Annotated in this window: 44 protein-coding genes and 2 pseudogenes (2 of these 46 cut by a window edge); 20 read left to right on the top strand and 26 right to left on the bottom strand. The window is 66.3% G+C overall.

Going from position 1 to position 57,671, the window contains the following annotated elements; all coding sequences use genetic code 11:
* From BOX37_RS35105 to BOX37_RS35095, 3 genes are all read left to right on the top strand, one after another.
* Positions 1–334: the 3' end of a DDE-type integrase/transposase/recombinase gene (locus BOX37_RS35105; protein WP_240505226.1), read on the top strand. The gene continues 485 nt to the left of window position 1, outside the view; the window shows 334 of its 819 coding nt (coding positions 486–819); the start codon falls outside the window, past its left edge; the stop codon is at positions 332–334.
* A complete protein-coding gene (locus BOX37_RS35100; RefSeq protein ID WP_240505225.1) occupies positions 267–857 on the top strand; it encodes a hypothetical protein in 591 nt (196 codons plus the stop codon). The genes BOX37_RS35105 and BOX37_RS35100 overlap by 68 nt, the downstream gene beginning before the upstream one ends.
* A 61-nt stretch (positions 858–918) precedes the next feature.
* On the top strand, positions 919–1,203 hold the full coding sequence (locus BOX37_RS35095; protein ID WP_240505224.1) for a hypothetical protein: 285 nt from the start codon (positions 919–921) through the stop codon (positions 1,201–1,203).
* A gap of 519 nt (positions 1,204–1,722) precedes the next feature.
* Here the strand turns inward: BOX37_RS35095 and BOX37_RS06005 are convergent.
* Positions 1,723–2,334 carry a TetR/AcrR family transcriptional regulator gene (locus BOX37_RS06005; RefSeq protein ID WP_167659901.1) on the bottom strand — a complete coding sequence of 204 codons (612 nt, stop codon included), beginning with the start codon at positions 2,332–2,334 and terminating at the stop codon, positions 1,723–1,725.
* Between the two features lie 60 nt (positions 2,335–2,394).
* Here BOX37_RS06005 and BOX37_RS06000 point away from each other — a divergent pair, with 60 nt between their 5' ends.
* Together BOX37_RS06000 and BOX37_RS05995 are read left to right on the top strand one after the other, a co-directional pair.
* Positions 2,395–2,916, top strand: coding sequence for a hypothetical protein (locus BOX37_RS06000; RefSeq protein ID WP_071926768.1), 522 nt, complete (start codon positions 2,395–2,397; stop codon positions 2,914–2,916).
* Complete coding sequence (locus BOX37_RS05995) at positions 2,913–3,914, top strand: saccharopine dehydrogenase family protein (RefSeq protein ID WP_071926767.1); 1,002 nt, start codon at positions 2,913–2,915, stop codon at positions 3,912–3,914. Before BOX37_RS06000 ends, BOX37_RS05995 begins: the two co-directional genes overlap by 4 nt.
* Before the next feature lies 1 nt (position 3,915).
* Here the strand turns inward: BOX37_RS05995 and BOX37_RS33705 are convergent, their stop codons facing one another.
* The 6 genes from BOX37_RS33705 to BOX37_RS05970 all read right to left on the bottom strand — a co-directional run bounded on the left by BOX37_RS33705 (position 3,916) and on the right by BOX37_RS05970 (position 9,938).
* The gene (locus BOX37_RS33705; protein WP_156910278.1) at positions 3,916–4,056 is read right to left on the bottom strand and encodes a hypothetical protein; all 141 of its coding nucleotides are present in this window, start codon (positions 4,054–4,056) and stop codon (positions 3,916–3,918) included.
* 78 nt (positions 4,057–4,134) lie between these two features.
* Complete coding sequence (locus tag BOX37_RS05990) at positions 4,135–5,061, bottom strand: SMP-30/gluconolactonase/LRE family protein (RefSeq protein WP_071926766.1); 927 nt, start codon at positions 5,059–5,061, stop codon at positions 4,135–4,137.
* A 302-nt stretch (positions 5,062–5,363) separates the two neighbouring features.
* Positions 5,364–6,278, bottom strand: a complete 915-nt coding sequence (locus tag BOX37_RS05985; protein WP_084759444.1) for an oxygenase MpaB family protein — start codon at positions 6,276–6,278, stop codon at positions 5,364–5,366.
* Entirely contained in the window at positions 6,275–7,273 is a 999-nt protein-coding gene (locus tag BOX37_RS05980) for an alpha/beta fold hydrolase (protein ID WP_240505223.1), read from the bottom strand. Before BOX37_RS05980 ends, BOX37_RS05985 begins: the two co-directional genes overlap by 4 nt.
* Positions 7,274–7,790: 517 nt before the next feature.
* Positions 7,791–9,374 carry a GMC oxidoreductase gene (locus BOX37_RS05975; protein WP_338039846.1) on the bottom strand — a complete coding sequence of 528 codons (1,584 nt, stop codon included), beginning with the start codon at positions 9,372–9,374 and terminating at the stop codon, positions 7,791–7,793.
* Positions 9,375–9,476: 102 nt separating this feature from the next.
* Positions 9,477–9,938, bottom strand: a complete 462-nt coding sequence (locus tag BOX37_RS05970) for an SRPBCC family protein (RefSeq protein ID WP_084759442.1) — start codon at positions 9,936–9,938, stop codon at positions 9,477–9,479.
* 510 nt (positions 9,939–10,448) lie between these two features.
* On the opposite strand from BOX37_RS05970, the gene BOX37_RS05965 reads away from it, so the two are divergent.
* Genes BOX37_RS05965 through BOX37_RS05950 form a run of 4 tightly spaced genes read left to right on the top strand, consistent with a single transcriptional unit; the run spans position 10,449 to position 27,240 of the window.
* Entirely contained in the window at positions 10,449–18,884 is an 8,436-nt protein-coding gene (locus BOX37_RS05965) for a type I polyketide synthase (protein ID WP_071926763.1), read from the top strand.
* Entirely contained in the window at positions 18,881–24,103 is a 5,223-nt protein-coding gene (locus BOX37_RS05960) for a non-ribosomal peptide synthetase (RefSeq protein WP_071926762.1), read from the top strand. Before BOX37_RS05965 ends, BOX37_RS05960 begins: the two co-directional genes overlap by 4 nt.
* Before the next feature lie 16 nt (positions 24,104–24,119).
* The gene (locus tag BOX37_RS05955) at positions 24,120–26,210 is read left to right on the top strand and encodes an MMPL family transporter (protein ID WP_071926761.1); all 2,091 of its coding nucleotides are present in this window, start codon (positions 24,120–24,122) and stop codon (positions 26,208–26,210) included.
* A 52-nt stretch (positions 26,211–26,262) separates the two neighbouring features.
* Positions 26,263–27,240 (top strand): alpha/beta fold hydrolase, encoded by a 978-nt coding sequence (locus BOX37_RS05950; protein ID WP_071926760.1) that lies wholly within the window; start codon positions 26,263–26,265, stop codon positions 27,238–27,240.
* Positions 27,241–27,248: 8 nt separating this feature from the next.
* Here the strand turns inward: BOX37_RS05950 and BOX37_RS05945 are convergent, their stop codons facing one another.
* Both BOX37_RS05945 and BOX37_RS05940 read right to left on the bottom strand, forming a co-directional pair.
* On the bottom strand, positions 27,249–28,631 hold the full coding sequence (locus BOX37_RS05945; protein ID WP_071926759.1) for an amidase: 1,383 nt from the start codon (positions 28,629–28,631) through the stop codon (positions 27,249–27,251).
* Positions 28,628–29,197 (bottom strand): universal stress protein, encoded by a 570-nt coding sequence (locus BOX37_RS05940; protein ID WP_071926758.1) that lies wholly within the window; start codon positions 29,195–29,197, stop codon positions 28,628–28,630. The genes BOX37_RS05945 and BOX37_RS05940 overlap by 4 nt, the downstream gene beginning before the upstream one ends.
* 112 nt (positions 29,198–29,309) lie before the next feature.
* Between BOX37_RS05940 and BOX37_RS05935 the strand changes: the two genes are divergently transcribed.
* Entirely contained in the window at positions 29,310–29,909 is a 600-nt protein-coding gene (locus BOX37_RS05935) for a TetR/AcrR family transcriptional regulator (protein WP_240505222.1), read from the top strand.
* Positions 29,910–30,025: 116 nt separating this feature from the next.
* Here the strand turns inward: BOX37_RS05935 and BOX37_RS05930 are convergent, their stop codons facing one another.
* From BOX37_RS05930 to BOX37_RS05920, 3 genes and pseudogenes are all read right to left on the bottom strand, one after another.
* Entirely contained in the window at positions 30,026–30,355 is a 330-nt protein-coding gene (locus tag BOX37_RS05930; protein ID WP_084759441.1) for a helix-turn-helix domain-containing protein, read from the bottom strand.
* A gap of 16 nt (positions 30,356–30,371) precedes the next feature.
* Positions 30,372–30,832, bottom strand: a pseudogene (locus BOX37_RS35090) (IS3 family transposase); the annotation flags it as partial.
* 190 nt (positions 30,833–31,022) lie between these two features.
* The gene (locus tag BOX37_RS05920; protein ID WP_071926756.1) at positions 31,023–31,916 is read right to left on the bottom strand and encodes an SDR family NAD(P)-dependent oxidoreductase; all 894 of its coding nucleotides are present in this window, start codon (positions 31,914–31,916) and stop codon (positions 31,023–31,025) included.
* 96 nt (positions 31,917–32,012) lie between these two features.
* Here BOX37_RS05920 and BOX37_RS05915 point away from each other — a divergent pair, with 96 nt between their 5' ends.
* On the top strand, positions 32,013–32,411 hold the full coding sequence (locus BOX37_RS05915; protein ID WP_276207236.1) for a winged helix-turn-helix transcriptional regulator: 399 nt from the start codon (positions 32,013–32,015) through the stop codon (positions 32,409–32,411).
* A gap of 585 nt (positions 32,412–32,996) precedes the next feature.
* Positions 32,997–33,494, top strand: a complete 498-nt coding sequence (locus tag BOX37_RS05910) for a site-specific integrase (protein WP_206045771.1) — start codon at positions 32,997–32,999, stop codon at positions 33,492–33,494.
* Between the two features lie 316 nt (positions 33,495–33,810).
* On the opposite strand, the gene BOX37_RS05905 is transcribed toward BOX37_RS05910, so the two are convergent.
* Positions 33,811–35,031, bottom strand: a complete 1,221-nt coding sequence (locus BOX37_RS05905) for a PucR family transcriptional regulator (RefSeq protein WP_071926754.1) — start codon at positions 35,029–35,031, stop codon at positions 33,811–33,813.
* Positions 35,032–35,072: 41 nt separating this feature from the next.
* A complete protein-coding gene (locus BOX37_RS05900; RefSeq protein WP_071926753.1) occupies positions 35,073–36,407 on the bottom strand; it encodes a lipase family protein in 1,335 nt (444 codons plus the stop codon).
* Between the two features lie 604 nt (positions 36,408–37,011).
* Between BOX37_RS05900 and BOX37_RS36045 the strand changes: the two are divergent.
* From BOX37_RS36045 to BOX37_RS05870, 6 genes and pseudogenes are all read left to right on the top strand, one after another.
* A pseudogene (locus BOX37_RS36045) lies at positions 37,012–37,437 on the top strand (tyrosine-type recombinase/integrase); the annotation flags it as partial.
* Positions 37,438–37,805: 368 nt separating this feature from the next.
* On the top strand, positions 37,806–38,702 hold the full coding sequence (locus BOX37_RS05890) for a phosphate/phosphite/phosphonate ABC transporter substrate-binding protein (RefSeq protein ID WP_071926751.1): 897 nt from the start codon (positions 37,806–37,808) through the stop codon (positions 38,700–38,702).
* A 3-nt stretch (positions 38,703–38,705) separates the two neighbouring features.
* Entirely contained in the window at positions 38,706–39,506 is an 801-nt protein-coding gene (locus tag BOX37_RS05885) for a phosphonate ABC transporter ATP-binding protein (protein ID WP_071926750.1), read from the top strand.
* Complete coding sequence (gene phnE / locus BOX37_RS05880; RefSeq protein ID WP_071926749.1) at positions 39,506–40,312, top strand: phosphonate ABC transporter, permease protein PhnE; 807 nt, start codon at positions 39,506–39,508, stop codon at positions 40,310–40,312. Before BOX37_RS05885 ends, phnE (BOX37_RS05880) begins: the two co-directional genes overlap by 1 nt.
* Positions 40,305–41,003 carry a GntR family transcriptional regulator gene (locus BOX37_RS05875; protein ID WP_071926748.1) on the top strand — a complete coding sequence of 233 codons (699 nt, stop codon included), beginning with the start codon at positions 40,305–40,307 and terminating at the stop codon, positions 41,001–41,003. Before phnE (BOX37_RS05880) ends, BOX37_RS05875 begins: the two co-directional genes overlap by 8 nt.
* A 31-nt stretch (positions 41,004–41,034) precedes the next feature.
* Entirely contained in the window at positions 41,035–42,198 is a 1,164-nt protein-coding gene (locus BOX37_RS05870) for an alpha-D-ribose 1-methylphosphonate 5-triphosphate diphosphatase (protein WP_071926747.1), read from the top strand.
* An 81-nt stretch (positions 42,199–42,279) separates the two neighbouring features.
* Here BOX37_RS05870 and BOX37_RS35085 read toward each other — a convergent pair whose 3' ends face one another.
* From BOX37_RS35085 to BOX37_RS05815, 11 genes are all read right to left on the bottom strand, one after another.
* The gene (locus tag BOX37_RS35085; RefSeq protein WP_240505221.1) at positions 42,280–43,698 is read right to left on the bottom strand and encodes an inositol monophosphatase family protein; all 1,419 of its coding nucleotides are present in this window, start codon (positions 43,696–43,698) and stop codon (positions 42,280–42,282) included.
* Positions 43,698–44,912, bottom strand: coding sequence for an alpha-D-ribose 1-methylphosphonate 5-triphosphate diphosphatase (locus BOX37_RS05860; RefSeq protein WP_206045770.1), 1,215 nt, complete (start codon positions 44,910–44,912; stop codon positions 43,698–43,700). The genes BOX37_RS35085 and BOX37_RS05860 overlap by 1 nt, the downstream gene beginning before the upstream one ends.
* Complete coding sequence (locus BOX37_RS05855) at positions 44,909–45,643, bottom strand: phosphonate C-P lyase system protein PhnL (protein WP_240505220.1); 735 nt, start codon at positions 45,641–45,643, stop codon at positions 44,909–44,911. The genes BOX37_RS05860 and BOX37_RS05855 overlap by 4 nt, the downstream gene beginning before the upstream one ends.
* A 4-nt stretch (positions 45,644–45,647) precedes the next feature.
* Complete coding sequence (locus BOX37_RS05850) at positions 45,648–47,453, bottom strand: alpha-D-ribose 1-methylphosphonate 5-phosphate C-P-lyase PhnJ (RefSeq protein WP_071931218.1); 1,806 nt, start codon at positions 47,451–47,453, stop codon at positions 45,648–45,650.
* Positions 47,450–48,556 carry a carbon-phosphorus lyase complex subunit PhnI gene (locus BOX37_RS05845; protein WP_071926745.1) on the bottom strand — a complete coding sequence of 369 codons (1,107 nt, stop codon included), beginning with the start codon at positions 48,554–48,556 and terminating at the stop codon, positions 47,450–47,452. Before BOX37_RS05845 ends, BOX37_RS05850 begins: the two co-directional genes overlap by 4 nt.
* The gene (phnH, locus tag BOX37_RS05840) at positions 48,556–49,179 is read right to left on the bottom strand and encodes a phosphonate C-P lyase system protein PhnH (protein ID WP_071926744.1); all 624 of its coding nucleotides are present in this window, start codon (positions 49,177–49,179) and stop codon (positions 48,556–48,558) included. The genes BOX37_RS05845 and phnH overlap by 1 nt, the downstream gene beginning before the upstream one ends.
* On the bottom strand, positions 49,176–49,601 hold the full coding sequence (locus BOX37_RS05835) for a phosphonate C-P lyase system protein PhnG (protein ID WP_071926743.1): 426 nt from the start codon (positions 49,599–49,601) through the stop codon (positions 49,176–49,178). The genes phnH and BOX37_RS05835 overlap by 4 nt, the downstream gene beginning before the upstream one ends.
* Positions 49,588–50,355, bottom strand: coding sequence for a GntR family transcriptional regulator (locus tag BOX37_RS05830; protein ID WP_071926742.1), 768 nt, complete (start codon positions 50,353–50,355; stop codon positions 49,588–49,590). Before BOX37_RS05830 ends, BOX37_RS05835 begins: the two co-directional genes overlap by 14 nt.
* 96 nt (positions 50,356–50,451) lie before the next feature.
* Positions 50,452–52,041 (bottom strand): phosphonate ABC transporter, permease protein PhnE, encoded by a 1,590-nt coding sequence (phnE, locus tag BOX37_RS05825; protein WP_240505219.1) that lies wholly within the window; start codon positions 52,039–52,041, stop codon positions 50,452–50,454.
* A gap of 44 nt (positions 52,042–52,085) precedes the next feature.
* A complete protein-coding gene (gene phnC, locus BOX37_RS05820) occupies positions 52,086–52,880 on the bottom strand; it encodes a phosphonate ABC transporter ATP-binding protein (protein WP_084759436.1) in 795 nt (264 codons plus the stop codon).
* Between the two features lie 4 nt (positions 52,881–52,884).
* Positions 52,885–53,808 carry a phosphate/phosphite/phosphonate ABC transporter substrate-binding protein gene (locus BOX37_RS05815; RefSeq protein ID WP_071926739.1) on the bottom strand — a complete coding sequence of 308 codons (924 nt, stop codon included), beginning with the start codon at positions 53,806–53,808 and terminating at the stop codon, positions 52,885–52,887.
* A gap of 455 nt (positions 53,809–54,263) precedes the next feature.
* Here BOX37_RS05815 and BOX37_RS05810 point away from each other — a divergent pair, with 455 nt between their 5' ends.
* Positions 54,264–55,481, top strand: a complete 1,218-nt coding sequence (locus BOX37_RS05810; RefSeq protein WP_084759435.1) for a lipase family protein — start codon at positions 54,264–54,266, stop codon at positions 55,479–55,481.
* Between the two features lie 112 nt (positions 55,482–55,593).
* On the opposite strand, the gene BOX37_RS05805 is transcribed toward BOX37_RS05810, so the two are convergent.
* Entirely contained in the window at positions 55,594–56,796 is a 1,203-nt protein-coding gene (locus BOX37_RS05805) for an esterase/lipase family protein (protein WP_071926738.1), read from the bottom strand.
* A 457-nt stretch (positions 56,797–57,253) separates the two neighbouring features.
* On the opposite strand from BOX37_RS05805, the gene BOX37_RS05800 reads away from it, so the two are divergent.
* Positions 57,254–57,671, top strand: partial view of a hypothetical protein gene (locus tag BOX37_RS05800; protein WP_071926737.1) — the 5' portion only. Its footprint extends 59 nt past the window's final position; the window shows 418 of its 477 coding nt (coding positions 1–418); it begins with the start codon at positions 57,254–57,256; the stop codon falls past the right edge of the window.

Raw genomic sequence — 57,671 nt, 5'->3', positions numbered from 1 at the left:
CGGCGGCCAGTTCACCGGCCGATACCTCAAACCTCAACCGGTCGAGGTCTTGTTCGAGCGAATCTGCCGGGAAAACGGGTTCAAGCAGCGGTTGACGAAACCGCGGTCACCGACCACGACAGGCAAGATTGAGCGCTTCCATAAGACGCTGCGCAGCGAATTCCTCGATGACTCAGCACCTTTCGAATCGATCGACGCGGCTCAACACGCGATCAACGGGCGGGGTCGAGGGATACAACCATCGCCGCCCGCACCAAGGCATCGGCATGGCCACACCATCGCAGTTGTTCCGCCCGAACGGCCCGACTCGCCTCGACACCCTCGTGTCGACTGAGCCGGTCGACATAGCCGCCAAATCGTTGATCGTCGGGGTGATCGAGCCGCCGCGGCCCACTGGCACTGAAACGGCGATGGAGTTCGAAGCACGTGTCCCGGCAAGTGGCAGCATCCAGATTCGTTCTGGCCGACAGACCGTTGCGTTGCATCGCAGCATGGCCGGACGAACGGTCACGGTGTGGGTCGACCTACGCAGCATCCACATCAGCGTCGACGGCGAAGTCATCCGGACCCTCGGATCACGGCTGCTGGCACAGGATTTGCAACATCTCGCGATGCGAGGAGCGCGACCTGCCGGCCCCGAACCTGGCCATCCCGCCCAGCGGCGAACCACAGGTAAGGGCGTCGCCTCGATCCGGGCCGGGGAGACCATCGAGATCGATCGCACCGTCGACCGCGACGGACTCGTATCCATCTCTAACACAAAGCATCTCGTCGGTGCTGCCCATTCCGGGCAGCGGATCACGTTGAGGCTTGACGGTCACCTGATGCATGGCATGCCATCGCTGACAACGTCCTGATCGGGACATGGCCCTCTGCCCTATCGCCGCAGACCAACTCGGGAGGCTGCCTGGATCGCGCATGCCGGCCAACCCGTTGCCGCTACCTCCAATAGCGCCGGGCGGCTTACGCGCGATCCGGAAAGTCCATGCCAGCGGCAACATCATGGTCGCCAAACAGAACATCAAGCTCGGGGTGCGCTACCGGGGCCAGACCGTCACCGTCGTCATCGAAGACACCCACTTTCGCATCCTGCTCGGCGAGGAGGAGATCGCCGTCCGACCGAGGCGAAACCTCAAACCCATCACTCGCTTCTACGTCACCGGCGCAGGCGTCAAACCACCAGACACGTCAAGCATCACTTGATAACAGGTGGTCAAGGATGTCCTGATTCCTCACATCGACACTCGGGTCCAATCCGAGTCGGCACCATCGAGTGTGTCCGTGCAGAAGTCCTCCGAGGCGGTGGGGGTGGACCCTAGACCACCGGTTCTTCAGTGTCGAGCCGCTCGCGTTCCAGGGCTCCGTCGTCGATGGGTTCATCAGCCGAGTTGGCATCCATGGATCCACTCTCCTCTACGCCGGGAAGACGGCGCAGGTCCGTTCCAGAACTGCAACGTGATCACCAGGTGGCCCACCGCGCGCTTTACCTCACCTCTCATAACGACGTCATCTTGTAGATGGCCGCAGGGCTCGGTCTACATGGTCGCCGCTTGGGCGTCTTGCCATCGGATGCAAGGCGGGGACAAAGAGGCCCGATGCTCGACTGCGATAAGACCCTCCGGAGGTTCGGCAACCCTGACTTCTGGGCCCAAGCCGCCGTGCCGGATCGCTGACCGCGGTCGCGGAAGCCACTGAAAACAGCTGCCGTAGGAGTACCCACAGCTACTGAGGCCAGCGGAAGAACCCGGATCGGAACATCTCTGTCGATGCCCGATTCCAGCGTTCCAGCTGCTTCGCGTCGCGCAAAGGCGCTTCGAGGTAGCGGTTGATCGCGGGTTCGAGCATGGCGGTGGCGAGGTTCATGATGATCACATGAAGGACTGCCCATCGCCTGTCGAGATTCTCCCGGAGTAGCCCCTCATCGGCTAGGCGGCCGAGTTGGGAGTCCCCCATCTCGACGAAGGTATCGAAGATTTGCAGGGCGGAATCGTCGCCTTCGGCTGCCGCGCGGATCACATAGAGCAGCGACAGTCTGTGCTCCTGCAGCCATGCCGTCAAGCGATTGCCGATGTCCTGGGCAGGCTCTGCCTCGGTAGCGGTGCCGCTCTCACGCCCTCCGATTGCCTCTGCGCCCACGCGGGTCACATAGTCGTTAACCGCCTTTCTGAGATTGTCCTTGTTCTGGAAATGATGCTGGACCAGCCCCGGGGAGACACCAGCCCTCGTCGCAACGTCCCGAATGGAAGTCGCGGCCACTCCATTGAGCGCGAAACCCTCGAGAGCCGCGTTGCGGATCCGCGCTGCCGCGGTCAGGTCTTCTTCGTCGGTGAGCACAACCGTATTGTATTCCATATTCACCGATGTGTTTACGATACAATCGTATAGCCTGGGGGGATGGAACCGATACATGTCCCGTGGACCGACGTTGGCAATGCTCCTCGGCTGCTGCTCCGAAGCTGGCAGCAGCACCGCACCTCACGCGCGCCGCTGGCAAGCCTCGTGCTCCAAACGGTGTGGAAGCCCGGGCCGGCCGCGCAGGACGGTGGCCCCTTCCTGATCAGCTTGACCCAATTCACGCCCAGGTGGATTACCGACATGTTGACCATCTGGCGCACGGCGGACGAGCTCGGTGATCAGTTGAGGCAGATCGGTGGTGCCGTTGGGGTGATGACCTACGTGCAGCCGGGTCGGCGACGTCTGGGGTCGATGTCGGTGTGGGCCGACGAGGAGGGTTTGGCACAGTTCATGGCCTTGCCCGACCACGTCGAAACCATGCACCGTTATCGATCGCGGGGACTGCCGCTGCGCTCGGCCAAGTGGTGGTCCGAGGACTTTCAGATCGGCTCGGCATTGACCGAAGGTCTTCGACTACTCGAGCGGCATCAGGAACGTCGCGTGATCGTGGCAACGTCATGAGCACGGCGGTGATCATCGGCGCCCAGGGTGCGTTGGGGGCGGTGGCCGTGCGCACGTTCAGAGACGCCGGTTGGCAGGTCTACCCGGGCGGGCGGCGCCCCGATGTCCAGGCCGACTTTCGTCATGTCGATCTCGACGAGCCTGCGACAATCGGATCGGCGTTCGTCGGCTGTGATGTCGCGATCTCGACCGTGCCGCATGCCGCACGGTCGGCAGAGCGGCTGGTGCTCGAACGTGGGGGCATCCTGATCAACCCGACCGACATGAATGTGGCGACTGCCGCGGACCTACTCCGGGTTGCCGAGCCGAAGGGAACGGTTCTCGTCAACGCGGGGCTGGTTCCCGGGCTCACCAACCTTGTCGCCGCGGAATTGGTCCGTTTGTACCCGGAGGCCGACGAGATCGAGATCGCATTCACGACGGCGGCGGCGGCGACCAGCGGTCGGGCCGGCGGGGAGTTCGCCCATCGGGTCCTCACCGGAAGGGGCAGACATGTGAGCCGGGTGGTTTCGTTCCCGATGCCGCTCGGCAACCGTCCGGCAATGGAATTCGGCGAGAGTGACCGGGGGTATCTCGGGCCCGTGGCGGGAGGACGGGCGGTGCGGACCTTCATCTCCTTCGACGGCCAGGTCGGCGGATTGTTGCGCACTATCAACCGGCTCGGGTTGTTTTCGATCTTGCCCCGTGTTGCTTTCACCATCGGCCGCGGCAAAGCTGTGGAGCAGGCCAGCGACGAACCTGTCGGAGTTCGGGTCGAGGTAAGCGCAGGCGGGAAGCAGTTGGGTGCAGGCACGATCTTCTGCCGCGGAGACTATCGAGCCACGGCGGCCACGCTGCTGACCTTCGCCGAGACACTCCTGTTCCGGCCCGAAATCCCGCGCGGCATGTTTTACCCCGAGCAATTGCTGAGCCTTCGCGATGTCTTGCCGTTGCTGAGCAACCGCGGAGTGCACATAGGTATGGCCGCGGCACATCCCGATTGGCTGCACCTCAGTTAGGTCATGTCTCCCAATCGGATTTTCTGTTCACGGCCGGTAGCCCGTCAGGTCGGGCATCGTGTTCGCCGTGGTGGAGACTGTCGGTGATCGGCATCAGGTTCTGACGGACAACCAGCATGAACTCATCGCCGTACTCCGCCACCGTGCTTCGGTACATGTGCGGTCTTTCCTCCGAGTTCGATCTGTGTGGTGAAGTGATGTGACATCACGGCGGCCTCGGTCAGGGCGGTGTGAGCTTGGTGACCGTGCCGAGGAAACTGGTGACGTACAACGCGTTCGGGTCCCATCCGGGTCCTGATCCGAACCGTGCCGACGAGGACAAGGGCAGGCCGTCCGCGATCGCGCAGGTCTGGCCGGTGTCCACATCGACCTGCTGAATACTGCCCGCCACGTTCAGTGCCACGTAGACCTTGCCGTCCGGGCCGACGGTCAGATCATCCGCCGCGTTCAGCGGTCCGGCGCCCGGAATCACCGCCTGTCGCGGTGGGCTGTCGGGATCGGCGTAGTCGACGGCGGCGATCACCGTGGTGGGGTCGAACGTCGTCGAGACGATGAGCCGGTGGCGTTGTCGGTCGAACGCGAGACCGTTGGTGGAGCTCAGCGACGGCGCATACGGTGACGCGACGTTGTCTGCGGTGACGCGGGTCAGCGTGCCCGCGCCGATATCCCTGCTGACGACGAAGTCACCGTTGGGCAACTGCGCCAACCCGTTCGGCATCGTCAGGCCGGTGGCCACCGTCGTCACGGTGCCGCTGTCGAGGCGCAGCGCGCCGATCGTGCCGTCGGTGCGGCCGGTGAGAGCGGCGGTGGCGGTGTTGCCCGTCGTGAAATAGGCGGTGTCACCGACGGTCAGGATGGCACCGGGGCCGTCGATACCGTCGACAGCGACAGATCTCGCGCCGTCAGCGCCGAGGCGTTGCAGGGAACCGGCTGAACCGGTGGCCGATTGCTCGGCCAGCAGCAGGTTGCCGCGACCGTCGAACCCGAGATTCTCGAGAATCCCGTAGCCCGCCGCGACGGTGTGCCGAGTCCATTGCGGGCACGAAACCGGTTCGGCGGAAGCCGTACTCGCGGTGGGAAGGACGGCGGCTGTCGCGGTGACCGCCATCGCGGTGATCACACGAGACGCGGTGCGGGAGAAAGTCATCGGTTCCTCGGGTTCGAGCCGGTGGCCCGGGTAGCTCTGCCACCGTCGAAGGCGGGGTTGTCGACGGGATCGGCCCAAGCTTATGGGGTTGGCGCAGAACTTGTACAGAACATGGACCGCCCCTGCTCAGCCACCTCCGTGACGACCCGGCCTGCCGCCCCCGAGTCGAGAAGGCAGCGACTGTTCGCCAGCTCGTTCTTCAGACCTCAGCCCCGTCGTCGCTGGCGAAGTTTGATTCGATCTCGCAGTTCGCGCTGGCTGTCGAGCACTACCGCGAGACTCTCGTCCTGGAGGTCGTGCATTCATCCGCGGGCAGTGGTAGGGCCGGAGATATCTTCGGTGCGGCTGCCGCCGAACACTGTGGACAGGTCGAGCAGTTCCCGCCGGTCCGGGAGCAGCCGACGGTTGAGCGTTAGTCCTGCGCGCACCAGATACCGCACCGTCCAGGTGATCGGCCGGGACGGCCGTTTCAGGTCGAGCGCGGACAGCGTGAGATCGCTATGCAAGGCGAGCAGCACAGGACGAGCCGTCCAGCCCAGGCCGGTCGGTAGCCATCGATTCTCGAATTGCTCGATCAAGGCGTTAACGCATCGGGTGCCCTCTGGTGTTGGACCGAACCACTCCGGGGACGATTCGTAATGCGCGAGGGATCGCTCCATTTCTTCCCAGCTTTCGGGCAAATCCCGAACCCCGAGCCCCTCACCGACAGCACGCCAATGGCTGACCTGAGCTGCCTTCTCCATTGGCGTGAACCCAGGGGCGCCGACCAGGGTGAACAGCTGCTCGAACTGAAGGGTGAACCACGCGATCGTGTGGATGAACGTCTCGTTGGACATCGAGTATTCGCTGCTGTATCGGTCGTGGATTCGTTTGATCTGCGCTATCGAGGCGTTCCCGTGCGTGCTCAGGGCTCCGTGTTGGAACCAACTCAGGAAGAAGCGCAGTGTGTCGTCGGCTCGCCGGTCGCCGTCTCGGTGGATCTTGCCGGTGCCGTGTCGATCCACTGCACGCGCGCCCTCGCGCTGGCCGGCGACATGCATGAATCCCACTGTGTAGAAGAGGTTGAGGAAAAGGGCGCCACCCACCCGGGGAAGCAGCCTGTTGATGATCAGCCCCATCATCTGGGTGCTGTCGGTGCGAGGATCCAGCCGCGCGATCTCCGCTGTGATCCACTTTCGGCCGCGCAAGTCCCGCGGTGGACCACCACTGGCTGTCATGTCGTGACCGTGAGAGTCTGCTGTAGCCACTGCACCACACGGGCTGGACGTTCATCGACGATGAAGTGGCTGCATTCGGGCACATCGGTGATGACAAGATCGTCGGCATGCCGGGCGAAGTCGTCGAGCATCGCCCGCACGATGGCGGGGTCGTCGAGGCCGAAGAGCACCCGGGTCGGGACCGTGAGGCGCTGGCCTTCATAACGACCGCGGAGAATCGCGGGCACCTCGCGGGAGACAAAAGTTCGGTAGACCTTCGAGCCCGCCACTGCCCGCCCCCTCTCTCGAAACCCCTGACGGAACTCGGCGACCGCGACCGGCGGCATCCCCATGCGCCCCACGGCCCACCACAACACCGAACTGCGGTGCAGCATCGGGCCGAGAACCGGCGCCCCGACCATCGGCTGGTAGGCCAACCGATGCAGGTGGCGCAGCGCTCCACCTGCCGTCTGCCACACGGGCGCGATGTTCAACAGTGCGAGGTGCCGCACGCGCTGAGGTGAGCGCAGCGCGACCAACTGCGCGATCCACCCACCCCAATCGTGCCCGACCAGGTCGAAGCTCTCGATACCCATCGCATCCATGAGCGCCAAGACGTCGCTCGCCAACTGCTCCTTGTCGTAGCCACCCCGTGTCGCCTCACTCCACCCGAAGCCGCGCAGATCCGGGGCCAGCACCCGCATTCCGTGGTGTGCCAGTGCCGGTATCACCTCACGCCACAACCACCAATGCTCGGGCCAGCCATGCAACAGCACTATCACCGGCCCGTCGGCAGGGCCGGCGCACGCGACATGGAGCTGGACCCCTCCCGCGTCGACGAAAAGGTGCTCGACGCCGTCGCTGGGAGGGAATGCGCGCGCGACGTGCAGACCAGCGCGCCTGCGCTGCAGACGTTGTGCGAGGTCGGTGACGAATTGCATTCGGCAATCTCCTTCGGCAGGCCCCGGGGCGAGCGGCGATACAAATGTATCGTATACCAGCGCGAAGTATAGCAAATCATGCAATATGTATCTTTCTCAGGCGACGCCCCAATCACGCACCCAAACCCCACGCCGACATGATCATCCACGCGGCGATGCAATGATCCCTTGAGCCCACGACCGCGAACTCGACACCCTGATCCTGCGACTCCACATCGAAACCGCATACCGCCGCGAAGGCACCCTCCGGTTACACCCCGACGACCTCGACAACGAACTCTGCCTCGTCCTGCTCCGAGAGAAGGGCGGCCGCGATCGATGGCAACCGATCTCACCCACCCTGATGTGGCACCTCACCGACCACGCCGAACACCGCAACCGCCCACCCGGGGGGTCAGCTGCTGCGGTATCGGCGCGGCACCGATCACCACCCGCCGATACGACCACCTCTGGACACGCCTGGGCACCTGAGTCATCGCCGGGGCTGTGCGCTCTCCCACCGGTTGGCGACGAGGTGTTTTCGGGCTGTGAAGCTGGGGCAGCGCGGGTTGTGCGACCTGGAATCGGGAGGTGCGCCAGCTGGACGTGTCGCTCATCGCCCGTCTCGAATGATCTGTTCGATGTTGCGCTCGGCGAGCGCAGTAATCGTCAGGGACGGGTTGGCGGCACCCGCGTTGCCGGGTATTGCGGCACCGTCGACGACGTAGAGACCGGGGTGGCCGTGCACACGGCCGTAGTGATCGGTCGCACGACCTATAACCGCTCCACCGAGCGGATGCGAAGATGCGGCGGCGTAGCCGGCAGTGGCGGGCAGGAGGGAGACTCCCGCTGCGGCGACCCTGCTACTGACGGCTCCGGCTGCCGCGATCGAAGCAGCGCCGCCCTGGTCGGGCCAGTCGAGTATCGCGCGGTCTGTCGAAGGGTCGTAGCGGATCGTCCCGCGGGTGTCGTCGAGTACGAGGCCGATGACGACCAGCAGGCCTACATCGACCGGAACGCCGGGGACGGAGAAGTTCTCGAGTACGGTCGGGGTGCCGGATTCGTCGAGGAGCCGACTAGCGACGGCAGCTCCTTGGGTGCCCAGCATTGGGGTGTCGAGGGTCCACGGTGCCATGACGACGTTTCCGTTCGGGCCCCAGCCTGCACCGATGTGTTCGTTCAAGTTCGAAAGCGTGCCCGTCGCCCTGGCGCGGACGAGCAGCTCTGTGGTTCCGATGGACCCGGCGGCGAGGAAAAGCCGGTCGCAAGTGAGAGTACGAGTACGCAGGACCTGCCCGGTCGGTGCGAGCTTGGTGGTATGGACGCTGAATCGTCGGTCGCGTTCTTGGACGATCGAGTTCACCGTATGGCCTGGGTAGATCCGGACGCGGCCGGTGTTCTCGGCGTGGCGCAGATACGTCTGGTTCAGGTCGATCTTCGCGGCGTTCGAGTTGCCCATCGTGCTGCGGCCGATCGTTGCCGACGGCCGGGAGCGGCCTGCCAGTTCATCGCGCAGGACATTCCAGTTCCAGGTGGATTCCGACGGCAACGGAAGGTAGCCCGCGCGCCGCGCCGCTGCGTCCCAGGCGCGACTATGCGCAAACGCGGGCGAGTGGTAGATGTCGTCGGGCATCGCACTGACCCGCAGCGTTCGCCGTGCCAGCGGGTAGTAGACGTCATTCATCTCCCCGTAGTCGACGACACCAGCGAAGACCGCGTCGAAGAACCGCCGTTCGGGTTGAACGGACACCCCCGTGTAGACGATCGAACCACCACCAACCGCCGCGCCGCGCAGCACGCGCATGTTCGGATAGTTGTCGATACACAGGACGCCACCGAAGTCGTCGACACCCAGCGGCACGGGAACGCCGGTGATGCTGCCGAGGACATCGGAGAACGAGTCCCGGTGCCAGATCCCCCGGCCGTCCGGCAGAGTCTCGGAGCTGAACACATCGCGCCACGGATCATTCGGCCACCGCGAACCTCGCTCCAGCACAGCGACTTCCGCATCGGCCTCGGCGAGCCGCAGGGCGGATACAGCGCCACCGAAACCCGACCCGATCACGATCGTGGGGCAGTGTTGGGGCGGGTCAGGCAGCGGCGCGAAGATCTCCGGTACCACCGTGCGGTAAAACGCTGCGAGTGTGTCGTCGTCAGCGACCGTCGGAGACGGCGCTGCGGTCAAGACACTTGCCACGCCGAGGGTAGCGCCGAGTGCGCTACTTCGAATGAATGCGCGCCTGTCCATGGTCCTCCTTCAAGGATTGTGCTTCGGTGTGTCGCGGTGCGGGTCTCTGAATCACTGGCCGCGAAGGGCATACGCGGCCAGTACTTCGCGCCGCAGGCTCGTCTCGACGTGGCGTATCGCCGTGTTCGCGATCGCGTCGCTGACTCGCTTTAGTAGTCGGCCCGCCACTCCGCCGGTCACGGGGTAGGTGATCGTGACGTGGAGGCGCGTGGCGTCCGGGTCATGCGCGGCGAAGGCGAAGGCGGCTCGCACGTATGGCCCGCTCACGGACTCCAAGACGATGAGTTCATCGGCCCGCCACTCGGCAGCGGTGAGCTGGAACTGTGCTGACGCCACTCCGCTGGAAAACGAAGTGTCGAAAGTTGCGCCCGGTCCGGCGTCCTGTTCGCCGCATGGATGGAATGCTGTGATGCCGAACATCCAGTTAGGTACGTTGGTGTAGTCGGCCACAAACCTGAACGTAAACTCGATCGGCGCTTCGATTGTGCTGTGACGCTCGATTGTTGCGGACACCGCACTCCTGCTCTCTCAAGTATCTGATAGTTCGCATTACACATAACTGGGTGACTCCGTGTCCACCGGTGAACAATTGATGAATTGTGCGCTTTTCGGTTGCGCGACAACCGTCATGGTGAATTTCGGGCCGCGCCTGTCTATTTGACCAAGGGGTCGATTCGAAGCGCTCTCGGCGTGATTCTCCGGGGAGTCTAGCGGCACAGAATCCTGCCGTCGAGGGTCAGAATCATGTTCTTGCAACAGGTTTCGGCCGTGGAGAAAGTTGAAGGTGTGTGTACCCCTCGTTGGCGTTACGAACATCTTGTAATGGTTGCATGGAGTAGGTGACGCTGCTAGGCTCGGGCTCGATCGGGGTTGCAGGACCGGGGGATTCGATGGGGAATCAGCAACCTCCTTGGGCTATTCATGCCCGAGATCCTTGGAAACAGGTCGCGCAGCTCCTGCAATCTCGCTACGTAACCGGGTGAATCATTCTTTTCAGTTTGAATTTATGGGGGCCTGTCTTTTATGAACGGTGAATCTGCCGCGCCTACACTCGCGCATCTACTGGTAAGTCGTGCTGATTCGTATCGAGACCGAATGGCATTCGCTTACCTGCCTGACGGTGAGTCGATCTCAGAGCAGTGGACCTATGGTGAGCTGCGCGAACGGTCCGAGGCGGTCGCCGACTGGCTCCGTGGTGAGGGTGCCCGTGGCGAACGTGTGCTGCTGCTGCACGAGAACCACCTGCACTTCATCGCGGGGCTGTTCGGCTGTGCCCTCGCCGGTGCCGTCGCGGTGCCGGCGTATTCTCCGGTCGGTAAGAAGCAGGTCGCCCGGATCGGCAAGATCGTCGACGACTCTGGTGCCCACTTCGCGCTGACGTCGTCGAGCGCGCTGGACGAGACTCGCGAGGCCATCGAATCCTTCGAGAAGGCGCTGGATTTGCGTTGGTGCGCTTCGGATGCCCTGTCGATCGTCCCGTCAGACGGGCAGGTCGAACCGTTGAACGACCCGCCCACACCGGATGATATCGCGCTTCTGCAGTACACCTCCGGATCGACGAGCGATCCCAAAGGCGTGATGATCACGCACCGGAACTTTCTCGATAACGTCGAGAGTATCCGGGGGGCCCTCGGCTCGCCTGGTATCGGCGATGACATGGTCGGTGTGTTCTGGTTGCCGCTGCACCATGACATGGGTTTGGTCGGCGCTGTGTTGTCCTCGGTCTATCTGGGGGTTGGCTCGGAGCTGATGTCTCCTGCTTCGTTCGTATTACGACCGATTCGCTGGCTCAAGCGAATCTCCTTGCACCGCAATGTCATCACTGCTGCGCCGAACTTCGCCCATGAGCTGTGTGTCAGTACCACAACGCCACAGGAGCGGTCTCAGCTGGACCTGCGCGGCTGGCGTACGGCCTTGTGCGGTGCAGAGTTCGTGCGTGCGGAAACCATGCAGCGATTCGCCGAGGCCTTCGCGCCGGTGGGGTTCGACACTGCTGCCGCGCAGCCGGTCTACGGTATGGCCGAGGCAACACTGCTGATCTCCGGGTCGCGCAGGGCGGACGGAGCGCTGGTACGGACGCTGTCTCGTTCGGCTCTGCATGAGCGCCGGATCGTCGAGGTTGTTCCGGGAGCGGATGGTTCGACGGTGATGGTCGGCTGTGGGCGGGTGCAGAACGGACTGCGGGTCGTCGTTGTCGATCCGGATACCCGTGTTCCGTGTGCCGATGATCAGGTCGGCGAGGTGTGGATTTCGAGCCTCTCTGTTGCCCAGGGATATTGGCGAAACCCCGCAGCTACGGCGGCGGCGTTCGGCGCTGAGCTCGTCGACGCGGGCGAGCACCATACAGGCCCGTATCTGCGCACCGGCGACTTGGGATTTCTCCAGGAAGACGAGATCTTCGTCGCAGGGCGCTTGAAGGATTTGATCATCCTGCGTGGCCGCAACCTCTACCCGGACGATCTGGAGGGCACGGTCGCAGACATCGATCCCGTGCTGTTGCGTGGGCGCGGCGCGGCGTTTGCGGTGCAAACAGATACGGGTGAACAGCTGGTCGTAGTGCAGGAAATCGACCGCGACATTGCGCCGGATACCGACTTCGACGGTGTGTGCGGGAGGATCGCCGCAGCACTCACCTCCGAGTACGAGGTAGCTGTCTCAGCGGTGGTGCTCGTGCGTAGCTATAGCCTGCCGAGCACCTCCAGCGGCAAGGTCCAGAGGTTCGCCTGCCGAGAGAAGTTCGAAACCGGCAAGCTGAAGACGGTGACGCAGTGGACGCCGGCAACGCCGAGTGCGTTCGCGCCTCCCGGGCCTGTCGCGTCGCCTCGTCTCGAGCACAACGCGGCTGACGTCGCGCAGTGGCTGGTCGAGCACCTGGCACGCGGGCTCGGTGTCGCCACGACCGAGATCGACCCACGTCAGCCATTCGCGTACTACGGCTTGGATTCGGTGCGCGCAGTCCAACTCGCCGGCGCGGTCTCGATGCGGTTCGGCGTCGAGTTGCGCCCGACTGTTGCCTACGAGTACCCGACCATCACCGAACTGTCCGAGCATCTGTGCGCCACAAGCACGGTCGGTGCCACCGCCGTCTCGCCGGTGGAGCATGGGTTGGAGCACAGCGAAGACCTGACGGAGGAGCCGCTTGCGATCGTTGGGATCGGATGCCGGTTTCCTGGTGCAGACGGACCTGATGCCTATTGGGAACTCCTGCGTGACGGTGTCGACACGATCGGGCCCGTTCCGTCGGACCGGTGGTCGCACAAGGATGTCCGGTGGGGTGGATTCCTCGACGATGTGCGGTCGTTCGACGCCGAGTTCTTCGGCATTTCCCCTCGCGAAGCTGACCACATCGACCCCCAGCAACGGTTGCTGCTCGAATTGGCCTGGGAGGCATTCGAAGATGCAGGTGTGGTCACCACCGAACTTGTGGGGCAACCGGTCGGTGTATTTCTCGGCATCTCGACCAATGACTACGGCAGGCTCTACTACTCCACCGAGGACCGGATCGACGCCTACACCGGTACCGGCAACGCGTTGAGTGTGGCCGCCAACCGGATCTCCTATCACTTCGACTTCCGGGGACCCAGCGTCGCGATCGACACAGCATGCTCGTCCTCTCTGGTGGCGCTGGACGCCGCATGCGCCGCGCTGCGCGCGGGAGAGGTGTCGAAGGCCGTGGTCGGCGGGGCAAACCTGCTGCTCTCACCCGCATTGTCGATCAATATGGGCAAGGCGGGCGTGATGGCCGCCGACGGCCGGTGCAAGACCTTCGATGCCGCAGCGGACGGCTACGTGCGCAGCGAGGGCGCGGGCGTGATCGTCGTCGAACCGCTTTCTCGTGCCGTGGCCGAGGGCAGGTCGGTGTACGCGGTGATCCGCGCCAGCGCTACCAATCACGACGGCCGCACGAACGGCATCATGGCGCCCAGCCGCAGCGCCCAGGCCGAGCTGCTCCGCAGCGCCTACCGCCGGGCAGGTGTGCGACCCGGCGATGTCGCCTACGTGGAGGCGCACGGTACCGGCACGCTACTGGGCGACGCCATCGAAGCGACAGCGCTCGCTGAGGTACTCGCTGACGGGCGGGCGCCGGGCGGGGCGTGCGCGATCGGCTCGGTAAAATCCAATATCGGCCACCTCGAAGCCGCGGCGGGGATCGCGGGCGTGATCAAGGTGGCGTTGGCGCTGAGGCACGGTGCGATCCCGCCGAGCCTGCACTACCGCGAACCCAACCCCGGCACCGGCCTTCCGTGCGACACGCTGCGGGTGGTGACGAACGTCGAGTCGTGGCCGGACGGGGTGCCGGTCGCGGGGGTGAGTTCCTTCGGGTTCGGCGGTACCAACGCGCACGTCGTATTGGCCGCCGCACCCGCGGATCGCGCGCCGGAGCCGACCGGTCCGACTGCTCAGCGTCCCGTCCTCCTGCCGATCAGCGCGAATGGCGCGGCCGCGCTGGAGGCGCTGGCCGAGCGATACCGGGACCTCCTCGCCACCGATGGTGCCGACCTCGCCGACATCGCGTACTCGGCGGTGGCCCATCGGGTGCACCACGACGACCGGCTCGCACTGGTCGCCACCACTGCGACCGAAGCCGCCGACCAGGTGGCCGCGTTCCTGCGCGGTGAGGGCCGTTCCGGCATGTCGACGGGACGGGTGCGGGCTGGGCGCGCGCCGCGGCTCGCCTTCGTCTTCTCGGGGCAGGGTTCGCAATGGCTCGGCATGGGCAGGCCGCTGTTCGCCGACGAGCCTGCGTTCCGCGACGCGCTGATCGCATGTGACCGGGAGCTCCGGCGCACGACGGGATGGTCGGCGATCGACGAGTTGCACGCCAACGAGGAACGGTCGCGGCTGGCGGATGTCGACGTCGTGCAGCCGATGATCTTCGCGGTGCAAGTGGCACTGGCTGCCCTGTGGCGTTCCTGGGGTGTGGTGCCTGATGCCGTTGTCGGCCACAGCATGGGCGAGGTGGCGGCCGCACACGTCGCAGGGGTACTCGATCTCGCCGACGCGGCACTGGTGATCGCGCACCGCTCCCGACTGTTGCGCACCGTGGCGGGCGAAGGCGCGATGGCGGTGGTCGAACTGACGCCGGAGCAGGCCGAGGCCAGAATCGGTGACCTGCCGGTGGCGGTCGCCGCGGTCAACGGCCCGCGGTCGACGGTGCTTTCGGGCGACCCAGCCGCTCTCGACCAAGTGCTCGCCGAACTCCGGCGCGATGACATCTTCTGCCGGACAGTCGCTGTCGATATCGCCTCGCACGGCCCGCAGATGGATCCACTCCGTCCCGCCCTGGTCGCGGCCACGGCGGAGGTCCGCCCGCGGCAGGGCAAGGTGTCGATGTATTCGTCCGTCACCGGTGCCGTCGGGCCGATCGTCGGGTTCGGCGCAGAATACTGGGGCGACAACCTCAGGCAACCAGTACTTTTCGGGCCCACGATCGATCGGATGGTCGCCGACGGATTCGACACATTCGTCGAGATATCGCCGCACCCGGTGCTCACCCCGGCCATCACCGGCGCGCACGACGGCGCGCCGATCGCCGCGCTGCCGTCCGGCGTCCGCGACGATGAGGACAGCGCGACGCTGCTCGCCACGCTGGGGGCCCTCTACTGCCGCGGTGGCAATATCGCGGGATTCCCCGGCGATGGCGGCGTTTTCGTTCCGCTGCCGCCCTATCCGTGGCAGCGCGCTGTGCACTGGATCGCGGGGACTGGGCCTACCTCGCCCGCCGAGTCCGGCCGCGAGTCCACCTCCGAGCGGTTGACATCCTCGATCCACTCGGGGACCGAGTTCTGGCAGTGGGACATCGATCTCGATCACGCCCCATTCCTGCGCGACCACTGTGTGCAGGCCACGCCGACCGCACCGGCCGCGCTCCACGCTGCGTTGCTCGGCGTGAGCGGCGGCGACCGCTTCAGCGACGGGCACGAACTGCTCGACATGCAGTTCGACAGCCCACTGCTGTTCGCTGACGGTGTTACGCGCCGGTGGCAGTTGTCGCTGGTCGGTGACGCGCGCGGCGGAATGTCATTTCGGATGATGGGCACCTCGGCCGAGGGTGTCGATGCCGCGTGGGAAGCGCTGTCCGACGGCGTGATTCGGCCCCTGCCGGCCGGTGCGGCGCCGGCCGGCAAGCGGGCCGTGGGAGCACCGCACGGCTGGGAAGCGATGCCGGGAGCGGACTTCTACCGGGAACTCGATGCCGCGGGCTTCAACTATGGCCCCGCATTCCGCCGCATCGAGACGGTCTGGCGGCACGACCGCGAGGCCGTGGCGCGCTTGTCCGGCGCGACGGTGCCTACCGGCGAACTGCTGGCACCGTCGGTGTCCGCGGCGACCGTACAGCTCGACGCGGCGTTCCAGGTGCTCGCCGCCACCGTGCTGGGTGACGACTTCGCCGACGACAGCGTGTTCTTGCCGGTGGGCCTGCGAAGTCTGCGCGTCTTCGGCGATATCGGCACCGCACGGTGGTGCCATCTAGTGCGCTCGGCGGACCCGGCGGCGGATGCGGACACCCTGTTCGGCAGCTTTGAGTTGACGTCGCAGGATGGACGTGTGGTGGCCGAGGGCACCGGTCTGCAAGTGCGGCGCCTGTCCGGCGACAGCATCGGCGCGGCGGCTATCGATCGCTGGTTCCACCGGCTGAGCTGGCAGGAAACACGGCCACTGCCCGCACCCGTCGCGGCTACGGGGCACTGGATCATCGTCGGGGAGTCATCGCCCAGCGAGGCGATCCGCGAGCGCATCGCCGCCGAGGGACAATCGGTAGTGGTGCTGCGGCCGGGCACCGAGTACCTCATCGACGCTGCCCCCACCGGAGTCGTGTATCTCGGTGCGGCGGACGATCCCGCAGACGGACCCGCCGGCGCCGCGCACGACAACGCGCTCCACCTACTGCACCTCGCACAAGCGCTGAGCAGGCGGGAATGGCCGACGCGAACACCGCGGCTGTTCGTCGTGACCTGCGCGACCCAGGTGGTCGATGAGGGCGACGAGCTCCCGACCGCCGCACTCGCCGCAGGGCCACTGTGGGGCATCGCGCGGACGGTGGAACACGAAATCCCCGAATTACGCTGTACCAGAATCGATCTCGGTGACAACCCGGGCTCATCCGAGATCGGGGCACTGTGGCGGGAGCTGAGCTCTGGTGACGCCGAAACCGAAGTGGCGCTGCGGGCGGAGCTTCGTTACGTCGCTCGGCTGCGCCGGATCGTGGCGCCCGGCCCAGTCCGCAGGTCCGCGCGGCAGGGCGAGGGTTTTGCCGTCGCTCAGGACAAACCCGGACTGCTGGACGATCTGGAATTGCGTGGGCTCGAGCGTCGAAAGCCGCGCCCGGGTGAGGTGGAGATCGAGGTCTTGGCCGCCGGTCTCAACTTCCATGACGTCGCGGTGGCGGTGGGCGTCATTCCGCCCGAGGGTGATACGCGCATCCAGCTCGGCGGCGAATGCGTCGGCACCGTGAGCGCGGTTGGGCAGGGGGTGACCGGTGTGTCACCGGGTGATGTTGTCGCGGCACTCGCATCGCCCGCCTTCGGCGCCTTCGTGACCACCTCGGCCGAACTCGTCACTCCCGTGCCCGAGTCGCTGGATCCGGTCGCGGCGGCCAGCGTCCCGATCGCCTACGTGACCGCCTATCACGCGTTGTGCGAGCTGGCCCGGCTGCGCAAGGGGGAGCGGGTACTCATCCACGCGGCGACCGGTGGTGTTGGGCTGGCCGCCGTCGCGCTCGCCCAGAGGGTCGGTGCCGAGATCCACGCCACGGCGGGAAGTCCGGCCAAGCGCGACTATCTGCGCTCGCTCGGTATCGAGCACGTGATGGACTCGCGGTCGCTGGACTTCGCCGAACAGATTCGCGTGAGCACCGGCGGGGCCGGGGTCGATGTGGTCCTGAACTCACTGTCGGGAGCTGCGATCCGCAGCAGTCTCGCCGTGCTTGCCCCGTACGGCAGGTTCATCGAGATCGGCAAACGCGATGTCGTGGAGAAGCGCTCGATCGACCTGTGGCAGCTGCGACGCAATATCGCGCACTTCACCGTCGACATCGCAGCCATGGCCGTCGAGCGGCCTGCCGCCGTTGGCGCGATGTTGCGGGAAGTCCTCCGGCTCGCCGGTACGGGTGAGCTGACACCTCTGCCGGTGACGACATTCCGGATATCGCAGGCCGAGGACGCGTTCCGCTTCATGGCGAAGGCCGGGCAGATCGGCAAGGTGGTCATCACCGCCGAATCCGCGCCCGACATCTTGGCGGACCGGCTGCACTTGTCTGGTGACGCAAAGTATCTAGTGACCGGCGGACTCGGCGGACTCGGCCTCGCGGTCGCGGAACTGTTGATCCGGCGTGGTGCCAGGCATCTTGTGCTGGCGGGCCGGAGTGCGCCCAGCACACATGCCGAGGCTGCGATCGCGGGATTCCGCGCGAGCGGCGTGCGGGTGACGACGAGCACGACCGATGTCGGCCGTCGTGACGACGTGACCGCCCTGGTGGCGCGGATCGATGCCGACGGGCCGCCGCTGCGCGGAATCGTGCACGCGGCAGGCACTCTGGCCGACGCGATCATCGATCGGCAGGACGCGGATTCGCTGGCCGCGGTGCTGAGGCCGAAGGTCAACGGAGCCTGGCACCTACATACCGCGACCCATCACCACACCCTGGACTTCATGGTCTACTTCTCCTCGGCGGCCGGTGTGCTCGGTTCCCCGGGCCAGAGCAACTACGCCGCGGCGAATGCCTTTCTCGACGAACTGGCCGCCTACCGCCGCGGGCGCGGATTACCCGGCACGAGCATCGCGTGGGGTCCGTGGCGCGAGGTGGGATTGGCCGCCACCGGGCAGCGCGCCGCCCATGTCGGTGGCCTCGGCCTCGGCACCATTGCCCCCGTTGATGGTCTGGCGGCCCTCGATCGGATCATGGTGGCCGACCCGGTGCACGCCCTGGTCCTGCCCATCGACGGAGCATTGCCGTCTGGTCTCGCCGCACTGCCCCGATTCACGGACCTTCTTGTGGCCGAAGTAGATTCAGGCTCATCGAGCGATGTGCTCGACCGACTGCGGGCCGTGGCGCCGGCAGATCGTGGCGCGGTCCTCTCGGGCTACGTCACCGAGGTGATCGCCCGCAGGTTGGGCGCCGACGTCGAGAGCTTCGATCGCGATCGGCCGCTGCGATATCTGGGGTTGGACTCGATTGGCGCGATGGAACTGCGTACCCGTATCGAACGCGATCTGCCGGTCACCGTGCCTGTGGTCAAGCTGCTGGCAGGACCGAGCGTCACCGAGTTCGCCGACTGGCTGCTGACTGTTCTCGATCGCGAACCGGCGGTGGGCGCCGCGCCTGCCGCCAGAACACCGCAAGGCGGCATCGACGATCAGCGTGCCGTCGAACTGCTGGCCGACTTGGACGAACTCTCCGACCATGCGGTCGAGGAGCTGCTGGCCCAGATGCTCACCAGCGAGGGAGAAAGCTCGTGATCGACGACAAGCGTCAGTTGCTCCAACAGTTGCTCCGGGCCAGGGCCGAGCGCGAGCTCTCCCATGGTGAGCGCGGCCTGTGGTTCCATTCCGTCCTCGCCCCCGACAGCTCATCGTACAACTTGCTCTACCAAGGCCGTTCGGGGACGCCGATTGATATCGCACGACTCGAGTCGGCGCTCGCGATCCTGGTACGCCGCCATGAACTCCTCGGGTCGATCTTCCGGCTGTCTGCGGGAGAGCCGGTGGCGGTGCCGAACCCGGACACGAAGATTCCGGTGCGCGCGCTCGATGCGACGAGCTGGTCGGCCCAACGCCTCGACGACTGGCTCGACGCGGCGCTCGACGCGCCGATCGACCTGGTTGATGGGCCGGTGGTTCAGGTCACCGTGCTGCGGCGGGCACCCGATGAACACCTCATGGTGCTCACGGTGCCGCACCTCGTCGTAGATTTCTGGTCGCTGGACATCGTGCTCACAGAACTGTCGGAGCTCTACCGTGATCCGGCAGCCGCTCTGCCCGAGATCGAGGGCAGATACGCCGACTATGTGCAGTGGCAGACCAGCCTGCTCGACAGCGACCGCGGCGAGGAACTATGGGACCACTGGCGGGAGCAGCTCGCCGGCGAGCTGCTCCCGCTCGAACTGCCCGGCCTGCGGCCGCGACCCGCGACCCAGACCTTCGCCGGAGCTAGCAGGTCCTTCGACATCGATGCGAGCCTGACCACGGCGTTGCGCGAGCTTGCACAGGCCAACGGAGTCACCCTCCAGGTTGTACTGCTGTCGGCGTATATTGCTGTCCTGCACCGGTATTCCGGCCTGGACGACATCATCGTCGGCTCGCCGGTCGCCGGGCGCAACATGCCGGGATCGGAACGCATCGTCGGCTACTTCGTGAACTCGGTGGCCTTGCGCACCGATCTCGGTGACAATCCGTCCTTCACGACGCTACTGGACCGGACGCGCAGGACGGTGCTCGATGCCGTGGCGCATCAGGACCTTCCGTTCGCGCTGCTCGCGCAACGACTGGTCCCCGGCCGTGATCCCGCGTTCGCCCCGGTGTTCCAGGTGTTCTTCGCCTGGGAGACCTCACGTTTGTCGGTGGCGTCCACGTCGGCGAGCGGGGCCGCCGAAGCGCCCGCTTTCGAACCGCTGTCGTTGCGCCAGGGCGGGGCTCCGGTCGATCTGATGCTGATGGTCGTCGAACGCGACCAGACGTTGTCGGCCGTGCTGCAGTACAACCGCGACCTGTTCGACACCGCCATGATCGACCGCTTCGCCAAGCACCTGCGCCGTTTCCTGGGTGCGGCGGTGGCGAATCCGGCCGAATCGGTCGGCCTGGTGCCGTTGCTGACCGACGACGAAGAACGGCAACGGGTGCGCTGGAACGACACCGCGGTTCCCGAATTCCGTGACCGCAGGCTCCTCGACCTGTTCACCGACCAGATCGCGCGCACCCCGACCGCGATCGCGGTCAGCTTCGGCGACCTCGACCTCACCTATCAGCAACTGTGGGACCGTGCCAGGAGTCTGGCGGAGCGGGTGCACGCCGCCGGGGCCAGGCCCGGCGATGTGGTCGGCATCGCGATCGAACGATCGGAGCTGTCGGTGATCGCGGTACTGGCAGTCCTGACGGCGGGCTGTGCGTTCCTGCCGGTGGACCCCCGGCACCCAGCACAGCGATTGAGGGTGATCAGCAAGGAGGCCGACAGCACCGTCTGGATCACCGATTCCCGCGTGCAGCACCGGCTTCCCGCACAAGCGGTCGCAGTGCTGGTGGACGAGGTGGTCCCCGGCGACAGCACGTTCGTTCCCCGCGTCGAGTCGGTGACGCCGGATTCCGCCGCGTACGTCATGTTCACCTCGGGCACCACCGGTCAGCCCAAGGGCGCGGTGAACACCCAGCGCGGCATCGCCAATCGGCTGCTCTGGATGCAGCGCGCCTATCCACTGGGCGAGCGAGATGTGGTGTTGCACAAGACGCCCGCCAACTTCGATGTCTCGGTATGGGAGCTGTTATGGCCGTTGCTGGCCGGCGCGCGGGTCGTGGTCGCCGAGCCCGACCGGCATCGCGACAGCGGCTATCTCGTCGACGCAATCACCCGCTACGGGGTGACGGTCAGCCATTTCGTGCCGTCGATGCTGCGCGTCTTTCTCGACGACCCCGGCGCCGGGCGGTGCACGAGCCTGCGCCGGGTGATCACCAGCGGTGAGGCACTGACCGCGGACCTGCGCGACGCACTCTTCGCGACGCTGCCCGCCCAGCTGCACAACCTGTACGGGCCGACCGAGGCCGCGATCGACGTGACCTATTTCGACTGCGCCCGTGACGATATCGATCCGGTCATTCCGATCGGCAGGCCGATCGCCAACACCCAGATCCATGTTGTGGACGCGCAACTGAATCCGGTGCCTGTCGGTGTTGCCGGCGAGTTGTACATCGGTGGCATCGGTGTCGCCCAGGGCTATCTGCACCGACCCGAGCTGACTGCGCAACGATTCGTCGACGCGGGACCGCGCGGTGTGCTGTACCGCACCGGCGATCAGGCGCGCTATCGGCCCGACGGCGCAATCGAGTACCTCGGGCGCGCGGACGACCAGGTCAAGATTCGCGGCGTGCGGATCGAACTGGGTGAGGTCGAAGGGGCATTGGCGGCGAGTCCGCAGGTGCGTGCAGCCGCCGTCGTCGTTCGCGGTGACGCCCAGCCGCGACTGATCGCCTACGTTGTGGCGAGCGAGCTCGACGCGCGGCCGAGCATCGCTGACCTGCGCGCCTGGCTGCGCGGCAGCTTGCCCGACGCGATGATCCCGGCGCAATTCGTCTTCCTGGACCACATCCCAACCACGCCGACGGGTAAGCGGGATAACCGGGCCTTACCCGAGCCCGACACCGCCCGTCCCGATATCTCGTCGGTGTACCAGGCCCCGCGCACGGAACTCGAGGCGACGCTGGCCGGGCTGTGGCAGCAGACTCTCGGGCTGGACACCGTCGGCGTATTCGACGACTTCTTCGAGTTGGGCGGCGCATCCACGCAGACCATGCAGATATGCGCCGCCGCACGGGATGTGGGAATAGCCGTGACACCGGAGCTGGTGTTCCGCCACCGGTCGGTGGCCGCGCTCGCCGATGCGGTCGATCATGGAGCAGTACCCGAACTCGCGGTGTCGGAGGTTGCCGCGCAACCCAACCCGCAGCCGATGATCGCGCCGGTCCAGCCGGCGGCGGTGGGCAACACGGTGATCGAGAGTCTGGGCGTCTATCTGCCGGACACGGTGCTGCCGACCTCGGCGGTGCTCGCCGGATGTGATCGACCGGTGCAGATTCCACTGGAACAGCTGACCGGCATCGTGACCCGCCGGGTCGTTGGGCCGGGCGAGTTCACCATTGATCTCGCCGAGCGGGCGGCCGCTCGATGCCTGGCCGGCTCCGCGTACTCCGCCACCGAGATCGACTTGCTGATCTGCACCAACATCTCCAACAACGAGGGCCCGGACGGTCGGTTGATCTCTGAGCCGAGCACCTCGATGCGGCTGCGGGGACTACTGGGACTGTCCTCGGCGGTGAGCTTCGATGTCTCGAACGCCTGCGCAGGCATGTTCACCGGCATCGCGATCGCCGATGCGTTCCTGGCAACCGGCCGCGCCCGCACGGCGATGGTGGTCAGCGGCGAGTACGTCTCGCACATCATCTCGACGGCTCAGCGCGAGATCACCGACTTCCTCGACGATCGGCTGGCCTGTCTCACTGTCGGTGACGCCGGCGCGGCTGTGATCCTCGAGCGCGGAATCTCGCCTGGCGTCGGCTTCCACGATCTGCGCCTGCGCACGCTGAGTCGCTACAGCGAATTGTGCATCGGCAAACGGACCGATCAGCCGCATGGGGGCGCGATCATGCGGACCAAGGCGGTCGAGCAGACCGCTGTCGCGGTCCGCAAGTCGGTCCCGTTCGCGATGCGGATGCTCGAACGCCATGGCTGGCAACCGGAAGCTGTGGACCGCATCATCGTGCACCAAACCTCGCAGGCTTCGATCAACGATGCGATGGCGACGATCAACCGGGCAATCGGGCGCTCCGCCGTTCATCAGGGCAACATCGTGTCGAATCTCGAGCATCGCGGAAATACTGCGTCGACGACGCATTTCGTTGCCCTCGGTGATCTGATCGCCAGCGGTGATCTGCAATCGGGTGACCGAATCCTTTTCGGCATCACCGGTTCCGGGCAAACCGTCGGTGCGGCCCTGTACACCGTCGATGACCTGCCCGACCGGGTGCGAGACGGTCGTCGTGGCGAGCGCAGGCCAGTGCCCGAGGATCGCAGGCCGCCCGCGGCTACCGGCCCGAGGGTGCGGTTCGAGGCCGTCGCGCTCGCCACACCGACCGGCGAGGAAAGAGCCGTCGACCTCGCAACCATGGCAGGTAGGCAGTGCCTCGATGAATCCTTCTGCGCCGCTGAAGAAGTCGGACTGGTCGTCTACGCAGGTGTGTTCCGCGACGAGTACCTCGTCGAACCGGCCACGGCGACCTTCGTCGCCGACCGACTGGCGATCAATCCGGACCCCGACGATCCGTTCGAGCAGGCGACACTGGCACTGGACCTGTTCGACGGCGGCACCGGATTCCTCAAGGCCTGCTATGCGGCGGCGGCCGCCATCGCAGCGGGTCAGACCCGCGCCGCGCTCGTGGTCGCCGCCGAAGCCGATCCCGAGGTGCCGAGCGAGTCAGCGGCGCGCCGGGGTATCCGCCATATCGGCTCCGCCGCTGTCCTGACCGTGGCTGGTGCCGAAGAAGGCGGATTCGGCGCCTTCCACTTCGCCGCCCATCCCGAATACCTCGACGCTATCTCGAGTTTCACGCGGGTGCACAGCACCTCGGGACTCGAATTCGTACAGGACCCGGGAATCGAGGACATCTACCTGAAGATCATCGAGGAGGCGCTGGACGAGCTGCTGCGCACCGCGTCGGTCTCGCCGGCCGACATCGGTGTCGTCCTGGCGCCGCAGATCTCATCGAACTTCCTGTCCGTACTGGCCGGCAAGATCGGGGTGCCGCACGCTCGGGTAGTCGACGTCGTCGACGGCGGACCCGATCTCTTCACCTCGTCGATCCCGGCCACCCTGCGGCACTGCCGCGGCGCCAACCTCGCCGGGCCGGGTGACCTCGGTCTGATCATCACGGTCGGCGCAGGCGTCCAGGTCGGCTGCGCACTCTATTACTTCTGACGGAATCGGTGGCGAAATGACTGTATGGGCCCGATGGACGATCAACCGGGCGAGACTAGTTCTCGTCCTCGCACTTTCGGTCTTCCTGCTCAGCGGGATCTGGGGACTGGGGGTAGTGCAGAACCTGAACCTGGCCGGGTATGACGACCCGGCCAGCGAGTCGTCCGAGGCCGAGCAGCTGATCAGCACGACCCCCGGCGGGCAGCGCCCGGACATCGTCGTGGTGTACACCGCACCGGCGGGAAAGACGTTGAGCGACATCGGTCCCGACGTGCTGGCGCGGATCAACGGCATCGACCCCGCTCTGCTGGCCGCGCCCGCCGAATCGTTCTGGACCGCGCAGGGCATCCGCCAGATCGCGCTGCGCTCCAGCGATCAGACCAAGGCGCTGGCCACGCTCGTACTCACCGGCGACGACGGTGCCAAGCTGCGCAATTATCCCGACCTGGCCGAGCAGCTGAAAGTCCCGGGCGTGCAGACCGAGTTCGCCGGCTACACCGCCCTCACCGCCGCCTACAACATCAAGTCGCGCACCGATGTGGTACTGGCTGAATCGGTGGCCATTCCCTTGATGCTGATCTTGCTGGTGGTGATCTTCGGTGGGGTGGTCGCGGCCGCCGCACCGGTGATCATCGGCGGCCTCGCGGTATTCGGTGCGCTCGGTGCCTTGCGCCTGATCAGCATGTTCACCGATGTCAGTGCGTTCTCGCTGAATATCGCCTCGATCATCGGCCTCGGCCTGGCGATCGACTACAGCCTGTTCGTGGTCAGCCGCTTCCGGGAAGAACTCGGCGCGGGCAGCACGCCCGCCGCGGCCGCGGTGCGCACGATCGAGACCGCAGGCCGCACCATCGTCTTCTCCGCGCTCCTGCTCGCCTGTGCTTTCGCGGGCTCGCTGGCGTTCCCCATCTCAATGTTGCGCTCACTCGGCTACGGTGCGATCGCGGCGATCTCAATCGCGGCGATCCTCGCGCTGACTGCACTGCCTGCCGCTCTCGCCTTGCTCGGCGGCCGGATCGACGCACTACCCCTGCGGCGCGGTGCAGCGCGGCGAGGTGAGGAACGGGCGCAACGCTTCTGGGGTCGCCTCGCAGCCGGCGTAATGCGCAAACCAGTGGCGATCAGCGCCATCGTCGTGCTCGTACTGTTGGCGATGAGCCTGCCGCTTGCCGGGATCGTGACCGGCGGTGTGAATCCCAACGGACTGCCTGCCGACGACCCTGCCAGGCAAGCACAACAGACGGTCACGGACGATTTCCCGAATGCCACCGACGGCGCGACCATGGTGGTCCGTGGCGCGAACGGCGCACCGCCCTCCCCCGCGGCGCTGGCTCAGGTCATCTCTGAAGCCGGACGAGTCGACGGTGTACGCTTGGTCGTCCGGCTCGCCGAGGACGGTGACCGGGTGCTGGTACGTGCCCTGCTGAAGTCACCGGATTTCGCGCCTGCCGCGGAGAACACCGTGCGCGCGCTGCGAGCCATTCCCGTGCCCACCGACACCACCGTGCTGATCGGCGGCATGAACGCACAGCGGGTCGACAGCTATGACGCGATTGTGCGTGGCATCCCGGTTGCCGTGGCGGTGATCCTGGTGGCGACTCTGCTGCTGATGTTCCTCGGTTTCCGCTCGATCGTGCTGCCGCTCAAAGCCGTCGCGATGGCCGCGCTCAGCCTCGGCGCCACGTTCGGCGTGTTGACCTGGATCTTCGTGGATGGTCACGGGGCCGACTTGCTCGGCGTCGAGCCGGGGCCGCTTCCGCTCCCCGCGCTGGTGGTGGTCACCATGGCGGTGTTCGGGTTGTCGACCGACTACGAGGTGTTCCTGATGTCGCGGATGGTGGAAGCCCACGATCAGGGTGCGAGCACCGAGGAATCGGTTGTCTCGGGAGTGTCGCGAACCGGTCGGGTGATCACCGCCGCGGCAGCGCTGTTCGTCATCGTCACCGGTGCTGCCGCGCTTTCTGACGTCGCGCTGATCAAGGTGGCCGCGCTCGGTATGGCCATCGCGATCGTCATCGACGCCACGGTCGTGCGCATGCTGCTGGTACCTGCTGTGGTCAAGCTGATGGGCGATGCCAACTGGTGGACACCTTTACGGCGTCGGTGATATTCTCGGAGAATAGTTGCAATCATTGCAATAGTGTCTGACGGAGGGCATCATGCCGATCCAGCCCGGCAGCACGGACCAGCGCCCGCTGCGCCCGTTCCAGCAGCAGCCATTCGCCCGACTACCAGAGCTTCCGCGCTGTCCGCATCCGTACTTCGACGCGGACGCCCACGACATCGAGTTGGATTCCGCGTCGCTGGGCCCGCTGCGGGTTCATTACCGGGAGTACGGTGCAGGGGAACCCCTGCTGCTCGTCCACGGCCTCATGACCAGCAGTTACTCCTGGCGGTATGTACTCGACGGGTTGGGTGCGCACTATCGGCTGATCATGCCCGATCTACCCGGCAACGGCCGCAGTGCTCCACCGGCGCACCGCTTTTCGGCCACGGATCTCGGGGCCTGGATCGGCGAGTTCCAGGCTGCGGTCGGTATCCGGGGTTGCCGGGTGGTCGGCAACTCGCTCGGGGGGTACCTGGTCATGCGTCAGGCCGTGGCCGACCCGGGCGCGTTCGCCAAGGTGGTCAACCTCCACGGACCCGCGTTCGCTCAGGCGAGGTTGTACGCGCTGCATGCGGCACTGTCGGTGCCCGGCGCACAGGACGTGTTCGGCTGGTGGATTCGCCGCGACACGCAACGGTGGGCCCATCAGATCGTCCACTACTACGACGACACACTCAAATCACGCGAGGAAGCAGGCGAATACGGTGCGCCGCTGCAGACCGTTGCCGGAACGCGCGCCTTCGCAAGCTATCTGCGAGATGTGATGGACCCACGAGACCACGCCGATTTCGCTTCCGCCCTCGCGCAGCGCGCAGCGCAAGGCAGGTCGTTCCCCGTGCCGCTGCAGCTCATCTACTCCAGGCAGGACCCACTGGTGTCGCCGACGATCGGGGCGCGGCTGGCCGAACTCATCCCGGACGCGCAGCTGCGGTGGGTGGAACGTTCGTCGCATTTCGTTCAGGTCGACAGTCCCGTCGAGGTCGTGGCGCTGATTCTCGGGTTTCTCGGGACAGCGGAGACTGCGAAGTAGCTCGCAGCTCAGCGGCCCCACCATGGTGCGGGCCGCTGCAAGTCCCACCGCACTACCGATTCGATCTGAGCTGCGACCGAAACCAGCAGCGGCTCGGAATCGGGTGGACCCATCAACTGGGCTCCGATCGGTAGGCCTTCGGTTGTGAACCCCGCCGGGATGTTCACACTCGGCCAACCGAGCACGTTCCATGGAAACGTGTACTGGATGGTTCCCAGGACGACGCGATCGGTCGCCAGGTTGCCCAACCCGTCGACCACGTCGATGGTGGGCGGCGCGCAAGCCGTTGTGGGAGCCAGGATCAACTCGACGTCGTCGAAGATTCGGCCGACATGTCGATGAAGCCTCGGTTCGATGGCGCGGGCCCGTCTGAGGACCGGTCCGGAGACAAGCACTCCCCGCGCGGCCTTTGCGCGGGTGCGTGCGTCCACTTGTACATCGGGTAGCGCTGCAAGTCGTTGTCGGATGCCGGCCACCACTCGCGAGACCATCGAGAAGCTCAGGGCCAGTGGGTAATTCGGCTCACCTGGCACGACGATGTGGCCGAGGCCGCGCAGCACACCGGCTACGGATGCGACAGTTTCCTCGACCTCCGGATCGAGCGGGATCCGGCAGGCGGTGAACGGAGGTTTCATCGACAGCGCTACCCGCAGGGTTCCTGGATCGGCACCGACGGCTGCGGACACGGTCGTTCGCGCGGCCACGTCGAGCAACAGCGCCGCGTCGCCGACCGTGCGGGCCAGTGGGCCGAGGACGGTCAGACCGTGGAAGGGTTCGGGATCCGGCAAGGTTGGGATCCGCCCGCGTTGCGGCTTGATGGCGACCAGATTGGTCCATCCGGCGGGGATCCTGAGGGAGCCTCCGCCGTCGGATCCGAGGGCTGCGGGTACAAGCTCTGCTGCTACCGCTGCCGCATTCCCGCCGGATGATCCGCCCGGTGAACGCCGTGCATCCCAAGGGTTTCGGGTGTAGCCGAACGCGGCGCCGCTGGTGAACGGCCACTGGCCGAGCTCGGGGGTATTCGTCTTACCAACGATGACTGCACCTGCCGCACGGAGCCGTCGGACCGCTTCGGCATCGGCCTGTTTGGGTACGAACGTGCCGCTGCAACCGAAGGATGTTGCCTCACCGGTGATGTCGGTGTCGTCCTTGATCGCGACCGGCACACCGAGCAGTGGAGCTCGTTCGCCCGCCGCGATTCGGCGCTCGGCGGCCGCTGCGTCGGCCAGCGCCTGTTCCCGCCGGATCACACGAAACGCGTTGAGCGTGGACTGGCTCGCCTCGATGCGGTCCAATGCGGCGGCTGTGACTGCACATGCGGTCAACCGTCCGTCTGCGAGTGCGCTTGCCAGTTCACGGATGCTCAATCCGGCACCGGTCTTCGGCGTCATGCGGGGACAACGCCGAACCGGGCGAGCAGACGCGACCGCAATGATGTGGTCATCGTCGGTGCGGTGTGTAGCGTGCGCGCCGAGTTGGTGCGACCGTTGTTGCGGGGGGATTCGGCGTTGTCCTGGTGGACAGCGATGACCGCGGCGCGAGTTCGTCGACCGAGCTCGTCAGGGAGTGTGCCGAGCAGACGAGCCAACGCCGAGCGTCGGCCGTATTCAGGGATGACGAGTAGGTCCGCACCGGTTTCGTTGGCGACCCCGAGGAGTGCATCGGTGACCTCGCCTTCGATGGCGCGGCCGACGATGTCGATCGCGCCGCAGGCAGCAGCGCGATCGGCGGCCGCCCGCAGGGTGTCCTCGGCCGGATAGATTCCGCGAAGCAGATGAGCTTCTCGGCCGAGAACGTCTGCCAGGGCGTCGTCGTCGGCGCTGTGGCGCACGCTGTAGATGCGCACCATGATCAATCGGGCATTGGCGACCGCAGCGATGCTGGCAGCCGTTGCGACTGTGAGGTCGGAGCCTTCGAAGCCGTCGGTGTCTACGACGATGGTTCGGTACGTGTGCATCGGACTTCTTCCAATGGTTACAAGAACGTATGCAGTAGACTAGCGCACTCCAGAGAGTTCTTGCAATGAATGCAAAAGGATGGAAGACGTGGATGTCAGGAAGCGTCGGACGATGGACGTGCTGTTGCGTGCGGCGGAGGAAGTCTTCCGGGATCGTTCGATCGAGGACGTAACAGTGGAAGAGATCGCCGAGCGCGCCGGGGTTGCGGTCGGCTCGATCTACAACCACTTCGGGTCCAAGGCCGGCCTGCGCGCAGCAGTGGTCGAACGTGCGCTGGAGGTGGACCGATCATTCATCGACATGGCATTCACGCCGGACCGGACCCCGGTCCAGCAGTTGTACGCGGTCGCTGAGCAGTACTTGCAGTTCTATCTGCAGTATCCGGAATACTTCCGAATGCTGGCTTTCCCTGCTGAACCGGGTCAGTACACGGCGGGGCGCGAGCTGTCCGAACGGATGGCCAAGCAAATCGACGCACAGAACGACCGCATGGTTGTGGCCATCCAGGCGGCGATCGATGCGGGGGTGGCCCGGCCAGTTGACGCGAAGAAGGTCGCGGTGGTGCTGCTTGCCACTTGGAACGGCATCATCAGCCTCAATTGGCGTCCGGATCAGCTGCGCCGCAATGAGTCCGAGCTGCGCGATCTCCTCGAAACTGCCGCCGACGTCGTCGCCAACGGCCTGCTGCGTTCGCCGCTGGCCGGTGGGTGAGGTCATGATCAAGCGGGACGGTCGCTGGGCAATTCCGGTTCGAACGAGCGTTCTCCATCGCTTGCGAGTCAACTAGCGCAGATCTGGTCTCAGGCCCTTCGGCTTTGACGCGGCAGCTATCGCTGTCGGCCGTGGGTGTCACATCGAGTGATACCGCGGCGTTCGAGCGCGGTTCGGATGGTGGTGTGGGCGACGCCAAGTCGCTCACCGATGCGCTGAAGTGATTCGCCGTCGCGGTACCTGGTGACGGCGTGGTTGATCTCGTCGTCGGTGAGTCGTCGTTGTTCTCGGATGATGGCGCCGCCGCAGCGGAGGATGGTCAGGATGCTGGCCTTGGCGAGTTGCCATCCGATGGCGAGTTGTTTGGTAGATGAACCGGCTTGGTAGGCGGCGATGATCGTGGCGCGGTCGGTGTCGATGAGTCGTCGCTGGAGGGGCTGCTGCACGATGCAGGTGACGGGTTTAGGCAGCCTGCACGGCCGCTGGGGCCATGATGGCTTCGTACTCGACCGGGGTCAACCGGCCGAGTCGGGATTGACGTCGTCGGCGGTGGTAGGTGCGTTCGATCCAGGTCACGATCGCGATCCGGAGTTGTTCGCGGGTCGCCCATTGCTGGCGGTCGAGGACATTGCGTTGCAGGAGAATGAAGAAGCTCTCCATCGCGGCGTTGTCACCGGCCGCCTGTTGAGCGCGTGCACGAACCGCCTAGAGCGAAACTGCTCAGGTTCAACCGGTGGACGCAACATGTTCGGCCGGTCCGCGGTGAATTTGCGGTGAACGAGATCGTCATGGTCAGGCGCTCCCGGTCTGCTGTTCTTCCCGCGTCGCGGCTTGCCGAACACACTCCACCACCTGTTCGTCGAACAGATCCGCCACGCGGTCCGCCCTGACATCGACTCACCCGCAGCTTCGGCTTCATCGGCCAGGAACCGGTATCCGAACTCCGGGTCGTCGCGGTGGGCATCGAACAGAGCGTCGGCCCGGTAGGCCTCGACGATCGCGGTCGGGGTGACCGGTCGGACCAGCCACCGGTAATAGGGTTGGCAGGCGAGCTTCAATACCCGGCACGTCACCACGACGGGAATCCCCTCGGCGGCGAGTTCTTTCACGCTGTCAGGTTGTGGGCCTAGAGCCGTCGTTGATCAGACAGGCCGTGACGTCGGCGAGCCGTCGAGCCGCGTCGGGGTCGAGAGTCTTCAGGTCCAGCGGCACGGGCTTGCCGCGGTCGATCGCGGTCAGTGGCTGTGTAGGTGGCGCTTCGATGAAGTCGTGGACTGGCATGATGGCCTTTTCGACAGGTCGGGCGGCGACCCGAGCGATGGTCTTGATCAGCGCTCGTGTCAGGGGATTGATCTGCTCCATCGCGGAGTCGCCACTCCTGGTGAACCCCGGGTGGTAGAGGACATACGGCACCTGTTGGCCGTACTGCGCTGCCATCGCTACCCCGAGCAGGTCGTTGGCACGACCGGCCTGGAGCTGTGCCGTGATGGTTCGGTAGCGGTCCCGCAGCTGGAGGTCGTCCCAGTGGATTCGCCCGGAGGTGAGTCCGACGCCGGCGATGTTGACAATGACCGAGCGCCGCGTCCCGGCCACGAGGGTGGGCATGAGCCCGTGGCCGAGGAGGTAGCGACTGAGGTAGTAGAGCGCGAATGTCGACTCGAAACCGTCGCTGGTTTCGATTCGTTTTGGGGACTGGCGATTGGCTGCCAGCACCAGGGCGTCGATGGTTTCGTACTCAGCCGCAACGTATTCGAGTACCTTTTCGGTGCCCTTGATCGTGCTGAGATCGGCTGCGAGAAACCTGACACGGTCACCCAGATCGGTCGCCTCGGCTGCGGCGAGCAACCGGTCGCCCTTGGCAGGGTGGCTGCCCACAGCCAGGACCTGGTCTCCGCGGTCGGCCCGACCCAGGACGACCGCTCGGCCCATGCCGTCGGTCCCGCCCGTGACGACAACGATCCTTGCTCGCGCGGCGTTGATGTCACCGGGCTGTTGATGGTTGACCACAGGGCCTCCCTAGTTACTGTTGGTTGGTATCCCCATCATCAGTAAGCGGTTGGGAACCCGGAAGAAGGCAGTTTGATGTCAGCAGAGAACACCGGTGTGCCTGCCCTGCTCAACACGGCGCTGCCGAGCCCGGTGCCGGGCGAGGAGCACGACCACTGTCCGGTGACCGATGCCCTCCGCAGGGTCGGCGATAAGTGGACTGTGTTGGTGGTGGTGCTGCTCGGGCAACGCTCGCACCGTTTCAACGAGATTCATCGAGGTATCGAGGCCATCAGCCAGCGCATGCTTACCCGCACGCTGCGCGGGCTGGAGGAAGACGGTCTGGTTCACCGAGAGGTCTTCGCCACCAACCCGCCCAGTGTGGAATACAGCCTCACACCGCTGGGCAGGTCACTCCTGGATCCGATCTCGACCCTCGCCCAGTGGGCCATCGAGCATCAGCCGACCATCGCCGCCAGCCGGCGCGTCAACAACCTCCAGCCCCGCAACAACTAGCGTCGACGTCCGACTGAATCACTTGCGGGACAGCGTCGCTTCGCTACTCGCAGCGCATGTTCTACCCCCTGCAACGCATTCGAGATCAGGAACGTAGGTTCCACAGACGTCCAGCAACCGCCCGCCGACATCTCACTCCCAGCAACCAGTTTAATCAACTGAAACCTGCTCTGCTACAGATACTTCCACCATGCTCTGCGAGTACAAGTGTTGACAGCTACCTTGCCGCGATCTAGATTAGATACCACTCCAGCACTGTTCTGCGTCACATCTGTCCGGGATCTGTGATCAAGTCCCCCCTCGCGCACAGATTCCTGGCTTTCAGGCCACTTCCGGGCTTCTGAGTGTTCGAGTGCACTCGCACACTCAGGAGAGCACCCGTGTATGACCTTGACCTGCGTAAACATGTTTCACCGGTGGCAGATGTGCCACATTTCGGCGATGATCGCCGTTCCTCGAAAACGGCCTGTAGGCCAGATTTTCGAACGCGAGTAGCGCTCGCGCACTATCGGGTGTTCGAGTGCCCGTGTAGACACACAAGTTCGGCACCAGAAGCGCCTGACCTGCGCGAACATGATTCTCAGGGTGGCAGCTGTGGGGATGCGCCCCCAGGATCTCGATCGCGACCAATGCCTGGTGTTCCTTCGAGAGAAGGGCGGCTCAGACCGCTGGCAGCCCGTGTCGCCGACACTGATGCGGCACCTGCACGACCACGCGACCACCCGACACGCCCCGTTCACCGGCCAGCTATTGCGATACCACCACGGACGCCCGATCACCGGGCGCCGATACGACTACATCTGGAGCCGCGTCGGCGAATCGCTGCCCTGGGTAGCCACACAAGGTGTCACCACGCACTGGCTACGCCACACCACCCTGACATGGGTCGAACGCACATTCAGCTACGCCGTGGCACGAGCTTTCGCCGGGCACCGCGGAAAGACCACTGGCACAACCGATACCTACGTCAAAGCCCAAGTGCACGAAGTCGCGGCCGCACTAGCCGTCCTCACCGGCGAACCGCACCCGCTCGCCAGGGGAGCCGGAATTCCCACACCCCCGAAAGCCCTCACCGCCGACTGAGTTCGTCCGAAGGTCTCACACGGCGATCGCGCCCTCCCGTTACGCATGACAACCAGCGCGCGGCCACTCCACCCCGAAACCGCCCGTTTCACCACCGATGCCTGACATCGTGGGGATAAGCAGCTCAACCGCACCACCTCAATCCACCTGGGCACAGCCGTCCGAGCAAGAAGACGTGCGCGAGCCATGCGCACGTCTTCTTCTGGATCGAGCTCTGCGTCGCCACCGGAGTCAGAGTCGTCGACAACCCAACAGTCGGCTCTGTCGCTCGGAACTCGGTGTCATCCGAGAGAACTTCGAAACTCAGACCACGGGATCAATCAGGGCGGCGCCGATGAGTATCCGTGGTGTGAGCGGGGTAGGTGACGATGCGCTGGGCGACTCGCGCGGCCATGAGAGTGGAAATTCCGCCGGGCAGCAGGGGGTCGTAACCGCTCAGTTCGGTGATGCGGGAGAGCCGGTAGGCGACGGTGTTGCGGTGGATGAACAGTGCCTGGGCGGCGGCGTTGTGGTTGAACTCGCTGTCTATGAAGGCATCGAGTGTCTCCAGCAGCGCAGGGTGCTCGGCGAGCGGATCGAGCAGCGCGGCCAGGGCTGTGAGGGTGGCTCCGCCTGCCGCCACGGAGTATTCGAACATCATGCGCTTTCGGGTGCAGATCGTTTCGGGCCGGGCAAGGGCGCGGGCGGTCTCGGCGACGGTGTGCGCTTCGGTATAGGCTGCGGGGATATCCGCCCGGGTGAAGGCGGTCGCGACGCCGATCCAGCATTCGGGCTGAACAGTATTGCTGGACAACCCGATTCGGTTGGCCAGCGCCGCCGCCGGATCGCCTTCGTCTACCGGGCGCAGGGGGACGAGCGCGATCCAGCCGCCGTTGTCGCGGTAGAGGAAGGTACCCGGGAGCTGCCCGAGCCGGTTTCGCAGTGAAGTGAGGGTTCCGGGTGCGGGTTCGCCGAGCCGTACCGCGGCAACGAGAAATGATTCCGCGATGTGGATTTCGGGTGCGCCTGTCCAGCCGGCGATCTCGCGTCCGGCTAGCAGGTCCGCGGCGATCTCGCCTTGGCGTTCCAGGATGTCCCAGCGTGGCTGGCGGCTGTCCTCGATGAGAGCGGTGGCGATGTGTGTGACTACCAGGTTGAGGTAGTTGGTCAGGTGCAGCCCGAGTTCGGGCAGTAGCGGGTACTCGTCCGGTTCGAGGGCCGAGATGGACTGAGTCCACAGGAATGCGGTGCCTACCCGGTAGTTGGTCAGGATCTCCTCGAGGGACATACCGTCACGGACCAGCCGCATCGCCCGCTCGACGATCGGGAGGGTGTCTTGTCTGGACAGCTCGTGGTCGACGGTGAGCGACCGGAAGAACAGCGCGATGTTGAGTTGGACGCTGGGGACGAAGTCTGCGTCCAGCATGGAGTGGGGCAGCAGATCATCGGTCTTGAGGGTGGTGGCCAAGCCTGCCGCTTTGGCGTGCGTCCGCTCGACGACCTGCTGCCACCGCTTGTCGCGCGCGAGCCCGGGCTCGGGGGAATACATCTGGGTCATGTGCCTTCCTAAGACGCCGATACCCGCGTCGACCTATTGGTTCAAGAACCCGGGAAGCCTTCGGGCAGCGGTGCGGGGAACCCGAGATTGAACGTCGGGCCCGCAGGCACGCCGCGCAACACCGCGCTGGTCCAAGCTACCGACGGAATCCAGCCGGTGACAGCGTTCACGCCGTGCTCAGGAAGGGGAACGGTGATGAACCGCAGGTCCGCGCCGCTGTCCCAGTACTTGTTCACTGTCGGCAGCACTGTCGACGGCGGCACGACCTCGTCCCAGATACCGTGCCACCACAGGATCGGGGTGTCCGGTATGTGTTTGCCGAGACTGTTGTCTTCCAGCACTTGCATGATTGCGGGTTCAGTTTCCAGTGATTTGCCCGGTTTGAAGTACGCGCTGAGTGGGCGGTATATCCCTGACGGTGCGAGGGTGATGACGCAGCGAGACTGGAAATCGCGGAGTAGGTGCTGGCCTTCCTCAGTGAGCAACTCCTCGGGCCGGAATACATCTGGGTATTCCCGCGCGAAAGCTACGAGCCCGAGCCACATGGTGAAGTTCCCGATCCCTGCGAGTCCGGTCTGCGGCTGCACCGCGTATCGCGCGATTCCCGTGAGGCTGCCGGGGGTGCCACCCACGGCCGTACCCAGCAGCCGCACATCGGGCGCGTAGGTGGCGCGCAGTTCGGCTGCGCGAATCGATCCCGAGCCGCCACCGGAGTATCCGTACAGCGCGATGCCGGCATCGGCCAGGCCGAGTCCCGCATCGTTCTTCACCGCGCGCAGGCTGTCCAGCACCATCTTGCCCTCGGCGTAGGTGTTGAACGTGTTGAACTTGCCGTCGAAGTCGGGGACGTTGAGGGCGAAGCCTTGCATCAGCCAGTAGATTGCGAGCGCGGACTCCTTCATCGTGCCGACCTGCAACGTGTAGGACGGATTGCAGGAGGAATCGGTGGAGTCGATGGCCTCCTGGAACGACAGCACCGGCCGTGTACTGCCCTGCCACGGAATGCCCGGGACGATGACGGTCGTGGCTGTCACGATGGGATTGTCGTGGACATCGTTGGATCGGAACAGCAGTTGCTTGGTGTAAACCGGGAACGGGATGCCGACCAGGCGGGTCTGGACCTCCCGCGTGCGCACGATCTGGCCGGGTGCATAGGAGGCAAGGTCGTCCGGATCGTTGTACCAGGGGTCTTCCGAGGGTGTCGGAATCGGCAGCAGATCGTAGATCTGCGGTTCGGACGGCAATTGCGGTAGTTGGTTCTGGTCTGGAGGGAATGCGATATCGGTGGGATCACCCGCCGCAGTACCGGCACTGACCAGCACAGTTGCCGCAGATAGCGTCGCGACAGTCCAGTGTCGCAGCCATGTCTTACCCATTGAACCTCCAGCGTCATTGCCATGAAGTGTCGAAAGCCTCCCGGCACCTCGAACAAGAACATCGCAAGACACAGTGCGGAGTCTTCGGCACGATCCCAGCAGTGAATGCCAATATCAGTGCGTGTGCACAACCGAATTCGAGTGCATTTCACCAGGTCCGACCGGATTTGCTGGCTCGATGCCAGGGTTGACCTTGCCAGTACTGCCACCACATGTACTCAGTGGATCGAGTGGCATTGCGAAACAGCTGATGCCCCTTCGTCGTCCCCGGAGTCCTGGAACACTCACCAGCTGAGTACGTGCGCCGACCACGGGTCTCCAACGCTCGGACTCTCGCATCTACAGTTCGAAGCACTGTTGTCCGCGGCCGCGACTCGGTCAATCAGTTCGACTTCGCCTTGGTGGTCATGCTCGGGCTGCGGATCTTCGAAGCCTGCAACCCCGACATCGCCGACATCGGGGAAGAACACCGACACCGAGTTCTGCGTGTGGTCGGTAAAGGCTCCAAGATCGTGCCGATCCCGCTCCCACCAGCGGTCGGACGCGGTATCGACCGCGCGATCGCCGACCGTGACCTCGGACCGATCCTCTCAACACCCGCGGTCGGCGCATACATCGCCACTGCGCCACCCGGCGCCTACGCGCTTTGGCCGAAGTCTCGGTGGTCCGACTGCCTCACATGCATCCGCACATGCTGCGCCACACCTTCGCCACGACCATGCCCGATGCCGGTGTCGATCTACGCGATGTACAGATCGACACGGGCACGCAGACCCCCGCACAACGATGCGCTACGACCGCGCTCGAACCAACCTCGACCGACACGCCAACTACATCCTCGCCGCCTACATGGCCTCGGGCACATGACAACCCATCGCAGACAAGCCGACGCTGCGTCGGCCGCCGAACGCACTCAACTGCCGAGGTGAGTAGGTTGAGCAGTTTGCTTGTCTCCGCGGCATCAGTCGCGAAGGCAGTGTGTGGATGCGGTTGGAATGCGGGGCTGCTGAACGATCCGGTGGCAGCGTGACCTGCACGGCACCGCTCCGAAGAATTCTCGGTATCGGCCCGGTAATGGCGGCGCGGATCATCGGCCGCGCGGGGCGCGCAGGCACGTTCTCGAACGCGGTGGCCTACGTGCCGACTCCTGTCGTCATCGTCTGTTTCGGCACGGCGATCGAAAACTGGATTCCGCACCGAACTCACCCAAGCCATCGCCGTGCTCGCCCGCGCCCAGCAGGCCCGCGACCCGAGGGCGACGATTCAGCGCTTGTCGTGGGAGTGCTGAGGTCGGCCACGGCCCGTTGCACTCACCGTGGGCAGTGATTGGCGGCCAGTTCAACTGCCATGTCTACACATGTAGCTGACAACGGCACGCGATCCAAAGGGTGAACCGACATGTGGCCGAGAAGATCTGTTCTGGGAGTCGGCATCAGTGTCGCCGCGCTCTCCATCGCGACCCTGACCGGGTGCGGCAAACCCGATTCGGCGGAGAACGCCGGAAACACCGTGCGCTTCGCGGTGACCGATCTGCAGGGGCTGGAGGAACTCCAGCGCGAGTTCGGAACGTTCACCGACGTGCTGGAACGGACGACAGGACTGGACATCGAGCTGTTCGCGGTCACCAATCGCACCGCCGCGGCCGCCGCGCTGCAGGCGAACCGGGTGGACATCGTGTTCACCGGGCCCGCCGAGTATGTGGTGATCCATCAGCGCACGCAGGCCGAGCCGGTGGTCGCGATCGAACGCGACGGCTACCGCTCATGCCTCTACACCTCGACCGACAGCGGTGTCACGACGGTGTCGCAACTGCGGGACAAGAGCGTGGCGATGAGCGATATCGGGTCCACCAGTGGACATCTCGGCCCCTCGCAACTGCTCGTCGACGCCGGTCTGCAGCCCCGCACCGATGTCGAGGTCTTGACCGTGGGTGACGCGGTACACGCAGCACTCGAGCGCGGCGATGTCGCGGCGGTCGGCGTGGGCTGCCATGACTACGCGGAGTACATGGAGACCGATGATCCGGCGAAATACCTTGTGCTGCAAGAAGGTCCGGTGTTGCCGGCGGACGTGATCATGGCGCGTGCCGGGCTCGACCCGCAGGTCCGCGAGAAGATCAAGACCGCCTTCACCGAGCACTTCGACGAACTGCTTCCCGCGATGCTCGAGGGCAAGGACAACGCCAAGTACGAGAACGCCACCGTTGTCGAGGTCACCGATGGCGACTACGACGTGGTGCGGCGGATGTACCGGGCGATCGGCGTCGAGGACTTCACCGAATTCGTCGGGAACTGACCGATGACCCGGTCACCCGCCCTGGGCGCTCGGCCGGCTGGCACGCACTCAGCGGTCGCGGCGGTTGACATCCGCGGCCTGGTCGCACGGTTCGCCGATGGACGCACCGCGCTGCACGATGTCGATTGCCGTGTCAGCCCCGGCGAGGTCGTGGCGCTGGTCGGCGTGAACGGCGCCGGTAAGTCCACCCTGCTGCGCTCTGTGGTGGGACTGCACCGCCCCAGCGCGGGATCGGTACTCGTGCACGGCGTGGAGGTCGCGACGGCGTCACGGACGCAGTTGCGCGCGGTGCGACGCGACACCGGTTTCCTGTTCCAACGGTCCTCGTTGATCAGCCGGATGCGGGTGTTCGAGGTGGTCTTGCAAGGCGCGGTCGGCCGAATCGGGGTGCGCGGTCTGCTCGCCTCGGCGTGCCCCGCCGCGGTGCGCGCCGAGGCGATGGACTGTCTGGATCGGGTGGGTCTGGCCGATCGTGCCGGTCACCGGCTCGGCACGCTCAGTGGTGGCCAGCAGCAGCGTGTCGCTGTCGCGCGGATGCTGATGCAGCGTCCAACGCTCATCCTGGCCGACGAGCCGGTGGCCGGCTTGGATCCCACCACCGCCGAACAGGTGATGGCGCTGCTGCGCGACACCGCGAGCGAGTGCGGCGCGACGGTCCTGCTCGCGCTGCATCACACCGAGCTCGCGCGCACGTTCTGCGGCCGGATCGTCGGAATGCGCGCGGGTCGGGTGGTGCTGGACCGACCGGCCGCCTCCTGCGACGCGCAGGTCTTCGAATCCGTCTACACCCAGGCCGCCTCGTGATGCCCACCCGCGTACCACCGTCGCGGTTCACCCGACCCAGCGTGGGCACGGTGGTGCTGCTGGTCGTCGTATTGGGTCTGCTCGGCCACGGGTGGACCCAGGGCGCCGCGATCTATCCAGAATCGTTGGCCACCGGCGTCTTCCGGCTCGGTGACTTCCTCGCCGACGCGATTCCCCCGGATTTCGGCCGGGCCGGTCCGATTCTGGGTGCGCTGCTGGTCACCGTACAGATGGCCTTGCTCGGCACGCTCGTCGGCGTCGCGCTCAGTATTCCGCTGGCCGTGTGCGCGGCGAACAACACCACTCCGGGCCGGGTCGGCTATGTGACCGCGCGGGGCGTCATCACGGTCTGCCGCACGGTCCCGGACCTGGTGTGGGGGCTGATCTTCGTCATCGCGGTCGGACTCGGTCCAGAGGCGGGCGTGTTGGCGATCGCGGTGGACGTGATGGGGTTCTGCGGTCGCTTCTTCGCCGAGAGTATCGAGGAGGTGGCGGTGGGCACCGTGGAGAGCATGCGCGCGGTCGGCGGATCGGGACTCAGCGTGCTACTCGGCGCGGTATTTCCCACCTGTCTACCCTCCTTTGTCACCACGGCGATGTTCGCGCTGGAATCCGCGGCGCGATCCTCGGTGGTACTGGGTCTGGTCGGCGCAGGTGGCATCGGGATCGAACTGTCGGTGTCGATGACGCTGCTGCGCTATGACGAGGCCCTGGCCATCATCATGGCCATCTTCGTAGTGGTCCTCGGCATCGAGCGGATCTCGGTGGCGATCCGGCGGCGCATCCTGCGAGCCGACAATGGCTGAGGCCCCGGTGGTGAACCGATTCGCCGCGGCGCCGCTGTACCGCCAGGTCTGTGATCGATTGGAGCAGCGTCTCGACCACGAATTCGCACCCGGCGATCGGCTGCCCAGCGAAGCGGAACTGGCGGCGGAGTACGGCGTCAACCGGCTGACCGTGCGCCGCGCGCTGGCCGGCCTGCACCAGCGCGGACGCATCGAAACCCGGCAGGGAATGGGCTCTTTCGTGGCGCCACCGATCGTTCGCTATGACGTGTCGCCCCCGCAGGCGGCCAGCTTCACCGCGGCCATGCGCGAGGTCGGCCACGATGTCCAGGTGCGATCACTGTCGGTGGAGCACCTGGTGGATCCAGTACTCGGACCGGCCCATCGGCATCGGGGTGTGCGCTGCGTCGACGGCGTGGCGTGGTCGATCACGGTGACCGTGTTGGCCGCTGAGTTCGCTCACGGGTGGGACGGCCAGCGTTCGCTGCACCGCATGCTGCTCGAGACCCGCGGCATCGACACCGTCCGCGCCCGCCGCACCTTCGCCGCGGAGATCGCCGACCGTGACGACGCCGCCCTGTTGTCCATCCCGGTCGGTGCACCGCTGCTGTGTGTCAGCGGGCTCAACATCGATCAGCACGGAAACCCGGTGGCCACGGTGCAGCACCGCTTCCGCGGCGATCGAATCCAGTTCACGGTCGATCTGACCTGAGCCCTTCCGAGGGCAAGCCAAAGGAAACAGCATGAAATTGGAAGGCGTGACCGTCGTGCCCGGCTACGGCGCACCCGTGATCACCGACGCGACCGTGACCATCGATGACCAGGGGGTCCTCACCCAGATCGGCGCGGGGCCGCCGGGCGAGCTCTATCTCGTCCCCGCGGCCGTAGACCTGCATTTGGACAATCTGGTCGAACGCCGCCGCCCTCGCGCGACGGTCGCCCTCGAGCCCGCCACGGTGCTCGCGGTACTGGACGCCGAGTGCGCCGCCGCGGGCATCGGCACGGTCTGTGTCGCGGTGCGGTGCGAGGACTCCCCCCGCAAGGGCATCGCCATCGCCGACGCGCCCGTGCTGGCCCAGACGATCGAGCGGTTGGCACCGGTGCTGGCTTGTGACTGGCGTCTGCACGCCAGAGTGGAACTGACCGATGACGGCGCCCTCACCGCACTGCGAGCGGTGCTGGCGAAATCGACCCGGGTCGCGATGATCTCGATGATCGAGACCACGTTGGCACGCAGCCGCTTCGCGACCCTGGCGGAGCTGCGCGAGTTCTATTCCGCGGATTGGGGAGTCAGCGAAGCCGAGGTCGAGGACGTGTTCCGGGTGAGCCCGGAGCGGGACCGCCTGGTCGCGCAGCGCCGCACCGAGGTCGCGGACTTGGCTCGAGCGCACGGCATCACCCTGGCCAGCCATGACGACCGCACACCCGAACACATCCGAGCCGGCCACGCGGCGGGGGCGACCGTCGCGGAGTTCCCGCTCACCCTGACCGCCGCCGAACAGGCGCGGGACCTGGGGATGACGGTGGTACTCGGCGCTCCCAACGCCGTGCGCGGCCGGTCGACCTCCTCGGCGAACCTGCTGGTGGCCGACGCGGTGCGGGCCGGGGTATGTGATGTCCTGTGCTCGGACTACCTGCCGTCGTCACTGCACCTGGCCACGCAGGTGCTCGACGCCAACGGGGCGGCGGAACTGGCGCACGCGGTGGACCTGATCTCCACCCGGCCCGCCGCGATTCTGGGTGTCTCCCAACCCGGCATCGCCGTCGGTGCCCCGCTGACCGCCGCACTGTATCGACGCTGTGGTACCACGCTGGTCGGCGAGGCGCTGTGGCGACAGGGTCGCCAGACCTTCGCGAGGATGCCCGTCCCGTCGCCGGTGGCGAGCACGGAATTGCTTCCGCGATAACAGCTTCAGTCAGTGAACGGCAGCGCCGCCGGTTCGGTCTGTACCGAACCGGCGGCGCGATCGTTGGGCGATCCGGGTGGGTCAGCCGCGGTAGGCCTGGGCGGTTCTCCGGCCGCACACCCGCGTATAGGCGTCGAGCACTTGCCGCAGCGGCAGGGCCGGCGCGGCGGGGTCCTTGGCCGCGTCGTCCCAGCGGCGCAGGCGCACCGCGTCGGCGGCGTCGGGATGGGCGTCGAAGTCGGCGATCTCCGCGGGCGACATGGGGCCGCCCTGGACGCGCAGGGACGCGACGGACACGGGGCTCAGCGTCGCGGCGTACCCGGGATCGGTGGCGACGAGGTAGCGCTTGGCCGGAACGTGTTGGGCGATCAGCCAACCAGTGCGCTCGCTGATGTAGCGCTGTGCGAAGCGAGCGCCCGACTCCTCGTGCGCCGCATCGGGAAACTGCGCGCGCACCTGCCGCGCGCGGCCGATGTCGTGCAGTGCGGCAGCCAATATCAGCTCGTCGTCCGCCCCCGCCTGGACCGCGTGCCAGGCAGCTTGCAGCGCGTGGGCGCGCTGGTCGACAGCTTCTCCGCCGTAGGGCAGCCCGGCCAGGCCGTCGATCAGTTCGGTCAGTTGCGCACCGGAGAGTTCCGCTGTTCCCGCGGCTATTTCGGCACAGAGCTGTTCGGCCAGCGGCGCGGACGCGGCCACCACACCGGACCAGCGCCGGGTCAGATCGGGGTGAATCTCGAGCGGGCGGCCGAAGGCGTCGCACACCACCCCGCCCGCGGCGGGGACCAACACCATGGCCGCGACCAGGTCCATCAATCGATGGGTGTCGGAACCGGCGTCGGCGAAGGCGTCCACAGCCCCCTCGGTGACCAGCGCCGCCTCCAGGCAACTGCTCGACAGAATGCGCACCCGCTCGGCCCGGCGCGTCACCCGCCACCAGGCGTCGGCATTGCGCGCGTGCGGGCGCAGCAGACTCACCGCCGCACCGTCGAGCGTCGTCCGCCCGGAGGTTCGGTAGGGCGTCGGCGCGCCGGCCACCGCGTGCCAGCAGCGTCCGGTGTCCAGCCAGCAGGTCAGGGCTTCGCGCGCGACGCCGTCCACGACAATCGCGGCGGAGAACGCCGAGAGCGGCACGCCCGCAACGGCATTGGCGGTGCCGTCCACCGGGTCGACCACCAGCGTACGGGCCGACCCGTGGTCGACCACCCCGATCTCCTCGCTGAGCACATTCACCCCATGAGCGGACGCGACGTCAACGATGCGGCCGTCCACCAGCACATCCAGCCGCATCGTCACCGTACCGTCGGCGCCCATCTCGACCTTCTCGCCGAGTTCGGCGCGGCTGTATCGGCCGCGGGCTTCCCGGAAGGCAGCCGCGGCCGCCCGCGCGGCCTCGGCGAGCACCGGATCGGTGCCGGATGGCACCGCGGGTTCGGGAACAGGCCATTCGCCGCTGTCCATCGCGGCACTTCTTGGCACGAATGCTTCTGGTGCACTGTTCATTACGACGCTCCTATCGGCACGGGAAATTCCGGGATCAGCACCGTGCGCACCGACGGCCACCGGGGTGCGGTGTCGACGAGCACGAGGTCGGGCCGCAGGCCAGGCCGTAGGGCCCCGCGGTCGGTCAGGCCGGCGACTTCGGCCGGCCCCGCCGTCACCAGGCGTATCGCGGCGGGCAACGTCGCCAGGCCGTCGCGGGCCAGCAGCAGCGCCGCGGTGAGCAGTCCAGAGGGCAGATAGTCCGAGGCCAGCGCGGTGACCAGGCCCTGCGCCACCAAGTCGCGGCCGGAGGCATTGCCGTTGTGCGAGGCGCCGCGCAGCACGTTGGGCGCACCCATCACCACCGGCAGCCCCTGTTCCCGTGCCGCGCGGGCCGCCGCCTCGGTGGTCGGGAATTCGGCGACGGTGCCGCCGCGACCAACCAGCTCCGCGATCTCCTCGGGGGTGGCTGGATCGTGCCCGAGCAACCGAATTCGCCCCGCCATCGCCTGGGCGCCGAGCCAGGACATGGCCTGCTCGCGAATGTCGAGTCGGTCGTCGCGATCGGCGATCAGCTGATCCACTGTCTCGCGCGCCTGTTGCGCGGACAGGCCCTGGGTGCCACTGATGTAACGCTCGAAGTAGGCACGATCGGCGTACTGACCTTGCCCGGGAGTGTGGTCCTCGTGCGAGACAAGGTGTTCGACACGGTCACCCACGCGGTCGAGCCGATCGCGTAGCGCCGCCAAACCGTGCGGGCATCGCACATCGAGCCGGTAGAGAATGCGATGATCCACTGCGCCACTGGGGAATTCGTCGATAGCCCCGCAGAGTTGCAGCGCGGCGTCGACCGACCGGCGCAGGCCGCCACTGCCACGCTCTTCGAAGCCCGCGCCGTGGAACACGGTGGTGATCCCGGCGGCGCGCAGCTTGCCCTCGAAGGAACGCAGCGCGAAGCCGATCGGCAGTTCCGCGCCGGGTCGTGGGGCGCGTTCGCGTTCGAGTCCGTCGCTGTGGATGTCGATCAGTCCGGGGACGCACAGCAGGTTGCCGCCGTCCAGATCGGCGCGCACGCCGGGCCGGTGCGGTTGCACCGCCTCGATGCGCCCCGCCCGCACCGCGACGAGCGCGTCGTCGAGCACCTGGTCGGTGAGCACCGCGCGCACGTGCCCGAGGACGAAATCCGCGGGCACCGCGGCGGGTGTCCAGCTGCGAGGGTTGGTCGGCATGATCATGTCGGCACTCCTGCCAATACTTCCTCCGGTGTGCCCGCGCGTTCGACCCGCCCGTCGCGCAGGACGAGGACCCGAGTGGCCAGCCGATGCATCGCGGCGAGGTCGTGGAAGACCGCCAGCACCGCGACCCCTTGGTCGGCCAGCGAGGCGATCAGGTCCAACGCCGCTTCCCGGTTGACCGGATCCAGCGCCGAGACCGGTTCGTCGAGCAACAGCAGCCGAGGCGGGGCGACGGTGCCCGCCGCGAGGTTGACGCGCTGGCGTTCACCACCCGACAGCACGCAGCAGTCGACATCCCAGAGCGCCCGGTCCAGGTTCAGCCGCGCCAGTGCCTGTTCGGCGGCCTCCCTGGCCGCCCCGGGCGCCAACCCGCGCCGCCGGGCCGCGGCCATCACCACGCGCAGCGGCCCCGTGCGCGGTGGCGCGGTGAGAAACTGTGCCACATAACCGAATTCGCGACCACGCAGCCGGGCCATCGAACGGTCGGCCAGCTCGGTCAGCTCAACGTCCCCGTCCGAAGTACGCAACCGCACCGACCCGGAATCGGGGAGATAGGTGCGATAGACGCAGCGCAACAGCGAGGATTTCCCCGCACCGCTCGGTCCGGCCAGCGCGACGTGCTCGCCCGCCGCGACATCGAGGTCGACGCCGTGCAGCGAGGTCACCACGCGGCCGTCGATCGTGTGCAGTGTGAAGCTCTTGTGTAGATCTCGAACAGTCAGGATGGACACGGGTTCACCTCCGGGCAGCCGCGACGAGGCGCTGCGTGTAGTGATGGTGGGGATCATTGACGAGCTGATCGGTGAGCCCGGTCTCCACGACCCGACCCAACTGCATGACGATGCTGCGATCGGTGAGCGCCTCGATCACCGAGAAGTCATGGCTGACCACCACCGCGGCGACATCACGCTCAGCGAGCAGTTCGCGCAGCAGATCCAGCACGCCCGCGGCGACCGAGGCGTCCAGGCCCGTGGTCGGCTCATCGAGCAACAGCACCGGCGGCTCCGTGGCCAGCGCCTTGGCGATCTGTACCCGCTGGCGCATCCCCCCGGAGAAGGTGTGCACCGGGTCGTCCATCCGACGCAAGGGCACCTCGACCCGGTCGAGGAGTTCCGCGGCCCGGCGCCGGATCGTGTGGTACCCGCGCCAACCGGCCGCGGTCAACCGTTCGGCGATGTTGCCGCCCGCGCTGATCCGCAGGTTCAGCCCGGCCGCCGGATCCTGATGGACCACCGCCATCTGGTCGATCCGCAAGGCGCGCCGACGCATGGGCGACAAGCTCGACAGATCCGTGGCACCGCCATCGACCCCGAACAGGAACACCTGCCCCGCGGTCGCGCGCTGATCACCGATCACACAGCCGAGCACCGTCGACTTTCCCGAACCGGACTCACCGATGATGCCCAGTGCCTCACCGGGCGCGACATCGAAACCCACGTCCCAGGCCGCCACGATCGCGCCGGTCGCCGGGCTGATCGAAGTGCCGTGTTCGGGACCGGTCCCCGGCACCGCCGCGGCACCGCCGAGGCCGTGGACCTTGCCGAGGCCCGCCACGCGCAGCGCCCATTCGGCGTCGCGCACCGCGATCGGGGCGCGCACCGGCAGCGGCGCTCCGGGGTCGGTCAGGCGACCGGTCGGATCGGACCGCAGGGCCAGCGGTGCGCGCTCGCGGTGCGCCGTGCTGTCGGCGTCGCCGTCACGGACTCGACTGCACCATTCGATGTCACTGCACGCGTACCCGCCGTGCGGGCCCGCCTCGACCAGAAAGGCATCGTCACGCCCGCAGCGCGCGCAGACCGCCCCCGGTGTGTATTCGACTTCGAAGGGCACGTCGTCGAAAGTCAGCGGTTCGACGTCGGTGTGCGGCGGCACCGCGTAGATCTTCTTCTCCCGGCCCGCGCCGAACAGGGTCAGGTGCTGGGATCGGTGCAGCCGGGGCACATCCCAGCGTGGGATCGGGGTGGTCGCCATGACGTAGCGGCCACCGACCAGCACCGGATAGCCGGTCGACTGAGTCACCAGACCGTTGCGCACCAGATCCTCGTACAGACTCACCCAGATCATGGCGTAGTCGTCCTCGGCGTGCATTCGACCGCACTCGACCACCGACTTCTGCACCCCGCGCAACGGCTCGGGCACTGGAACCTGCAGTACCAGAATGTGTTCGGGGCCCAGGTGTTCCTCGGGCACCCGGTGGCGCGACTGCACCACGGTCGCCTCACGCGTGTCCGCGGTCTGCGCGCAGCCGGTGGTATCGGCGATCAGGCGGCGCAGGTTCGTCGCGTTCACCCCGGCGTCATCGCCCTGGTCGATCACCTTCACGGTGTCGACCGCGCCGATGACCCCCAGCGTCACCTGCAGGCCACCCGAACCCCAGCCGCGGGCCACCGGCATCTCCCGCGACCCGAACGGAACCTGGTATCCGGGCACACAGATCGCGGTCAGCACGGCCCGGCGAATTTCGCGTTTGGCACCCTCGTCGAGCAGGCCGGCGGGCGTGCTCTCGGTGTCAGCGGCGGTCATCATGTCGAGCACGGTCATCGGCAGGTCCTTCCCCACGGTTCGGTACTGCGGCTCTCGGTCTCGGTGTTGGCGCGCATCGCCTGTTTGCGTTCGACCATCGACCGGAACGTCACGTAGTGCGGCAGCTTGAGATGCTCGAGAAAGCCGGTCGAGTCCAGGCCGTCAGTGGTCATGAGCAGCAGTTGTTCCAGCGGGCTCGACCGCCCGAAACGACGGTTGGCGATGTCGAGGTTGGCCATCGCGATGGCCTTGCGCTCGTTGTGTCCCAGGCACAGTCCGTAACCCACGTCGAATTTGTCGCGTTGCTCCTCGGCCCCGTCGAGATCCTCGATCGCCTCCGCCTCGGTGGCACGAAACCGCCCGACTGTCACCGGGTTTCCGGTATGCGGATGCCGGACCCGCAGCGGCAGGTGGCCGTGGCGCACCTCGCCCAGGGTCACCTCGTGGATATTGCCGTCGGGTCCAAGGATCGAGCGGTACCACAAGCCGACCAGTCCCCCGGTCTCCGCCCGCGACATCGCTGACAGCACCGCTGAGCGGGGCGCGGGCGGGCGCGCCGGAAAGCGCGCCAGGTCGTGCGGTTCGGCGTCGCCGTGCTCACCACGGTGTTCCACGACCAGGTCCATTTTCCGCAGCTGATCCAGGAATCGGCGTGGCGTGCGCATCGCCGCCGTCGCGGGCCGCGGCGTGTGCGCGGGCTCGGGCTCGGGCTCGGTGGGATGGCGCACCGCGGTATCCAGCAGGCGTGCGGTGTAATCGGTGGTCCGGCCCAGCAATTGCGGACCGTCTGGCTCGCGGAATGCGGGCACGATGCGCCGCAGCACCGTCATCTCGTCGGGATCGATCGGTTCGCTGGTGGCCAAGCGCGGCAACCGCGACCGGTGCGCGCGCAGCAGGTGGGTGGCCTCCATCGTGTCACCCTCGGCCTGCTGGAACGCCGCGCCGGCGGTCTGTTCGTGGTAGAGCCCGGCCTCGCCCATCACCCGATCGACGCCGAGCCGGAAAGCGCCCACCACCGTCGCGGGGGCCAAGTCGGCGGCCGCGGCGTCACGCTTGTCGCGGACCAGACGTTCGGCGGCCAATATCGCGGCGAGCCCGCCGCGAGCACCTGAGTAGCCCATCAGTTCTCCTGTGTCCGCGCGGGATTCCCGCGTCCATCCGATTCGATGCGCGCCGCCGACACCACAGTGGTGCGGGGCAGGCCGACGATCCGACCATCAGCGGCGACGCACAGCAGGTCGATTCCCGCGGGATAGCCGAGGACGGCGGCGGCTCGCGCTGCCACCACCTCCGCATCCAGCCCGCTCGGCGCGAAGATCACCTCGCCATCCACGCCTGGTCCGGTAAGTCTCAGTGGCACACCGTTTTCCACCGACTCCACCGGGATCGCGACGAATGCGCCATGCTCGGGCGCCTCGGCGGTTCCCCGCGCCAGCACACCGACCTCGTCGGCGGTGAGCGGTCGCAACGCCGCGACCAGCCGCGCCGCCGCCAGCCCGACCGCGGGTGCGTCGGTGCCGACCGACAGCGCGTCGGACCACAGCGTGGCGTCGGCACCGACTACGCACAGCGCCGTGCCGCTGTCGGCGAGCGCGGTGACCGCGAGCAGGGTCGGTGGCAGGTCGGTGGTGGGCAGGGTCGCGATCCGTCCGGGACGGGCAAAGGCCGCCAGGACCGCGCGGAACACCTGCTGCGCCTGTTCGGGCGTGCAGGTCGCGGCCGCGATGCGCTGCGCAGTGGTCATGTCAACTCCTCGAATTCCACGACGGTGGGCGCGATTTCGGCCCATTCCCGGTCGTCTTCGGCCGCGCGAGCCTGCTGGGTTCGCCGGCACAGTTCGTCCACCGCCGCCGCGCCTGACCGGCCCGCCTGTACCTCCGCGTCGAGGACTGCAGCGGCCAGTACCGCGGCGCGGTCATCGCCCAGACGCATCGCCCAACCCCGATGCCCGGCCAGTTCGACCTCGGCTCGACAGGCCAGGATGTCACCGAGCAGAAAGCGTTCGGCCGCAACAGGATCGACCACCTGTGCGGTCACACATCCCACTTCCGGCGCGGTCAGCACGCGCACGGGCGCACCGTCGGCAAGGCACTGATCGGCCAGCGCGATGAGCGCGTCGGGATCAGCCTCGGCCAGTAGTTCGGCTCGTGCCTCACGACTGAACATCGTCTTCGAACCTTTCGTTCGGCGGGCAACCACCCGCGGTCGCCCGGTTGTCCATTTCCACCACGACGCGCACCGCGTCGAGGCGGGTCCAGGTGCAGCTGAACATGATTGGCCGTCCGTTCGCCCTGTCGCAGCTCAGACTCTCGACCCGCCACGCGAGCTGGCAGCTCGCGATCCCCAGCCCGACCAGCACCTCGGGTGGCGGCAGCTCCACCCCCACGCGGCACCATGCCCGTACCGGGGCGACCGAGCCTGTCTGGCGCAACACCAGGTCCAATGAATCCACCACGTGCAGCGCGGTTTCCAACTCCGGGACCGCGCCGACCGGAATCCACTCGGTAACCCAGGAAGCCAGCAGCTCGTCGGCATAGAACTCGCGCGTCACCCGATACATCGCCGCGCCAGGCGGATGCCCCAGGTACTCGGCGATCTCCTCGGGCAGCGGCAGTTGGTCGATCGCTTTCACGATCGCCCTCGGTCGCGCACCCGCCGCCGTCACGGTGGCGTGCCACGACGGTGGCCGATTGCCGGAGATCACATAGTCGATCCGCCGGTTGACGAAGGTGCCCGAGCCTTGAATCCGGCGCACCACCAACCGCCGTTCCAGTTCCTGCAACGCCGATCGAGACGCAGCGCGGCCCACACCGAACCGCACCGCGATCTCGTTCTCACTGGGCACCCGGCTGCCCGGATCATTGGATTTCAGTTCACCCGCGAGCTGATCGGCGATCGCGAGGTATCTCACCGACGTCATGGGTACTACGGTCCGCCGCTGGCTTGTCCGTACAACCGCGCTCGCGCGAACGCGGCGAACGGGGTGGGTGAACAACTGCGCAAGTTGTTTTTGCCGCTACCGCACGATTCTGCGCATCCACAGTGCCAGCAACTCCACGAGCAGTACCGTGCCGAACACCAAGATCATCACCGTGGTCACCACGCCGAATTCCAGGACACGCGTGGCGTTGAGCAGGTGAAACCCGATCCCGCCGGCGCCGACGATGCCCAGCAGCGTCGCCGCCCTGATGTTGACGTCGAGCTGGTAGAGCAGGTTGCCCACGAAGGCCGGGGCCGCCTGCGGCAAGGTGGCCGCGAAGTACACCTGCCACGGGCCCGCACCCGTGGCGCGGACCGCGTGCTCGACTTCTGGATCCACCTCTTCGAGCGAGTCGGCGGTGAGTTTGCCCAGCAGCCCGATGGTGCCGATGGCCAGGGCCAGCGCGCCCGCCACCGGTCCGAGACCGGTGATCACCACGAACACGATCGCCAGTACCAACTCCGGCATCCCGCGCACGGTGACGATGATGTTGCGGAACAGCTGCCGAACACCCGGTGTCGGCGCGACATTGCTGGCCGCCAGCGAGCCGCACACGAAAGCCAGCACCGCACCGATCACCGTGGCCGCCAGGGCGATTTTCACCGTGACCAGTAGATCCGCGAGCAGCAGCCCGAAGATCCCGCCAGTTTCCGGGGGCCAGAACAGACCAATGGTCTGCCCGAGATCGCCCAGCGAACCGAACAATTGGCCGAACGACAGGTCTGCCTCCCAGATCGCGGCCAGCACGACCAGCGCCGTGACGCCCGCGTACACCGTGCGTCGGACCCGCCGTGTGGTCCAGGGCGGACTCACCTGCCCCGGCCGCACTCGACCGCCGCCACCGGAATCCGCGGCGGCCAGCAGCCCGCGCCGGACCATGCCACTGAGCAGCTCCACCAGCACACACACCAGCAGCACCGTCAGTGCCAACGCCATGCCGCGCTGATAGTCCAGGCGGCGAAAGGCCGTCGCCATCGCCAAGCCGATGCCGTCGACGCCAACGAACCCCAGCAGTACCGAGATCCGCAGGTTGATGTCGAACCGGTGCAGGCCGGTCGCCACGAAAGCGGGCACCACCTGGGGCAGCACCCCCGATACCAATTCCTGCCAGCGCCGGGCTCCGGTCGCGCGCACCGCCGAACGCGGTCCCTCATCGATCTGCTCGATCGCGTCGGCGTAGAGCTTGGCCACCATGCCGACCGAGTGAATCCCCATGGCCAGCACACCCGCGAGCGCACCGAAGCCGAAGACCCGGAAGAACACGATCGCCAACACCACGTCGGGCACCGCGCGCGCCGCGACGATCAGCGCCCGTGCCCCGAACCGTGTCGATGCCGACCTCGAAGTGTTTCCGGCAGCGAGCACCGCCACCGGAATGCTGAGAAGCACCGAAAGGAGCGTGGCACACAGCACGATCGCCAGGGTCTTGCCCGTCAGCGCGGCAAGCTCACCGATCGACGGGAAGTCCAACGGGAACATCCGACTGCCGAAGTCGATCGCATTGTGGACGCTGTCCACGATCGTGGACAGATCGATGCCCAGGTCGGCGATGGCCCATACACCGGCCACCAGCACCGCGGTCACGACGAACAGTGCCGCCGACGACTGTGCGGTTGGCCGTTTCATGGTCACCGCGGCGGGTGGTCCCGGCGGTGTGTGAGTCGACATGCTCACCCCGTCTTGGCCAACAGTGGCACCGCCGGTGCGGCCACCTTGGCGTACACCGACATGGCTTCCCCGCGTGCCAGGCCGCTGGTCGGCGTATCGAGCACAACGCGTCCCGAACGCAGCCCGATCACCCGGTTGCCCCAGGTCAGCGCGAGCTCGACCTGGTGCAGGCTGCACACCACGGTCAGGTTGTCCTCGGCACTGATCCGGGCGATCAACCGCATCACCTGGTCGGCGGACTCCGGATCCAGCGAAGCGACCGGTTCGTCGGCGAGCAGGATCCGCGGCTGCTGCATCAGCGCCCGCGCCACCGCACCACGCTGCTGCTGACCGCCCGACAATGTGTCAGCCCGCTGGAACGCCTGATCGGCCAGCCCCACCCGGTCCAGATTCTCCAACGCCCGCAAGCGAATCGACTTCGGGTAGGTGATCAACCCGAACCGCGGTCCCCGCAGCAAGGCCAGCGCTCCGGTGCAGACGTTCTCCAGCAACGTCATGCTGCCCACCAAGTGGAACTGCTGGAAGACGAAACCCACCTGCTTGCGCAAGGCGCGCAGCTCGCGCGCCGACGCCGCACCGACATCGATACCCAGCGTGGTGACGGTGCCGGTGCTGGGGGTGACCAGCCCGTCCACGTGGCGCAGCAGCGTGGACTTGCCCGAGCCCGACAGCCCGAGCAGTACCACCACCTCACCGGCGCCGACCGTGCAGGAGACGTCGTCCAGCGCCCGGACGTCAGGACCGAATTGCCTGGTCACGCCTTTGAACTCGATGGCGCTATCAGTCGCTTTCGACATGGCGCTACTGGCACTTCTCGTCTTTGGTGGTCTCGCACACCTTGCGCACACCGTCGTAGAGCGCGTCATCGACCGGGGTGTAACCCCAGCGACCTTCCTCGCCGATATCGCACGGATCGGAGCAGAAGCCGTTGGCGAGCAGGTAGTCGACATTGCCCTTCTCATGAATGGCCTTGGTGATGGTCGCCAACAGCGCGGGCTCCAAGTCACCGCTGACAGCCAGCGGCGAGCCGGGAATCACCTCGGACTTCCACAGCACGGTCACATCGCCCTCGGCGAGCTGGCCCTTCGAGATCAGTAGCTCGTCCACCATCGTGTCGTAGGCGAAGCCGACCTCACACTGGCCACTCATCACCGCGAGCACCGAGGCGTCGTGTCCGCCCGCGATCACCGCGGTGATGTCCTTCTTCGGATCAACCCCCGCTGCCAGCAGGCCCGCGGTGGGGTACAGGTAGCCCGACGTCGACGCGGGGTCGACGAAACACACGCTCTTCCCGCGGACATCGGCGAGCGAAGTCACCGAGGAGCCCGCCTTGGTGATGGCATACGACTGGTATCCGGGGTCGTCACCAGGCGCCTCGACGAAAGCACCGAGCGGGGTGGCATCGACACCGGCGTTCTTGGCCAGCACATAGGAGAACGGACCGTACTGGGCGAAGTGAATCTTGCCTGCCCGCTGGCCTTCGATGACCGCGGCGTAGTCGGTGGCGTTCTGGAAGGTGATCTTGCGTCCGGTTTCCTTCTCGAGCATCGCGATGATCGGCTCGTACTTGGTCTGCAAGCTGGTCGATTCCTCACTGGGCACCGCGGCGAAGACCAACGCCTGCTCGTCGGTGGCTCCGCCCTCGGATCCACACGCGGACAGAACGAGCGCTGCGACCGCAGACACGGTGAGTGCGCCGAGGCGCCTTGCTGATTCTCGAAACATGCCTCTGGTTCACTTCCTCCGCCATTCGGCGGACCTTGGGGTGACCAGCACAGCGTGTGGTTGCCCGCTGCTGCGGGGGCGACGGGCCGGTGAGCGGCTGCCGAACAGCTGGAGACCGGTTGTGGAACCCGACCGCATAAGTCGGTGTCAGAGGTCCGAGCCCGAGCGGCGTGTCAGTGTCGGACGTCGGCGCCGAGCGTGTACCGACGTCGGCTCGAGCGACGAGCCGACGACCTGCGATCCGCGCTTGCCCGGCTGGCGCAGCACTGCACTCGGGCGCCCCGCCAGCTCATCACGATACCGGGGCGAGAAGGGGGTCCGATGCGCTGGGAGCACGGTCCGGCCGCTGGCTCGAGACTTTCCCTGCTGTTCGGGCGTGAGGTCCCATCGAGTGCACTACGCTCGGCCGCGAAACTAGAACACGTTCCTGGGGCGGGGGGTTTGCGATGCGGGCGATGGGGATCGCGACAGTACGGGCGACGGCTGTCGGTGCGGTTTTCGCACTGGTGACCGCGTGCGCGGGTTGGGCTGTGGCCGTGCCACTGCCGGAACAGGATTCGTTCTACGCCGAGCCTGCCGGTCTCGCGGACCTGGCCAACGGGACAGTGCTCGCCGCCCGGACGATCGAGCCGCAGTCGTTCCTGCAGCCTCTGCCCGCGCAGGCGTGGCAGGTCCAGTACAAGACGATCGACAACCATGGTGCACCCCGCGCCTATATCGCGACAGTTCTCGTACCCCATCGGGAATGGACTGGGGAGGGCCCCCGTCCGCTGCTGTCGTATCAGGTGGCCGAAGATGGTGTCGGCTCGAAATGCGCTCCCTCCTATGCGTTGCGCGGTGGGATCGACGGCGGCCCGAGCAACGCGTTTTCCGAGACCGGCGTGATTCGGCTTGCGCTGGAACAAGGGTGGGCTCTGGTCGTGCCGGACTATCAGGGCCCCGACTCCGATTTGTTCGGCGCCGACGGCTACGTCCACGGCGTGCTGGACGGTATTCGCGCCGCCAGAGCGTTCGCGCCCGCGGCCGTCGACCCCGTGGCACCGATCGGCATGTGGGGATACTCCGGCGGGGCGCAGGCCACCGCCATCGCCGCGCAAGCGCACAGCACCTACGCCCCGGATCTGCGAGTGTCCGGGGTCGCGCTGGGCGGGATCGTCGCGGACCTGGAGTCCACCATGTCCGGCTTCAACGGTGGCATCGCCGGCGGTGCGGCGGTGGTCGGCCTGGCGGGTTTGAACCGGTCCTATCCGGAAGCCGATGTGGCTCAGTACCTCAACGAGTCCGGCCGCGAAAAGTTGGCAGCAAGTCAAGCCGATTGCCTGCATGACGCCGCTCTCGCGTATCCCTTTCTCGACGCGGCTGCGCTGGAAGCGTGGCCTGGATCGATCACCGGCAACGCTGAATTGAGCACGGTGGTGCGGATGGCCAGTCCTCTGTTCCGCCCGGGCGCACCCGCCGCGCCGGTACTGATCCACCACGCGGTCGGTGACCAGTTCGCGCCGGTAGACGGGGCGCGGGCGCTGGCCGGGAAATACTGCGCGGCCGGCACTCCGGTGCAGCGGGTCGAGAACTCGATCGGCGAGCACGCTACCGAAGCCGTGCTGGGATTGCCGACGGCCCTGACCTATCTGGCCGACCGATTCGCCGCGAAGCCGGCGCCGGACACCTGCTGAGCGACGTCCGAGGGCCGACACGCCACCTCGACCGACGGAGTCGGGTGCGCCGCGGTCAAGCCGTACCGCGAACGCACCCGATCATCCCGTCACAATGGGATCAGACAACCGATTACAGGGAGCCTCCGCCGCCGACGAGCCACGGGTTGAACTCGCAAGCCAGATTCGGGCTGCCCACCGGATCGAGCGCACGCAACACGATCGACAACGCCCGCGGCGAATACATCATCGTCAAGTGATCCGAGACATCCTGCTCGCAACCGTCCTGCAACGTGATGTTGTCGACCGTCGCCCCCGGACCCGCCTCCAAGAACGTCAGATCATACGGATTGGTCACCTCGTCATACCGCGTACCGACCACCGTGTAATCGACACCAGCGACCGTGTCACCGTTGGCATTCAGGGTGTTCACGAAATCCGAACCGATCGTCTGCTGAATTCCGGCATGACCGACGAACATCTCCACGAACCCCAGAACATCGATTCCGGCATTGTTGACCATCCGACCCAACGCGCCGATCCCGACGAGACTGGTCCCATGATGCGTCGCACCGAAAGTGACCAGGTTCTTCACTTTCTCCGCACCGCCATCGAACTTGGTGTACCAGTTCGCCAACGCACCACCCTGGGAATGGGCGACGATGTCGACCTCGCCGGTCCCGGTCGCGGCCAGCACCTTGTCCACGAACGCCGCGACCTGCTTGGACGAATCCTGGATGTAGCCGGTACCCATCACTCCGGGCAGGAAGGAACCGAGCCCGCCGCCTTCGATGATGTTGGAACGCCCGTAGTTGAAGGTGAACGTGCAGTACCCGGCATCCTTGATCGGCTGACCCATGTAGGCGAAGCCGTTGTAGGCGTTCATCCATGTACCGTGCAACAGCACCACCGGACGAGGATGCTCGGCCGTGGGCTTACAGTTCCAGTCATTGGCACCGGGCGGCGCTACGTCACCATTGGACAAGCCATAGGCGAACGCCGCCAGCCACGAAGTCTGCGCCGGACCCACACCCACGGTATCGGTGGACGTACCACCCGAAGAACCCGAGCTCGACCCCGAACCGCCGTAGCAATCACCGGAACCATTGCCCGAACCCGCGCCGCTACCGGAAGTGCACGCCGAACCCGTTCCGGCGCTGCCACTGGGACCCGCGACCTGACGACCCGAAGCGATCAGATCGGCGAGAGCCTGCTGGGTGGGAGCGGGTGGCGGAACAGCTGCCGCCCCCGCCCCGGTGAGAGCGACAGCCAGTGCGCTGGCGCCCAAGATTATTGCCGCACATACAGAGCGTCTGCGGCCACGGGTTGTGGTCATGCAACATCTGCCTTTCCGGAAGCCTCGAGGGAATTCGACTATTGAGTCGCTCCGAAGGTATGTCGCCGAATACCTCGGTCCATCGATACGAGTTCAGGTGTGGACAGCTCACCAAGGCATGGAACAGATCACCATGGCCCCACACAGGAAGATTTCTTTGGGCTCCGTTTGGGACATTTCACCAAAAGCGTTGCAACGCAGACAGATCACATAATCAGTCCACTATTTCTGTGCAGCCGATCAATACCGATCGCCAGGGTCCGTCGAATTCACCGACACCGGCCTCACCGGCAGGCGAGGGTGTTGGCCAGCCGCACCCGGCCAGGCAACCGTCGACTCGAGTTGCGATGCCGACGGTCTCTGCTGCATCGTCATGGGCGGTGCGCCGGGTGTCTGTTGAGCGAGGACAGCCCGAAACATCGGGGTTGTACTCAATCTTTCCGACAGGGTGGGGATCATGGCGCGCATCGGCTGGGGACTATTGTTCGGCCTCGTCGGCCTCTGCCTCGGTGCCGCGACGCTGTTCTCGCTGGCCCAGCCGGTCAATGCGGTCGCCTACTGGCTCGGCTATGGGGAAACCATGCGGGTCGAGGTGACCAAAGGGTCGATGGGTTCCAGCTTCGGTCGCGACGGCAGGGCTGGGGAAGGACTGGTGGAGACCGACGGCCGGACTGTTCGGCTCTACGGGGTGGACGCGGGCGATACCGTCACCGCGCGGCCGCGGTTGATCGAGATCGGCGCTGAGCCGCATGTCCATCACAGCGCCGTCCGGGCGGCGGAGGATCTCGTGTGGCTGCTTCCCAGCGCCATGTTCGGGTTTCCCTTCGCGCTGATTCTTCTCGCTGTCTTCGCGCCGCAGCGAGTTTCGCGCATCA

Origin of the sequence: Nocardia mangyaensis, assembly GCF_001886715.1 — a bacterium.
In the GTDB taxonomy this organism is placed as follows: Bacteria; Actinomycetota; Actinomycetes; order Mycobacteriales; family Mycobacteriaceae; genus Nocardia; species Nocardia mangyaensis.
Note: the sequence above shows the minus strand (reverse complement) of the source record. Positions and strands in the feature narration are given on the sequence as shown.

What these genes read in the sequence shown, in the direction of transcription:
- BOX37_RS35100 (WP_240505225.1), top strand. Translation starts at nt 267, where the DNA reads ATGGCCACACCATCGCAGTTGTTCCGCCCGAACGGCCCGACTCGCCTC.
- BOX37_RS35095 (WP_240505224.1), top strand. Translation starts at nt 919, where the DNA reads ATGCCGGCCAACCCGTTGCCGCTACCTCCAATAGCGCCGGGCGGCTTA.
- BOX37_RS06000 (WP_071926768.1), top strand. Translation starts at nt 2,395, where the DNA reads ATGGAACCGATACATGTCCCGTGGACCGACGTTGGCAATGCTCCTCGG.
- BOX37_RS05995 (WP_071926767.1), top strand. Translation starts at nt 2,913, where the DNA reads ATGAGCACGGCGGTGATCATCGGCGCCCAGGGTGCGTTGGGGGCGGTG.
- BOX37_RS05990 (WP_071926766.1), bottom strand. Translation starts at nt 5,061, where the DNA reads ATGACTTTCTCCCGCACCGCGTCTCGTGTGATCACCGCGATGGCGGTC.
- BOX37_RS05985 (WP_084759444.1), bottom strand. Translation starts at nt 6,278, where the DNA reads ATGACAGCCAGTGGTGGTCCACCGCGGGACTTGCGCGGCCGAAAGTGG.
- BOX37_RS05965 (WP_071926763.1), top strand. Translation starts at nt 10,449, where the DNA reads ATGAACGGTGAATCTGCCGCGCCTACACTCGCGCATCTACTGGTAAGT.
- BOX37_RS05955 (WP_071926761.1), top strand. Translation starts at nt 24,120, where the DNA reads ATGACTGTATGGGCCCGATGGACGATCAACCGGGCGAGACTAGTTCTC.
- BOX37_RS05950 (WP_071926760.1), top strand. Translation starts at nt 26,263, where the DNA reads ATGCCGATCCAGCCCGGCAGCACGGACCAGCGCCCGCTGCGCCCGTTC.
- BOX37_RS05945 (WP_071926759.1), bottom strand. Translation starts at nt 28,631, where the DNA reads ATGACGCCGAAGACCGGTGCCGGATTGAGCATCCGTGAACTGGCAAGC.
- BOX37_RS05940 (WP_071926758.1), bottom strand. Translation starts at nt 29,197, where the DNA reads ATGCACACGTACCGAACCATCGTCGTAGACACCGACGGCTTCGAAGGC.
- BOX37_RS05935 (WP_240505222.1), top strand. Translation starts at nt 29,310, where the DNA reads ATGGACGTGCTGTTGCGTGCGGCGGAGGAAGTCTTCCGGGATCGTTCG.
- BOX37_RS05905 (WP_071926754.1), bottom strand. Translation starts at nt 35,031, where the DNA reads ATGACCCAGATGTATTCCCCCGAGCCCGGGCTCGCGCGCGACAAGCGG.
- BOX37_RS05900 (WP_071926753.1), bottom strand. Translation starts at nt 36,407, where the DNA reads ATGGGTAAGACATGGCTGCGACACTGGACTGTCGCGACGCTATCTGCG.
- BOX37_RS05890 (WP_071926751.1), top strand. Translation starts at nt 37,806, where the DNA reads ATGTGGCCGAGAAGATCTGTTCTGGGAGTCGGCATCAGTGTCGCCGCG.
- BOX37_RS05885 (WP_071926750.1), top strand. Translation starts at nt 38,706, where the DNA reads ATGACCCGGTCACCCGCCCTGGGCGCTCGGCCGGCTGGCACGCACTCA.
- phnE (WP_071926749.1), top strand. Translation starts at nt 39,506, where the DNA reads ATGCCCACCCGCGTACCACCGTCGCGGTTCACCCGACCCAGCGTGGGC.
- BOX37_RS05875 (WP_071926748.1), top strand. Translation starts at nt 40,305, where the DNA reads ATGGCTGAGGCCCCGGTGGTGAACCGATTCGCCGCGGCGCCGCTGTAC.
- BOX37_RS05870 (WP_071926747.1), top strand. Translation starts at nt 41,035, where the DNA reads ATGAAATTGGAAGGCGTGACCGTCGTGCCCGGCTACGGCGCACCCGTG.
- BOX37_RS35085 (WP_240505221.1), bottom strand. Translation starts at nt 43,698, where the DNA reads ATGAACAGTGCACCAGAAGCATTCGTGCCAAGAAGTGCCGCGATGGAC.
- BOX37_RS05860 (WP_206045770.1), bottom strand. Translation starts at nt 44,912, where the DNA reads ATGATCATGCCGACCAACCCTCGCAGCTGGACACCCGCCGCGGTGCCC.
- BOX37_RS05850 (WP_071931218.1), bottom strand. Translation starts at nt 47,453, where the DNA reads ATGACCGTGCTCGACATGATGACCGCCGCTGACACCGAGAGCACGCCC.
- BOX37_RS05845 (WP_071926745.1), bottom strand. Translation starts at nt 48,556, where the DNA reads ATGGGCTACTCAGGTGCTCGCGGCGGGCTCGCCGCGATATTGGCCGCC.
- phnH (WP_071926744.1), bottom strand. Translation starts at nt 49,179, where the DNA reads ATGACCACTGCGCAGCGCATCGCGGCCGCGACCTGCACGCCCGAACAG.
- BOX37_RS05835 (WP_071926743.1), bottom strand. Translation starts at nt 49,601, where the DNA reads ATGTTCAGTCGTGAGGCACGAGCCGAACTACTGGCCGAGGCTGATCCC.
- BOX37_RS05830 (WP_071926742.1), bottom strand. Translation starts at nt 50,355, where the DNA reads ATGACGTCGGTGAGATACCTCGCGATCGCCGATCAGCTCGCGGGTGAA.
- phnE (WP_240505219.1), bottom strand. Translation starts at nt 52,041, where the DNA reads ATGAAACGGCCAACCGCACAGTCGTCGGCGGCACTGTTCGTCGTGACC.
- phnC (WP_084759436.1), bottom strand. Translation starts at nt 52,880, where the DNA reads ATGTCGAAAGCGACTGATAGCGCCATCGAGTTCAAAGGCGTGACCAGG.
- BOX37_RS05815 (WP_071926739.1), bottom strand. Translation starts at nt 53,808, where the DNA reads ATGTTTCGAGAATCAGCAAGGCGCCTCGGCGCACTCACCGTGTCTGCG.
- BOX37_RS05810 (WP_084759435.1), top strand. Translation starts at nt 54,264, where the DNA reads ATGGGGATCGCGACAGTACGGGCGACGGCTGTCGGTGCGGTTTTCGCA.
- BOX37_RS05805 (WP_071926738.1), bottom strand. Translation starts at nt 56,796, where the DNA reads ATGACCACAACCCGTGGCCGCAGACGCTCTGTATGTGCGGCAATAATC.